Origin of the sequence: Chthonomonas calidirosea T49 (genome assembly GCF_000427095.1) — a bacterium.
Lineage (GTDB): Bacteria > Armatimonadota > Chthonomonadetes > Chthonomonadales > Chthonomonadaceae > Chthonomonas > Chthonomonas calidirosea.
The window spans coordinates 2,765,998-2,822,362 of sequence record NC_021487.1 but is presented as its reverse complement, the minus strand read 5'-3'; the positions used below and the strand labels follow the sequence as shown (position 1 = coordinate 2,822,362).

58 protein-coding genes and 1 pseudogene (2 of these 59 running past the window's edge) are annotated in these 56,365 nt (G+C 55.0%); 28 read left to right on the top strand and 31 right to left on the bottom strand.

Annotation, left to right across the window (positions count from 1 at the left end):
• On the bottom strand, nt 1-403 hold the 5' portion of the coding sequence (locus tag CCALI_RS11885) for a hypothetical protein (protein WP_016483727.1). It extends 140 nt beyond the left edge of the window; 403 of the gene's 543 nt are visible here — the first part of the coding sequence; the start codon lies at nt 401-403; the stop codon falls past the left edge of the window.
• Nucleotides 404-505: 102 nt separating this feature from the next.
• Between CCALI_RS11885 and CCALI_RS11880 the strand changes: the two genes are divergently transcribed.
• A complete protein-coding gene (locus CCALI_RS11880; RefSeq protein WP_016483726.1) occupies nt 506-1,483 on the top strand; it encodes a glycosyltransferase family 2 protein in 978 nt (325 codons plus the stop codon).
• A 64-nt stretch (nt 1,484-1,547) separates the two neighbouring features.
• Here CCALI_RS11880 and CCALI_RS11875 read toward each other — a convergent pair whose 3' ends face one another.
• The 4 genes from CCALI_RS11875 to CCALI_RS11860 all read right to left on the bottom strand — a co-directional run bounded on the left by CCALI_RS11875 (nt 1,548) and on the right by CCALI_RS11860 (nt 5,149).
• Entirely contained in the window at nt 1,548-1,874 is a 327-nt protein-coding gene (locus CCALI_RS11875) for a hypothetical protein (RefSeq protein ID WP_016483725.1), read from the bottom strand.
• A 3-nt stretch (nt 1,875-1,877) separates the two neighbouring features.
• The gene (locus tag CCALI_RS11870) at nt 1,878-2,702 is read right to left on the bottom strand and encodes a hypothetical protein (RefSeq protein WP_016483724.1); all 825 of its coding nucleotides are present in this window, start codon (nt 2,700-2,702) and stop codon (nt 1,878-1,880) included.
• A 221-nt stretch (nt 2,703-2,923) separates the two neighbouring features.
• Nucleotides 2,924-3,508 carry a hypothetical protein gene (locus CCALI_RS11865; RefSeq protein ID WP_016483722.1) on the bottom strand — a complete coding sequence of 195 codons (585 nt, stop codon included), beginning with the start codon at nt 3,506-3,508 and terminating at the stop codon, nt 2,924-2,926.
• A 12-nt stretch (nt 3,509-3,520) separates the two neighbouring features.
• A complete protein-coding gene (locus tag CCALI_RS11860) occupies nt 3,521-5,149 on the bottom strand; it encodes an SGNH/GDSL hydrolase family protein (protein ID WP_155850551.1) in 1,629 nt (542 codons plus the stop codon).
• A 369-nt stretch (nt 5,150-5,518) separates the two neighbouring features.
• Here CCALI_RS11860 and CCALI_RS11855 point away from each other — a divergent pair, with 369 nt between their 5' ends.
• A complete protein-coding gene (locus tag CCALI_RS11855) occupies nt 5,519-6,484 on the top strand; it encodes a hypothetical protein (RefSeq protein ID WP_044949203.1) in 966 nt (321 codons plus the stop codon).
• A 284-nt stretch (nt 6,485-6,768) separates the two neighbouring features.
• Here CCALI_RS11855 and CCALI_RS11850 read toward each other — a convergent pair whose 3' ends face one another.
• From CCALI_RS11850 to CCALI_RS11825, 7 genes are all read right to left on the bottom strand, one after another.
• A complete protein-coding gene (locus tag CCALI_RS11850) occupies nt 6,769-7,491 on the bottom strand; it encodes a type III-B CRISPR module-associated Cmr3 family protein (protein WP_044949202.1) in 723 nt (240 codons plus the stop codon).
• An 87-nt stretch (nt 7,492-7,578) separates the two neighbouring features.
• On the bottom strand, nt 7,579-8,292 hold the full coding sequence (gene cas10 / locus CCALI_RS11845; RefSeq protein WP_231730015.1) for a type III-B CRISPR-associated protein Cas10/Cmr2: 714 nt from the start codon (nt 8,290-8,292) through the stop codon (nt 7,579-7,581).
• A gap of 8 nt (nt 8,293-8,300) precedes the next feature.
• Complete coding sequence (locus tag CCALI_RS16775) at nt 8,301-8,423, bottom strand: hypothetical protein (RefSeq protein ID WP_269431614.1); 123 nt, start codon at nt 8,421-8,423, stop codon at nt 8,301-8,303.
• Between the two features lie 7 nt (nt 8,424-8,430).
• Nucleotides 8,431-9,273, bottom strand: a complete 843-nt coding sequence (locus tag CCALI_RS11840) for a type III-B CRISPR-associated protein Cas10/Cmr2 (RefSeq protein ID WP_016483719.1) — start codon at nt 9,271-9,273, stop codon at nt 8,431-8,433.
• A complete protein-coding gene (locus CCALI_RS11835) occupies nt 9,266-9,595 on the bottom strand; it encodes a hypothetical protein (protein ID WP_155850550.1) in 330 nt (109 codons plus the stop codon). Before CCALI_RS11835 ends, CCALI_RS11840 begins: the two co-directional genes overlap by 8 nt.
• A gap of 104 nt (nt 9,596-9,699) precedes the next feature.
• A complete protein-coding gene (locus CCALI_RS11830; protein WP_044949195.1) occupies nt 9,700-10,257 on the bottom strand; it encodes a hypothetical protein in 558 nt (185 codons plus the stop codon).
• Nucleotides 10,212-10,568 (bottom strand): RAMP superfamily CRISPR-associated protein, encoded by a 357-nt coding sequence (locus CCALI_RS11825; protein ID WP_044949193.1) that lies wholly within the window; start codon nt 10,566-10,568, stop codon nt 10,212-10,214. Before CCALI_RS11825 ends, CCALI_RS11830 begins: the two co-directional genes overlap by 46 nt.
• A gap of 461 nt (nt 10,569-11,029) precedes the next feature.
• Here CCALI_RS11825 and CCALI_RS11820 point away from each other — a divergent pair, with 461 nt between their 5' ends.
• On the top strand, nt 11,030-12,292 hold the full coding sequence (locus CCALI_RS11820; RefSeq protein ID WP_016483718.1) for an alginate export family protein: 1,263 nt from the start codon (nt 11,030-11,032) through the stop codon (nt 12,290-12,292).
• A 130-nt stretch (nt 12,293-12,422) separates the two neighbouring features.
• Here CCALI_RS11820 and CCALI_RS11815 read toward each other — a convergent pair whose 3' ends face one another.
• Complete coding sequence (locus CCALI_RS11815) at nt 12,423-12,653, bottom strand: hypothetical protein (protein ID WP_016483717.1); 231 nt, start codon at nt 12,651-12,653, stop codon at nt 12,423-12,425.
• 251 nt (nt 12,654-12,904) lie between these two features.
• On the opposite strand from CCALI_RS11815, the gene dnaN reads away from it, so the two are divergent.
• Nucleotides 12,905-14,086: a DNA polymerase III subunit beta gene (gene dnaN / locus CCALI_RS11810; RefSeq protein ID WP_016483716.1), complete on the top strand. Its 1,182-nt coding sequence runs from the start codon at nt 12,905-12,907 to the stop codon at nt 14,084-14,086.
• Nucleotides 14,087-14,188: 102 nt separating this feature from the next.
• On the opposite strand, the gene CCALI_RS11805 is transcribed toward dnaN, so the two are convergent.
• Nucleotides 14,189-14,932, bottom strand: coding sequence for a DUF1559 family PulG-like putative transporter (locus CCALI_RS11805; protein ID WP_016483715.1), 744 nt, complete (start codon nt 14,930-14,932; stop codon nt 14,189-14,191).
• A 541-nt stretch (nt 14,933-15,473) separates the two neighbouring features.
• Nucleotides 15,474-16,796 carry a glycosyl hydrolase family 28-related protein gene (locus CCALI_RS11800; protein ID WP_016483714.1) on the bottom strand — a complete coding sequence of 441 codons (1,323 nt, stop codon included), beginning with the start codon at nt 16,794-16,796 and terminating at the stop codon, nt 15,474-15,476.
• A 176-nt stretch (nt 16,797-16,972) separates the two neighbouring features.
• On the opposite strand from CCALI_RS11800, the gene CCALI_RS11795 reads away from it, so the two are divergent.
• Nucleotides 16,973-18,958, top strand: coding sequence for a glycoside hydrolase family 15 protein (locus CCALI_RS11795; protein WP_016483713.1), 1,986 nt, complete (start codon nt 16,973-16,975; stop codon nt 18,956-18,958).
• Between the two features lie 121 nt (nt 18,959-19,079).
• On the opposite strand, the gene CCALI_RS15415 is transcribed toward CCALI_RS11795, so the two are convergent.
• Both CCALI_RS15415 and hisC read right to left on the bottom strand, forming a co-directional pair.
• Nucleotides 19,080-19,874 carry a DUF429 domain-containing protein gene (locus CCALI_RS15415; RefSeq protein WP_016483712.1) on the bottom strand — a complete coding sequence of 265 codons (795 nt, stop codon included), beginning with the start codon at nt 19,872-19,874 and terminating at the stop codon, nt 19,080-19,082.
• A gap of 202 nt (nt 19,875-20,076) precedes the next feature.
• Nucleotides 20,077-21,207, bottom strand: coding sequence for a histidinol-phosphate transaminase (hisC, locus tag CCALI_RS11785; protein ID WP_016483711.1), 1,131 nt, complete (start codon nt 21,205-21,207; stop codon nt 20,077-20,079).
• Between the two features lie 225 nt (nt 21,208-21,432).
• Here hisC and CCALI_RS11780 point away from each other — a divergent pair, with 225 nt between their 5' ends.
• The 13 genes from CCALI_RS11780 to CCALI_RS11720 all read left to right on the top strand — a co-directional run bounded on the left by CCALI_RS11780 (nt 21,433) and on the right by CCALI_RS11720 (nt 33,621).
• Complete coding sequence (locus tag CCALI_RS11780; protein ID WP_016483710.1) at nt 21,433-21,711, top strand: YgiT-type zinc finger protein; 279 nt, start codon at nt 21,433-21,435, stop codon at nt 21,709-21,711.
• A gap of 238 nt (nt 21,712-21,949) precedes the next feature.
• On the top strand, nt 21,950-22,231 hold the full coding sequence (locus CCALI_RS11775) for a Trm112 family protein (RefSeq protein WP_016483709.1): 282 nt from the start codon (nt 21,950-21,952) through the stop codon (nt 22,229-22,231).
• Nucleotides 22,232-22,234: 3 nt separating this feature from the next.
• Nucleotides 22,235-22,687, top strand: a complete 453-nt coding sequence (gene aroQ / locus CCALI_RS11770) for a type II 3-dehydroquinate dehydratase (protein WP_016483708.1) — start codon at nt 22,235-22,237, stop codon at nt 22,685-22,687.
• A gap of 27 nt (nt 22,688-22,714) precedes the next feature.
• Nucleotides 22,715-23,746, top strand: coding sequence for a pepsin/retropepsin-like aspartic protease family protein (locus CCALI_RS11765; RefSeq protein WP_016483707.1), 1,032 nt, complete (start codon nt 22,715-22,717; stop codon nt 23,744-23,746).
• 194 nt (nt 23,747-23,940) lie between these two features.
• A complete protein-coding gene (locus CCALI_RS11760) occupies nt 23,941-24,894 on the top strand; it encodes a hypothetical protein (RefSeq protein ID WP_016483706.1) in 954 nt (317 codons plus the stop codon).
• Between the two features lie 114 nt (nt 24,895-25,008).
• A complete protein-coding gene (locus CCALI_RS11755; protein ID WP_016483705.1) occupies nt 25,009-25,221 on the top strand; it encodes a hypothetical protein in 213 nt (70 codons plus the stop codon).
• Nucleotides 25,214-27,028 (top strand): S8 family peptidase, encoded by a 1,815-nt coding sequence (locus CCALI_RS11750; RefSeq protein WP_016483704.1) that lies wholly within the window; start codon nt 25,214-25,216, stop codon nt 27,026-27,028. The genes CCALI_RS11755 and CCALI_RS11750 overlap by 8 nt, the downstream gene beginning before the upstream one ends.
• A 72-nt stretch (nt 27,029-27,100) precedes the next feature.
• Nucleotides 27,101-27,961: an Ig-like domain-containing protein gene (locus CCALI_RS11745; RefSeq protein WP_016483703.1), complete on the top strand. Its 861-nt coding sequence runs from the start codon at nt 27,101-27,103 to the stop codon at nt 27,959-27,961.
• 149 nt (nt 27,962-28,110) lie between these two features.
• Nucleotides 28,111-28,794 carry a type II secretion system protein gene (locus CCALI_RS15410; RefSeq protein ID WP_016483702.1) on the top strand — a complete coding sequence of 228 codons (684 nt, stop codon included), beginning with the start codon at nt 28,111-28,113 and terminating at the stop codon, nt 28,792-28,794.
• Nucleotides 28,795-29,006: 212 nt separating this feature from the next.
• Nucleotides 29,007-29,864: an aldo/keto reductase gene (locus CCALI_RS11735; protein ID WP_016483701.1), complete on the top strand. Its 858-nt coding sequence runs from the start codon at nt 29,007-29,009 to the stop codon at nt 29,862-29,864.
• A gap of 9 nt (nt 29,865-29,873) precedes the next feature.
• Nucleotides 29,874-30,341, top strand: a complete 468-nt coding sequence (locus tag CCALI_RS11730) for a thioredoxin family protein (protein WP_016483700.1) — start codon at nt 29,874-29,876, stop codon at nt 30,339-30,341.
• A 3-nt stretch (nt 30,342-30,344) separates the two neighbouring features.
• Nucleotides 30,345-32,543 carry a type I DNA topoisomerase gene (topA, locus tag CCALI_RS11725; protein ID WP_016483699.1) on the top strand — a complete coding sequence of 733 codons (2,199 nt, stop codon included), beginning with the start codon at nt 30,345-30,347 and terminating at the stop codon, nt 32,541-32,543.
• Between the two features lie 10 nt (nt 32,544-32,553).
• Entirely contained in the window at nt 32,554-33,621 is a 1,068-nt protein-coding gene (locus tag CCALI_RS11720) for a dipeptide epimerase (RefSeq protein WP_016483698.1), read from the top strand.
• Between the two features lie 27 nt (nt 33,622-33,648).
• Here the strand turns inward: CCALI_RS11720 and CCALI_RS11715 are convergent, their stop codons facing one another.
• Nucleotides 33,649-33,927 (bottom strand): helix-turn-helix domain-containing protein, encoded by a 279-nt coding sequence (locus CCALI_RS11715; protein ID WP_016483697.1) that lies wholly within the window; start codon nt 33,925-33,927, stop codon nt 33,649-33,651.
• 295 nt (nt 33,928-34,222) lie between these two features.
• Between CCALI_RS11715 and CCALI_RS11710 the strand changes: the two genes are divergently transcribed.
• The 3 genes from CCALI_RS11710 to CCALI_RS11700 all read left to right on the top strand — a co-directional run bounded on the left by CCALI_RS11710 (nt 34,223) and on the right by CCALI_RS11700 (nt 39,404).
• Nucleotides 34,223-34,951 carry a sigma factor-like helix-turn-helix DNA-binding protein gene (locus tag CCALI_RS11710; RefSeq protein ID WP_016483696.1) on the top strand — a complete coding sequence of 243 codons (729 nt, stop codon included), beginning with the start codon at nt 34,223-34,225 and terminating at the stop codon, nt 34,949-34,951.
• Between the two features lie 247 nt (nt 34,952-35,198).
• Nucleotides 35,199-35,885: a hypothetical protein gene (locus tag CCALI_RS11705; RefSeq protein WP_044949189.1), complete on the top strand. Its 687-nt coding sequence runs from the start codon at nt 35,199-35,201 to the stop codon at nt 35,883-35,885.
• 18 nt (nt 35,886-35,903) lie between these two features.
• Nucleotides 35,904-39,404: an ATP-dependent helicase gene (locus CCALI_RS11700; protein ID WP_016483694.1), complete on the top strand. Its 3,501-nt coding sequence runs from the start codon at nt 35,904-35,906 to the stop codon at nt 39,402-39,404.
• 77 nt (nt 39,405-39,481) lie between these two features.
• Here the strand turns inward: CCALI_RS11700 and CCALI_RS11695 are convergent, their stop codons facing one another.
• From CCALI_RS11695 to sigH, 3 genes are all read right to left on the bottom strand, one after another.
• A complete protein-coding gene (locus tag CCALI_RS11695; protein WP_016483693.1) occupies nt 39,482-39,679 on the bottom strand; it encodes a hypothetical protein in 198 nt (65 codons plus the stop codon).
• A gap of 11 nt (nt 39,680-39,690) precedes the next feature.
• Nucleotides 39,691-39,990, bottom strand: coding sequence for a hypothetical protein (locus CCALI_RS11690; RefSeq protein ID WP_016483692.1), 300 nt, complete (start codon nt 39,988-39,990; stop codon nt 39,691-39,693).
• 198 nt (nt 39,991-40,188) lie between these two features.
• Nucleotides 40,189-40,875, bottom strand: coding sequence for an RNA polymerase sporulation sigma factor SigH (gene sigH, locus CCALI_RS11685; protein WP_016483691.1), 687 nt, complete (start codon nt 40,873-40,875; stop codon nt 40,189-40,191).
• A gap of 340 nt (nt 40,876-41,215) precedes the next feature.
• On the opposite strand from sigH, the gene CCALI_RS11680 reads away from it, so the two are divergent.
• The 6 genes from CCALI_RS11680 to CCALI_RS11655 all read left to right on the top strand — a co-directional run bounded on the left by CCALI_RS11680 (nt 41,216) and on the right by CCALI_RS11655 (nt 45,357).
• Complete coding sequence (locus CCALI_RS11680) at nt 41,216-41,683, top strand: GNAT family N-acetyltransferase (protein ID WP_016483690.1); 468 nt, start codon at nt 41,216-41,218, stop codon at nt 41,681-41,683.
• Nucleotides 41,680-42,384: a type 1 glutamine amidotransferase gene (locus CCALI_RS11675; protein ID WP_016483689.1), complete on the top strand. Its 705-nt coding sequence runs from the start codon at nt 41,680-41,682 to the stop codon at nt 42,382-42,384. Before CCALI_RS11680 ends, CCALI_RS11675 begins: the two co-directional genes overlap by 4 nt.
• A 9-nt stretch (nt 42,385-42,393) precedes the next feature.
• Complete coding sequence (locus CCALI_RS11670; RefSeq protein WP_016483688.1) at nt 42,394-42,801, top strand: hypothetical protein; 408 nt, start codon at nt 42,394-42,396, stop codon at nt 42,799-42,801.
• 195 nt (nt 42,802-42,996) lie between these two features.
• Nucleotides 42,997-43,608: a 2,3-bisphosphoglycerate-dependent phosphoglycerate mutase gene (locus tag CCALI_RS11665; protein WP_016483687.1), complete on the top strand. Its 612-nt coding sequence runs from the start codon at nt 42,997-42,999 to the stop codon at nt 43,606-43,608.
• A gap of 24 nt (nt 43,609-43,632) precedes the next feature.
• Entirely contained in the window at nt 43,633-44,352 is a 720-nt protein-coding gene (locus tag CCALI_RS11660) for a hypothetical protein (protein ID WP_016483686.1), read from the top strand.
• Between the two features lie 9 nt (nt 44,353-44,361).
• Entirely contained in the window at nt 44,362-45,357 is a 996-nt protein-coding gene (locus CCALI_RS11655) for an L-threonylcarbamoyladenylate synthase (RefSeq protein WP_016483685.1), read from the top strand.
• 1,700 nt (nt 45,358-47,057) lie between these two features.
• Here the strand turns inward: CCALI_RS11655 and CCALI_RS15405 are convergent.
• From CCALI_RS15405 to CCALI_RS11600, 10 genes and pseudogenes are all read right to left on the bottom strand, one after another.
• A complete protein-coding gene (locus tag CCALI_RS15405; RefSeq protein WP_016483683.1) occupies nt 47,058-48,020 on the bottom strand; it encodes a formylglycine-generating enzyme family protein in 963 nt (320 codons plus the stop codon).
• Between the two features lie 20 nt (nt 48,021-48,040).
• On the bottom strand, nt 48,041-48,247 hold the full coding sequence (locus CCALI_RS11645) for a hypothetical protein (protein ID WP_016483682.1): 207 nt from the start codon (nt 48,245-48,247) through the stop codon (nt 48,041-48,043).
• Between the two features lie 437 nt (nt 48,248-48,684).
• On the bottom strand, nt 48,685-49,236 hold the full coding sequence (locus CCALI_RS11640) for a coiled-coil domain-containing protein (RefSeq protein ID WP_016483681.1): 552 nt from the start codon (nt 49,234-49,236) through the stop codon (nt 48,685-48,687).
• 11 nt (nt 49,237-49,247) lie between these two features.
• On the bottom strand, nt 49,248-49,901 hold the full coding sequence (locus CCALI_RS11635; RefSeq protein ID WP_016483680.1) for a hypothetical protein: 654 nt from the start codon (nt 49,899-49,901) through the stop codon (nt 49,248-49,250).
• A 302-nt stretch (nt 49,902-50,203) separates the two neighbouring features.
• Complete coding sequence (locus CCALI_RS11630; protein ID WP_044949185.1) at nt 50,204-50,716, bottom strand: RHS repeat domain-containing protein; 513 nt, start codon at nt 50,714-50,716, stop codon at nt 50,204-50,206.
• Between the two features lie 1,235 nt (nt 50,717-51,951).
• Nucleotides 51,952-52,521 carry an RNA polymerase sigma factor gene (locus CCALI_RS11620; protein WP_016483678.1) on the bottom strand — a complete coding sequence of 190 codons (570 nt, stop codon included), beginning with the start codon at nt 52,519-52,521 and terminating at the stop codon, nt 51,952-51,954.
• 462 nt (nt 52,522-52,983) lie between these two features.
• A complete protein-coding gene (locus CCALI_RS11610) occupies nt 52,984-53,394 on the bottom strand; it encodes a hypothetical protein (protein WP_484481994.1) in 411 nt (136 codons plus the stop codon).
• Nucleotides 53,375-53,614, bottom strand: a pseudogene (locus CCALI_RS16980) (RHS repeat domain-containing protein); the annotation flags it as partial. The gene CCALI_RS11610 and the pseudogene CCALI_RS16980, both read right to left, overlap by 20 nt.
• An 81-nt stretch (nt 53,615-53,695) precedes the next feature.
• Nucleotides 53,696-54,649, bottom strand: a complete 954-nt coding sequence (locus CCALI_RS11605) for a hypothetical protein (protein WP_156415935.1) — start codon at nt 54,647-54,649, stop codon at nt 53,696-53,698.
• Nucleotides 54,541-56,166 (bottom strand): glycosyl hydrolase, encoded by a 1,626-nt coding sequence (locus CCALI_RS11600; RefSeq protein WP_016483675.1) that lies wholly within the window; start codon nt 56,164-56,166, stop codon nt 54,541-54,543. Before CCALI_RS11600 ends, CCALI_RS11605 begins: the two co-directional genes overlap by 109 nt.
• A gap of 151 nt (nt 56,167-56,317) precedes the next feature.
• On the opposite strand from CCALI_RS11600, the gene CCALI_RS11595 reads away from it, so the two are divergent.
• A protein-coding gene (locus tag CCALI_RS11595) for a hypothetical protein (RefSeq protein ID WP_016483674.1) crosses the window boundary here: on the top strand, nt 56,318-56,365 show its beginning. Its footprint extends 390 nt past the window's final position; only the first 48 of its 438 coding nucleotides appear in the window; it begins with the start codon at nt 56,318-56,320; its stop codon lies beyond the right edge, outside the window.

Below are 56,365 nucleotides of genomic sequence, written 5' to 3'. Positions count from 1 at the left end.
ACCAGTAGCCGCTCTCCACGATATGGCTTGCCAGCACAAGACGCACATTGCTGCAAAGCTGGTCTCGCTGCGCTCGCGCCTCCAACTCGGTGGCGGCCTGCGCCACGATCACCAGAGGAACGACCAACTTCCGAAATTCCACTAACCCGCCCGCAAGAGCTGGCGCCTCTAAAGTGTCCTCATACTCCAATGCACGTAGACCCAAATAGATCGCCGGCCGATGCCCTCCTCCAGAGGGTTCGTAGCCGCCATCGTAGATATTTACCCAGCCCCCCTGTGCCGCTAAGCCGCGATCGGGACGCGTTACACCGCTCCAGCCCATGGAATAGACCGAACCACTGGCATAAGTGCGTGGATCCGCCTGAAGAATATCTAGCAGGTGTCCCTCTAATCTCCCAACCACTCTTTCGTTCCTTTCTCTGAAAACTCAGAACATTACCGATGTATTTACATAGCCTTTGAATGGTAAAATACTACTCTACTGCTATTAAAGTGAGTTGGAAATATGCTGGTGCAAGAGCAGCATGGCTTTATTAGCATCATCACACCCACATATAACCGCACAACGTATCTTCTCCAGGCGGTAGAAAGTGTTCTCTGCCAAACCTACCTGCACTTTGAGCTGATCATCTCTGACGACGCCAGCACAGAAGACGTCGAGGCCGCACTAAAACAGTTCCAAGACCCACGTATTCGCTACCGAAGAAATCCCCAATGCCTTGGTCAGTTCGCCAACACCATCGCCGGTCTGCAAGCAGCACGAGGAGAGTTTTTCAGCTTTCTCCACGATGACGACAGATGGGAACCTACCTTCCTAGAAAAGGTTGTTCCCCCTTTGCTATCCAATCCAAACATCACGGTGAGCTTCTCAGACCACTATGTCATGGACGAGATAGGACAGGTGGACTTGGAAACGACCCAACGCTTGTCTCGAGAGTATAAATGTGTGGGATTGGCCGAGGGTATCCATCAACCTTTCTACTCTCTTGTAGCCAACTTAAGCATTCCTGCAGTGATGGCGAGTGTCTTTCGAGGTTCCATTCTAGAAAACGAGGACATTCCACCGCAAATTGACTTGGCTCTTGACCGCTATCTCGCCTACCTAGCAAGTCGGAATGGCAAAGCGGCCTATTACACTCCAGAGCGTCTTACCTATTACCGTGTACATCTTATTAACTCTTGCACGGCTGCTAGTTCCAAATCTTTTGAAACAGCAAGAGAGCGGTATTTTAGCCATGTTTACTATTACGACTGCCTCCTTGCTGACCCCGCCTTTTCACCGTATGCAGCTCAGCTACGCCAGAGAAAGAGTGTTGCGCAACGTGTTTTCGCGAACTTCTCCTTCAAAAATGGGTTAGGCAAACAGGCGCGTTCCCTCTATCTTCAGTCGTTAAGAACCTATCCCAATTTCAAGAGCTTTGCTGGCCTGATGCTAACCATGCTGCCAGGAAGCCAAAGGCTATTGGTTGCCCATCGCAGATAACACCGTACCGCAGAGGCGGGCATGGTTCTACCTTTAACACACCTCCACAATCTCTCGCTTGAGGCTATTCCGAAAGCGCGATGCCAAGAAGGGTTACCACCACCGGCACACCGCCAACGTCCGATACGTCCACCCAACGTACAACGAGATGTAACCCTGTAGCCACATTGGTCACCTCATCGCCTACATGCACCTGCCCCCAAAGGCTTCCCGCCAACTTCACCTCATAAACGGCCTGTTGCGCCACCAGATCGCCCATTAGCATCTGAATGCGATTAGGTTCCGCACGCGCCCATAGGCCATTGCCAATAGCACTTCCGTTCACCGTGGTAGGGCTGCCTTGAAGCGTCAAGAGCTGAGCCACAAGCCGAGCTTCTACTGTCGCGTCCATAAACTACTCCGCATAATCGGCAGCGTAGTCTTCCGGAGGAGTGCCTACCTGCCACGCATCGGTTAAAAGCCGAATCACTCCACTTGCCAACGTCTCTAAGGCCCCCTGGCACTGCGCATTGCGTGTGGGACCGCTTACCACAAACGGTTTGTAAGAGGCGGCTGCACTTTGATACAATGCGTGGATAGGGCTGACGTGTCCCAGTGCTATCAGGGCTTCCTCAAGCCACTGTTGTTCAAGCGGCTTTAGCCCATTGCCCTGCGCATTGGCAAACTGGAAACCGTTTTGACCCAACTGCACACGGCCAATCTCCCCAATCGGCACGCTTTTAGCACGACTGGCTCTTAGCCTTAGAGCGGTTAATAGCCCCATAGCTCGGTCGAAACGAACCTGATCAAGGCCTATCAAACCGCCGTATCCGCCGGCCATCTGCAACGGCACGAACCGATCCACTAGGCTACGAACGGTGTACGTAACCTCCGCATCTAGATCGGCCTCCGGTAAACTGAGGACTGTTTCATTGAGCCTGCGACGGATCAGAGCGCCGACATCGGTATAGGTAGCAAAATGGCCTTCGCTGCGGTTCAGCACCTGCCCATCTCCTAGGTGTATTGTCCACGTCAGCCGGTACTCTCCTGGCAAGGGCGCAGCGACCTGTGTGGAGAAGATAAAACTCGTGCCGGCCCCTGTTGGCGTCCAGCTCACGCTCAAATCGTTTTGCAGGGTGCCGTCCGGACGCACAAGGCTTGCGCTAGCGCCGGCTACCATAGCCGCAACAGAGAAGGTTTCGCTGTGACTTATCGTTTGGGTATCGCCCACCAAAAGCACGCTACACCTCCAATCCTAAGCTCAAGACGTTCAGAGTCGCCTCTCTTCCAGCCGATGAAGTGCTTTTGTAGCTACCGTTGAGGAGATAGGGTACCGGCAGGTAGCCGCACAGATAGCACGAGAAATACATAGCTTTTGTCCTCTATTTAAGGGATTCTAGTTTCTGGTTTTTAGTACAAGTAAACGATCCAACATCATAGGCTCAACACGGCCGCAGGCCTCTACGGCGTCAATGTAATGCTGGTGCGGTTCCCGTTGGCATCTACGTTAGCCACAACTCGTGTTACCCCACCGTTGCCCGCTGCGGAGAACGTTATCGTCGCCGCTCCCCCGGTCGCCCCGCTCGCCGGCCCCAACAACACACTCGCCATCAACCTAAGCGCCTGCCGCAACGTCAGATTGCTCTCTAAACTCCCCGACGCATCCAAAGCGGCCGGCACATCTGTTCCCGAAATTATGCTGTGCTCTGCGGGCGTCAGCGTTACTCGCCCGCTCGCATCGGTTATATCAGCCAGCCGTTTGCTGTCCAGCTTCTGAACCTCGTAGGCTGCGACACCGGCCACACCGTCTACCGTTGCGTTCACTACCAACTGAACACTATCTCCTGCAGCATAGCCCAATGGTATCGTATAACTGCAGGCATAGACCCCCGTAGCCAGGTTTGTCACCAATACGGTGACCGTCGTATCCACTGCGCCGTTATGCACTATCTGCGCTGTCGGCAAGCTATCCGCGTTCACCGCCGCCCCCGTGCTGCTGTTCGTGGTTATGACTCGAATATAGGTGTCCCCAGGCTTGTAACTCATTCCTCCCCTCCTTTAATGCACTGGCCCGCCCTCAAGCGGACTCTTCCCAGGCCCCAAGAACGACTGGATAAACGCTTGTGCCCACATCTTCGCATAGCTCTGTATCCCAGCATCGTTTGGATGAAATTGGTCTTTCATCTCGTCAACATGCTGCGCAAAATAGCGGTAATCGTATAGAGCTCCTTGATACACCATTTTCGGGTTGCTTGCCACCACCGCCGCTATGGCTTTGGGATAGGCGCTCTCCAATAACGCATTGGCACTAGCATAGTTTGTGTTAAGAATGTACGGAGGACTATTGAGAATCACCTTAAACCCATTGGCCACAAGGCCGTTCACGATGGCTTGGAGGTTACTCTGATACGTCGCTTGGGGCATACCCCCATAAGCATCATTGGTGCCCAGCATAATGCTCACAACGCTTACCCCCGCGCCCTGAAAGGCCGCCAACGCGTTGTTAAAATAGTTATTGGAGTTTGTAGGCACCCAATCCGATGTCTTGGAGCCTGGAATCCCTTCGTTCACAAGGCTCACCTTATAGAAGTTCCCTACATACTGTACTATCTGGCACTCATAGTAGGGCGGGGCGTTTCCTAAACTATCTCCATACTGCGTGATACTATCTCCAATAAAGCCGATCACTAGGCTTCCTCCGTTCGTTGCCACCAGCACGGTGTTAGAGGAGACGTTATGGCCAGTGCTGTCGGTTACAACACACCTCACATAGTAGTGCCCACTTGTCGGAGGGTTCCAGGTTAAAGTCGCCGTCGTCTGCCCGCCTATTAACACGTTAGGGGTTACATTGGCCGCAGTGCTGTAGTACCAAGCATAGGTATAGGGACTTGTGCCGCCCATAGGCGCGCCTACCGCTGCCGTAATCGTAGTGGTGTTGGCTGCGGTAAGGGCGACAGCTCCACTTGTCAACACGTTGCCGGGGATGTAAAGTCCATTCCAAATCTTGGCCTCGGTCACATAGTTAATTGCAGAGTTTAAAAAGCTAGTAATGCCACAATAGCCAGCGTTTTGCAGGTTAGGGGCACTGTTCACTGTGGTAGCGGTGTAGATCGTTCCCGACGGTGCACCAAGCGTTCCAACAAACGAATAGGCGATCAGGGTGGTGGAACCTCCACTGGTATTGGCATAAAGCACTATCGTCGCCGTCTGCCCTACGGAAAGACTAAAAGCGGGCACAGCCACAAGGTTCATGAAGGTCCCGTTAATGACTTTCTGCACATAGAGAGTGCCCGAATCAACAAATGCGCAATAGTAATCTTTGGCATCCTGCAGCTTCACAACGGCGGCCACATCTCGGTTGGCCGAACTCGAGCAGACGAAGGTCACCGCACACTCTTCGGTCTGCATCTGTCCTCCGCTGCCCGCCCAGTAACAAGGGTTGCCCAACCCCCCTGCGCTTGCATTCAGTTGGCCCACGGTGGGGATGCTCCAGATATTGCCGGTTGTGTCAATCCACCCGTTCCCGATACCGGTGGTGCTATTGGCCCCGGAGCCTACGGTTGTAGGGCCACGGTTAAACGTATCGTCGAGGATAATCGTTTGGGCCCTGGCGCCGAGCGCCAAGAGAGTCATCATCATCCACAACCCTAGTGTGCGTTTTAGCGTTTTAATCAATGTCGTCTTCAAATTGCGACTAAGCCCCTACCTGTGGGTAGGGAGGAAAGCCGCATCCTCCTTTCTTGTGATGTCTTGTAATAGAAATGGGGTACGTATACGCAGACAGCGGCCGCCACTTTAGATAGCGATTTGTTATATCAACTATCAGTCAGATGCTTTAAGCTCCCAGAGAAGGGAATCTCAGTCCCACCACCGTATCTATTGTAGGAGTGCCCTTGTAAAATGATTTGTAGCTTCGCTCTCAATGATGTGCTAAAATTAGTCTTTAGAGTTGGTCAACGGAATGATAGATACAATTTCTTTGATCAAAATAGAAAGGTGCTCCCTCGAGTGTAGAGACATAACGAAGCCACGGCACTGCGAGAGGGGATGAACAAAATGCAACGACAATGGGAAGCGCTTCAGAGAGCACAACTGTTACCGTGTGCGCTGAAACGAACGATGGCTTTCTGCTTCAAGGGTGTCCGCATTCTGAACGCCCGGTTCTTGATAGCTCTTCTCGGACTTATAAACCCTCTTTTCGTCCTCGCACAGCCGCCCCTGCCCTCGCTCCGTTTGAGGCCTTCCGTTGTGCCCCCCGGCTCTTTTCTGGTCACACCGGTCGAGAGCACCCGTGAACTGGTGATCGAAGTCCGCACGAATCGTATGGTGGCTGCACGCTATCTACACCACTACAACCTGTCCTCTTTAGGAGAATTAGAGCTGGCGCTCGCTCAACTTCGATTCAAGCGCCTCTCCAGTGCCCACGTATTGCCCGTGTGGTACGTGCATCACGATGCACAAGGCCATGATATCGTGGGCTACCGCATGCGGCGCTTGCCCGCCGGTACCCCTGCTTTTGTAGACGCGAACGGCACCCCCGTGCTCATTGCCGTGTGCGGCAACCCCATTGGCAACATCCAACTGCCTCCTCCCAAAAGCGTGGTGCATAACCTCTTTAACGTAACAACCCCAAACCTCTCGGTGGCTATGGCGTCTAGCAGCCCATCCCCCTCCGCCGTCGCCCCTGCCGTACCGGAACAGATCAAAAGTGTGGAGGTCGCGCTCTCACCTTCCCTAGCTCCCCTTGTGCCACCTGGTCTGCCGGAAGCGCACGTAACGGGCGGCTTTCCCTATGGAGCTTTGGGGCTGCCGTTTCTCTTTCATGGCGGAGGGCACGGCAGTTCACCTCCCCTTCTTGGGGCTTTGCCGCCACAATTTTCTGCTTCTGGAGGTCAAACGCCCCATGGATTTGTACCAGAGGGCGGGCTGGGATCGCTCATCCTAGGTTTTTCGCTGCCCCTATCGCTCTTCACCTTACGAAAACGACGGCAACAGGTGGCTTTTGCGCAGCCATGCGGCTAACACGCCCTTCTTCTAGAGGAGAGGGCAACGGTTGTTGTGGGAAAGCGGTGCCGGTAATATACTAGGCCACCAAGGTATTAGGCGCTTTCAAAAGGATCACGGGCGTCAGGGCTGAGTTTTGATAAGCTCGTATAGCGGCTCCAGCAATTTAGATAAACGTTGAACCTCGTTTATGGCATCCACCGCCCAACGCGGACGGGCCCGCATACCGCAATGGGCGATATCATTGCGCAGCTGCCCAAGTTGTGACCAGGCCCTCTTAAACCTATCTATCTCCGCTTCGTCTAACCGTCTCGGCAGCTTTTCAGACGCATCTGCCGTGCATGCCGTAGCGCCTCTTTAATGGGGTTTGGGCACGTATCTGGCCACTTCTTAGGGGCCTCCCGAACAGCGGCCAGCCAACGTTCTCCGCCCAGCGTGTGAACGGTGCAGAGGTCTTCCTCCTCAGAAACCTCCGCGGCCACCAAGAAGGACCAGCTTTCGTACTTCTGGTCGCAGTTTTCGTCCTCCTTGCTTTTCTTTAACTGCTCATAAACCACCATTTCCGTGGAATAGCGCCTGCCCTCCTGCGCCGTATGGGTCCTCGGATCTATGGCCCCATGAAGGCTTGTGTCGCGGGGGAAGTCGCCGATCTCTTCAGGCAAGAAGCTCTCTTGCACATTGCCAGCAAGCCATTGAAACATATCTCTGGCCTTCCAGTAGGTATAGCCGGGCGCGGGCTTGCCGTCCTTGGTGACCTTAAGGGGCAAAAGCCCAGGGCGAAGGTTGCAGCCGCCCTTTTCCGGTTCAAAGGGGCGCAGAGTCATCAGCTCCTTTCCTTCCAGCACGACCGCATCCGCAGGGGCGGGAAAGCAGACCGTCTCGTTCTTTAGCAGCGGCCCGGCAACGCCGATGTCCCGCAGGATGGCCACCTCCGAGGGCTCCCAGGAGTATCCGCGTCGTTGCCCGATCAGCGGGCGTAGGAAGCCGGCAAGGGTGCCCGGCATGGGCATTGAGAGAGGTGGCATCCAGAGCGCCCTCATCGGTGCTAAACGGTCGGCCGTCACGTAGCAGTAGAGGCTCGATGGGCAGAATTTGAAAGGCTCACATCGGTTTTAACCTCTCGTTAGGAAATGGGCGATGGCCAAGCGATCGGCCTGGGTTTTTAACTGATCGACCGATTGAATGCTATCAATGACCTCTTCCATGATCGCTTTGGTGTTTTGGCCGGTCTCTTTCTTGCGTTCGAGGATGCGCAGGGCCTCCTTCTTCAGACGCTTTGGGAGCTCTCTCTTCTGACGCGGAGAGAAATTAGGATGCGATATCGCACCTTCCCACTGCCTGGCAAGATGCTGCAGCTCGTAAGGGAATCCACGCGCTATCCCGTGGCGCAGGGCCTTTTTGGAGTTTTGCCAGTCTTGCAGCAGGGTATCGCGCCATGGATCCTTCACCATAACGCTAGATCCGCTCCGCGGATGAACGGCAACGGCCAGGGCATTGCGAAGTTGCTTGGCCGCCCTTTCGGCACTGCGAGCGGCCTCCAGAGCGATGCTTGGCGGCTCCATCCGATGGCATATCGCGACGCCTATAGAAAGCGTGCCTGAATCATCCGGCAGCTGAAAACCTTGTAGGTGCTGACGAAAAGCTTTGTTCAGCGCATTTGCACATTCGATGACTGTCTCCAAGGGCAGAAGGGCGAGCACATCGTCTCCTCCAGCATAGATGCAGTAGTCGCTGTAGCCTTTAATGATCTCGCGCGCTTTTTGAGCAAACTTCGCGAGCGCTTTCGAAAAATTCCGATGGGCATCAGGAGCGACTAGAGTGTTCAGGATTCTACCTATGCGATCACCATCGTCTGCAACTCGTCTAGCAGCTTTTTGCGGAGGTTGTCCGCCTGCTTTCTTTCATCCTCTGTAAGCTTTCCTTCCTCCGCTAGCTCGTTCAGTCGGTTCTCAAACACTAGCTCGCTAAGCTCGTCTATTCTGTGCGTCTTGGCGAAAGCTTGGAGAGTGTAAACCAGCGCTAGGCCTAGCAGCATCTCTAACGCGCCGCTCCAGCGAGCGGAAGGCCATCTCCGAGGTGGAGGGGACATTCGATGCGTCGCTCTGAGGTCGGCTATGTTGATCTTGCTTTTGAAACGTGGCGACCATTTCGTGTTTCCTCCTTGTTGGGAAGCAGCTATCGAGGATATCAGGGTGCAACCCTATAGAGCGCTTCATCAACGAGATGGCATCAAGATATTCGCTCTCTTTGAGCTTTAAAGGCTTTTTGAGACTATCGTGATCCCGAATCACCGTGTCGCGCGAGGGATCGAAGGGGCTTTTAAACCGATCGGGATAGCTGAGCGGTTGTTTAAAATCACGCAGGGCTTTACGCCCGGCCAACAGACGCTCCAGATCTTTGCGTGCAGTGGTATAGGAGGCCTCGTCTTCCAGTGGCATCCAGGCGGCATAGAACTCCACAAAGTTTTTGATCTGGTTATTGCCAAGCTCCTTGCCCACGGCTTTCTCCGACAGCTTCTCCAGCACGGTCTGCCAACACTTCATCAGACTCTCCTTCAGGCACTTATGGCACTCCCGCGCCACCACTTTGGGGTCTTCGTTTTCGTGAAGGAGAACAAGAATTTTATTGGCCCCACCCTCCGCTGCATCGGATGGAAAGACGAGCTCGCCATAACGGCTCACATAGTTGGCCGCCTCACAGGCAAGGCGTTGTCGTAGGTTCGATCCGGCTTGAAGGTCGGCCGTTTTTCGCGCCGCCGCGATGAACTCCTGCACGGGCCCAATGGAGATAGTCAGCAGATTACGCATGAGGATCACCCCCCGATGTACCGAGTGAGTAGACCCAAGAGTCCTCGAAGACCTCCTTTGCTTCCTTTATCACCACACCATAGAGATCGATATTCTCTTCCTCCCCATGGGGATTTGCCGTACGCAACAAGGGCTCCGTCTCTGGGGTGGGCATCTGCAAGACAAACTCGTCAACCACCTCTTTATCAGATTGGCCTTGACGGATAACTTTATCTCTTGTTGCCTTTAGCTTCTTAGGCGGAGGTGCGGAAAGCCTTAGAACGCAGGGGCAGACTTTCTCCTCGGCCAGGGCAATAGGTTTGAGAACAATGGGCGAGGCCATGCGGCGGGAATCTTCAGGAAGGAGCTCACCAATAAAAAACGCTCGGTTAGCGCGGCGATACGTGGGGGTCTTTTGAAAAAGAATTGGAAGACCGAGAAAAGGTTTTACAAGAGACAGGGAGGCACCTTGCAAGGGTAAAGTCTCGGAAAGGCTAGTATAGTCTTTCCATAAACCCGACTTTTGAGGCCTATACTCCTCCCTTTTTCCCCTATATACCCTTTCCGAAACCTCTGCCAAAAGTCGGCCTGCTTTTCCCATACGTCCAATGCATCCCCTTGTGGCATCCCTATAACGCATTCAGCGCCATGAAGCACCGACATTCGAGGGGCAGAAGGCCGGCTGACAGAGCTTGGAACCAGGTCGTTCAGCCAACTCGATCGGCCTTCAGGCTGAGCCGGCATACACCACCTAGCCGCATCCTCAGTAACCTGTAACGCTCCGCAGCCGCGACGGGTGCGCGCCCCCACGCCTCCAAAGGCGATCCAGGCTTTGATAGTGCGCTCGGTGGCTTGCTGACGTACCGAGGGAAATTCGAGGGTGAGATCGAAGGCGATATCTTGATATCCCTCTTTCTGCTGATCTTTTGAGCTCCCTTGAAAAGGAAAAAGAAAATAGGCTAAAGGGCGATGGCCATCTTTAAGCTTAGAGTAGGGAATAGGCATACCCTCCTGAGTAACCTCCGCTTTAAGAGCGAGGGCACTGGGTCGGTTGGTGCTGCCCAAATCCCCTCTTCGGCTTCAAACAGCGCCTTGGGGCTATCGTATTGAGCTTCGTAGATCGCACGCCACCCAAAGCGCAGATGCCCTCGAATAGTGGCCGCGCGCACGGGGCAGTCCTTGTCCACTTCGCCGGCCTCGTAGCCGCCCCCAAACAGGGGGGTGATCAGTTTTAGCGAGAGAGCCAGCGACGCCCGATAAGGGATAGAAGGTCTTTGCGGCCATTGCGGCGGCTCCAAAGATTTCCTAGGGCGCATGGATGTGCATCTCCTTGCTTGCTGCCTTAAAGGCTTTTTCGTGCTGCCCACTAGTAAGGAAATACCGTCACGGCAGGCAAAACTGGAAAATGCGGCGTTGGACAAGACCAGAAACGGATGTAAAAGATATGAAATAAATAGATTCGCACTTGCTCGCCCGATTCTTTCTTCCGTTTTGAAAGCATGCCGATTCGTTGTCTACCGCTGAAGGCTGCAAAAGTCGAACCTTCTTTGCTTTCAACGCGCTTTCATGGCCGCCTTAACATTCCCTTAATAATTTGGATGCCAGAATAAAATGGCTCCTTCCCGCAGGGCGAAGTTTGACCTGCGATGGAAAGAGCGCAAAAGCTCCCCACTCTCCTTGCCTGCCTGTTCCTTTTCCAACCTCGTAGAGACCGCGGCATTAGGCTTCAGAAACGAGGGAGCGATGTTACCGATTTCTTTATTTTTTTAGGAGAGAGATGCATATCGCGAAACAGAAACCCCTTATAGGGGCCGGCCTGTTGTCGGCCCTTCTGGCAGCCGGGCAAATGGTGCCCGCCCAAACCTCCACCCCTTTTTCCTTTCAGCCCGAATGGCGGATTCGGCACGATGGCTCGCAAGCAAATGCCCCCTCGATTGGCAGCACTTCGGCGCCGCAAGAGTGGCTTAGCCGACTACGGTTAGGCTTTGCATGGCACGACAGCTCTGGTCTAAGCCTCTTTGTGCAACCGCAGCACCGGGAAAGCGAACAGCTGGTGGGCAGCCACTGGCGAGTTCAGAGTGTGGCGGAGCTGTATCAAGGGTACGTGGAAAAGCGCTATGGCCCCTGGAGCGTACGCGTAGGGCGCCAGATTCTGGCCTATGGTGTGCACCGCCTGCTGGACGACGATAACTGGAACAACATCTCACGCTCTTTTGATGCCATCCGACTACGCTACGAACGGCGTGGCGCCAGCACCGACCTGTTTGTGGGACGCGTTGGGGTGGCGGATGGCAAGCCGATTCGACCGGTGCTTACAGGCCTCTATTCCACTCTGACCTTGGGTCCACAAAACACCACCGACCTCTACCTGCTCTATGTACACGACCATGAGGCCGACAACAACTTTGGACTATGGACGGTGGGCACACGCCCGGTGGTGCATCTGCTCGGACGCATCGAGGCCTCGGTGGAAACGGCATTTCAGTTTGGCAGCAACGGCAGCAAGGCCGTAACCGCTTGGGCCTATGGGGCGACCTTAAACACTCGGTTTCCAGGCAAAGCCGGCCTACGGCTCCTTCTCGAACGCGATTTCGCCAGTGGCGGCAGCCCCACCGATCCCCACCACACCAACACGTTTGACCCGTTGTTTGGTTCAAGCCATGCCTTTTTCGGCTCACTGATCTACGCCAACTGGCGCAACGTGAGGCAGTGGCGAGTTATGCTGAGCGGAGCCCCCATACGTCGCTGGGAGCTTTCGGTAGACACGCACTTTTTGGCGCTGGCCGATGCACGTGACTACTGGTACGCCGGTGGGCCGGTGAAGGGAGTTAATGGGCTGCCTTTACGTAGCCCTAACGGGACAGCGGGGCGAGAGATCGGCACCGATGTAGACCTCATTGCGACCTACCACCTCTCCAGGACGCTAAGCCTCGAAATGGGCTATAGCCACTTCTTTCCAGGGCACTTCATACGTACGCTCGCTCCGACGCTGGCCCATGAGGTGAACTGGTTCTACCTTCAGCCCACTTGGCGGTTCTAAAAGGAAAACAGGGCGGCAAGAGGGCCTTCTGCCGCCCTGTATCTCCCGACTTCACCCCCAGGTGCGCGGCTCATAGGGGAAGATTTTCTGTGAAGTTCGGGTACAAGCAAAGACGCCCGTTTCCAGAGCCCTAGCGGTTTCTGGTGGCCTCACTTCCGGAGTTGAGGTCACGGGCGTCCTCTTGTAGCTGCCCGATGCGCCGGAAGCGCCGCAGATAGTGAACCACGCGGGCCCCTTCTGGCAACGCATCCGGCTCGCGAATCTCCAAAATGGCGCCGCTTTCGAGGTCTTCGTATACCCCAGGCTCAACCACTTCGCCCGAAACGAACTCTTCTTTGTTGGTGACAAGCAGGCTGGACATCCGTTTTATGTCTCCTTCCGTTCACGCGAGCATCTCGGTTGATGTTCGCAGGAGGCGCTCCAGTTGCAGAGAACGCTTCCCCTATATATTATTACCCGATTCGAGCCATAAAAGTAGCCAATTGGGCAAAAATTTGAAAAAATTTCTTTTTATAGCCAAATTAGGCAAAAATTAGCAAAATCCATGCGACACTTTTTCGTCCTCCCGCCCGTCCTTTTCTACGAAACCTCACAACGAGAAAGGGAAACCTCATGGTAACCACACCCATCGAAACCAACAGCAGCTTGAAGGCTATCTGCCCTCGTAAAGATCTTTTTTCCGCTGTGCAGGCCGTCGCACATGCGGTGAGCGGCCGCAGTCCCTTGCCCATCCTCAGCCACATCCTTATTCGTTCGGAGGAGGGCGGTCTGCGCCTTGTGGCCACAGACCTGGAGTTGGGCATCTCCTGCCGTGTCGCGGCCACCGTGCAAGAGCCTGGGGCGCTAACCGCACCGGCACGTACCTTGGCGGAGGTGCTTGGCAACCTGCCCGATAAGAGCGATGTGGCCCTCTCCGTCGATCGCAGCCACACCGTGCGCCTCCACTGCGAGCGATCCGACTACAAAATCCTCGGCCTTCCTGCCGAGGAGTATCCTCAGCTGCCGGAGGTGGCCGATGCCGTCTCCTTTACCGTGCCGCAAGCCGTTCTCAAAGAGATGATCCGAAAAACCATTTTCGCCGTCTCCTCCGATGAAGGACGCGCCATCCTTACCGGCATTCTTATGGTGGTTGAGGAGAACGCACTGCATCTAGTCTCCACCGACACCCATCGTCTTGCCCTCTGTACGGTGGCCCTCAACAACGTGCGCGGAACCCAGAACGCTGTGGTGCCCTCACGCACCATGAACGAGCTTCTGCGTCTTCTTACCGATAGTGAGGGTGACGTCAACGTTACCATCTCCTCCAACCAGGTCCGCTTCCTGCTGCCTGGAGAGGACGATGTGCAGATCGTCTCGCGCCTCATCGAGGGCCAGTTCCCGCCCTATCAGCGCGTCATTCCCACAGAGTACCGCCGCCGCCTCTCCATTCCAACTCAGCCCTTCCTTCAGGCGGTGAAACGCGCCTCCATCGTCGCGCGAGACAGCGCCAGCGCCCATCGCATCATTCTACGCACCGATGAGGACAAGCTTGTGCTGACCGCGGAAAACCAGATCGTCGGCAGCGCTTATGAGGAGCTCGAGGTGCTACGAGAGGGCGATGATGTGGAGGTGGCTTTCAATGCCCGCTACCTTCTCGATGTGCTCTCGGTGATTGAGGAGGAGGGCGTTACGCTCGACCTCACCGAGCCACTGAAGCCGGGGGTCATCCGCCCCATTGCACAGGTGGAAGAAGAAGAGAACAGCGGGTTTGATCTCGATTATCTCTGCGTGCTGATGCCGATGCAGATCGTCTAGGCGATCCCCTCGAGGGCCCTATTTGTAGACGTGAAGGACGGTCGTGCGCCTCTACCTTGCAAACGAGGTAGAGGCGCAGTGCTACCTACAGCCTATTCTGCATTAAAACGCCTGATGCTCACCGTAGAGCTCATGCCCTTCAAAAGGACGTATGGTGTCCTCGAAACGGTGCCACTTTGCATGGCCATCGGCATAGACAAAGTTACTTCCCCCGTTATGCCGATTGTAGGCAATAGCGATCGGATTGATCGGATCGTTAGGCCCATTGGGTGCAAGTATCTCACCTAACCAGGGATGGTAGTGAACGTCACAAAACGTGTCGCGCCGCTCACTAATATAGATGGAACGCGACGGGTCCGGCAGTTGCGCCAAGGTGGCACCGAAAAGATAGTAGGCGTTGAGCACGTAACTGGTGAGCGCCCCCGGCGGTGGTGCAGGCGGATCGGTGTTTTTACAGTTGCCATTGGCATCCAAAAGCGACTGCCCATGAGGATCCGGATCCGACGGACATATGTAGATGCCCACCTTGTTGGAATCGTGTCCGCTAACGTAGGGCAGAATCTTATCGAACGGTGAACCGTAGTCTATTGTCTCTAACTGCCCCTGACTGTCGTCCACAACCGGGTTGCTCGTAGTAGGATGCTCCTGTGGGAACTTCTCATCCCAATCCTGTAGATACATCGAGAGCGCCAACCCGATCTGCCTGCAGTTGGACAGACAGGCGATAGCGCGCGCCTTCTCTCTGGCCTGTGCGAAGACAGGGAAGAGAATGGCTGCAAGTATCGCGATTATCGCTATCACGACAAGTAACTCGATAAGCGTGAACGCTCGCGTGCGTTTGACCATAAAAAACTTACCTCCTCAAAAGATCGTTATCTCTTCACAGCTCTCCGAAGCACAAAAGAACTTCAGAGGAGCATCTATGCCAAAAGAGATGAAGAGATCGATCGAGGAGGCGGAGGCGATGGCGAATAGACGAAAGAGGGAGGCCACAAAGGCTGCACCCTAGAACTTAGATAGGTTCCCTCTATAGGGACCGATACCACAAAGCGTGTTGGGGGCAGGAGGGGAAGCTTCTGGTTAACTGAAAGCAGGAGGGCATGTTGTCTAGCCGACGACGCATGCAGACAAGGGCAGAAGGCGTATCCTTTTTGCGCTTTAGGGCAGCAACAGCAGCACATCTTTCCCTTAGCAAGCGCTGTTCGGCAGCAGGGCATATCGCAAGAGACGGTACGAGTGGGAGTACGACGCACAGAGCACTGCTCAAGGCGAAGGCCCCACACCTCGCTGACCAGGAAACAGAGGATAAGAAGTACGGCTGTCCCACGAAACACCGTTCTTGGCTCCCTCCTCCCATATACTACCGCAACAACCGTGCGATCTTTCGTCAGGTGGGCTGCTCGTTAAAGCCAAGCTGGGTTCGATTGCCCGCCCGATTATCCACAATAAGCCCACCGTTGGCCTGGTTGCCAATGAAGATAGCGGACTTCACCTGCTCCCCAATAATGGCGGCGGTTTTAGGCTGCATGAAGGTGCAGCCTTGCACGATCACTTTACCTGCATCGATCTGGAGAGCGGTAGAAGTCCAGTCCACAAAATGGCAGGCAGAGGCGGTGAACTGGGCGTTAGGGCCGCGCTGCCAGACGATTCGTTCAATGGGCCCCCAGAAAGCACAGTTACTTAGGCTCACTTTGGAGGAGACCTTCTCACCTATCTCCACGCACACGGCCGACGTGCTCGTCCAGCGCCCCACAAACTCGCCATTGTTGATGAGCAGGCCGTAGGGCTGAGCCTGTTCCACCAAAATATCGCGCTCGCAGGAGTCGGAACCTATGCCCAAAGAGTTGCCGTTGCAAGCGCCGGCCTTCGATTCGGAGAACTTGTAACCGACGCCATAACCAAAACAGAAGGTGTTTAATACATACTGCCAATCGGTACGTGCAAACTCGAAGGCGACGGCATTGGTGTTGACCCACTGACAGAAGGGGTCTTTGGGATCGAAGCTGACGCCGAAAGGCCAGAAGTGGCAGTTCTCCACGCGCCCAATGTCGTAGCAAGCATCCACATAGAGGCCACGCCAATGGGGATAGCCGTAGACGTTGCGCACGTAGTGCCGATGCGCTTCCTGAAGCCGAATGGCCTCGTAGGTGTTGAGGAAGCAGCAGTCCATAATGGCCACATCCTCCACACCCCCTTCGGCCAGCACAGTGGGCGGATAGGGAACGGGCGGCACATCGGTCTGCTTCCATTCGGGATAGGTGATGATAACGCCAGCAAGGGCTGCCATCTGGCCGGCGAGGCGAATGAACGGCGGATCGGTGGGCTTGCCGCGACCCGCATAGGCCAACAGAACGGTGCCGTAAAGTTGAGGATAGGGATCGTGACGTGCACAGGGCGCGGCGCGAAAAGTCCCTTGCAAGGTAACCCCTCCGGGGATGGAGAGATGACTATTAATGCGATACTGCCCTGCGGGCAAGCTCACGATGCCGCCGCCGACCTTGCCCGCGGCGTCGAGGGCTTTTTGTAGAGCGTCCGTATCGTCGTGATGGCCATCACCTCGTACCCCAAACTGCCGAGCGTCAAAATGAGCGCTATTGGCCGCCGATATCGCCGCCTCGCTGTGCGAAGTGGAACCGGCTAAAAAGCCGGCACCCGCAGCCAGCGCTGTGCTTTTTAGAAGCCGCCGCCGCACATCGTCATGCTTTTTCATAAGCCTTCCCTTAGAAAATCTCGCTTTGGGGAACACAACATAGGCGTTTTGCTGCGTTCTACCCGCTCTTCTACAGAATTCTACCCAACTCTAGGTGAAAATATGGAACATTCTTCTCAGAACACCGATAATTCCTCAGCAAAAAATAACAAGAAAAGCGCAATGGAGTGTAAATAATGCCACGCGACATACCGATCTGCAATGGAAATCTGCTGGTCGCCTTCGATGACCGCTATAACTTAAGGGAGCTTTTCTATCCTTATGTCGGGCAATACAACCACACCATGGGCTACCCTTGCCGATTCGGAGTGTGGTGCGACGGACAGATGTCGTGGGTATGCGATGACGGTTGGGAACGCCAGCTGCGTTACGAGGAAGACACTCTGGTTACCGAAGTGCACCTGCTCCATCAGGGCATGGGCTTGCGTCTGATCTGTCAAGATTGTGTGGACTGCAACGCCGACATCCTTCTGCGGCGGGTAGAGATTCATAATCTGTTAGGGGGCGAACGGGATGTGCGCCTATTTTGGCATCATGACCTTAATATCAGCGGCTCACGGGAGGGCGATACGGCCTACTACGACCCTATCCATCGTGCCATTTTGCACTACAAGGGCCGCCATTGGTTTCTGATCAGCGGAACCAACGGCAGAGACTGGGGGCTCTCAAGCTATGCGGTAGGCATTATCGGCCATCACAAGGCCCAGGGCACCTGGCGCGATGCCGAAGACGGCTCCCTTTCGCGCAACCCCATTGCGCAAGGCAGCGTGGATTCGGTGGGTCGCGTGATGGTGCGCGTGGCCGACAAGGCTGTGGTCTATAGCTGGATATGCGCCGGTCGCGACCTCGCCGAGGTAAGCCGTCTTGATCACGAAATTCGTGAGATAGGCCCTGAAACCATCTTGCAGCGCGTACGTACCTACTGGCACTTTTGGGTTACAAAGGGCGACACGCCTTTTGAGATGCCAGACGATATTTTGCGGTTCTACCACCGCTGCCTGCTGGTGCTTCGCACCCAGATAGACAACCGAGGGGCCATTATTGCAGCCAACGATTCGGATGTACTGCAATATAGCCGCGATTCCTACTCCTATATGTGGCCTAGAGATGGCGCCCTTGTAGCCTACGCCATGGACCTCGCCGGCTATCACGAGACCACGCGTCGCTTCTTTACCTTCTGCTCGCAGATTATAGACCCAAAAGGCTATTTTTGGCACAAATACAACCCAGACGGCAGCGTCGGCTCCTCCTGGCACCCGTGGGCTGACCGCACTGGACACCTGCAACTGCCCATTCAAGAGGATGAGACGGCTCTGGTACTGTTTGCCTTGGGCGAGCATTTCGACCGACTGTGCGATGTGGACTACCTGCGCACGGTATATCGTGACATGATTCAACCGGCAGCTGACTTCCTAGCGGCCTTTCGCGATCCGCATACCGGCCTGCCCGACATGTGTTGGGACTTGTGGGAAGAGAGGCGTGGCATCCACACCTTTACGGTCGCCTCGGTTTGGGCCGGGCTTTTAGCGGCTTCCCGATTTGCAGGCATCTTTGGCGACAAGGAGCGCGCACGACGATATCGGCGCGTTGCCGAGGAGATTCATGAGGCTGCACTTCGCTATCTTTACTGTGCAAGCCAGAACCGCTTTCTGCGAACCATACGTGTGGAGGAAGGCCAGATCGTTCCCGACCTCACAATGGACGCCAGCCTCGCTGGCCTGTTTCTCTTTCGGTTCTTAGCACCCGACGATCCTCGACTTATCTCTACTATGGAGCAGCTGGAGGCGAAACTTCAGGTTCGCACGGAAGTGGGCGGCATCGCGCGCTACGAAGGCGACTACTACTATCGTTGCTCCGACGATATAGCCAGCGTCCCCGGCAACCCCTGGTTCTTGTGCACTTTGTGGCTCGCCCAGTGGCGCATAGTGCGCGCCCAAAGCCTCGGCGAGCTGCAAGAGGCCGAATCGCTTTTGCGATGGTGCATCCGTCATGCGTTGCCCTCGGGCATTATGGCGGAACAGATCCATCCCTTCACCGGCGCTCCGTTATCCGTCTCGCCGCTCACCTGGTCACACGCCACCTTCATCTCCACCGTTTGCCAGTTACGCGACAAGTACCGACAGCTTTTGCATCAGGAGGATCGAATCGGCGTTGCAGCTTAGCGCTTCGCAAAGCGAATATCTTCACCACATCAGAGCAACGTTTGTGTCTCAAGGAAAGGGAAACGAGACAAGTGAGGGAAGCTTGCCCTGCAAGCTTCCCTAAAAAATCGGCCGTTCGACTCTACGCCTGGGCTGCCCCTTTTCGAAGACAGATCGCCAGCTCAGGCGTTACCGGAGTAAGAATGTAGCCATGCCGACTATCGCCTACCACGCAACAATGCTCGCCCTCGCCGTAATGCCAGTAGGTGGCCACCACGTAGGCGCACAAAAGGGCGTCGAGCCGATCCTCGTAACGTTTTAGCTCGCGCCCGTACCTCTTCGGTACCTCCGAAAGCCAGGACGGTGGCAAAAGAGAGGGCCGCGCTGTTTCTAACGATTCCAGCAGAGTCGCATAGCGCGCATACTCCGCCAAACGGCTTTGCAGTGAGCGCCCCGATTTAGCTTTATACTTCAAGGAGCGTTTGAGATGAAAGAGGGCGCACTGCGCGCTACGCGGAAACACCTCTAAACAACGTCGAACCGTGGGCTCAAGCGGTGGGAACCGATACTCGGGCGTCGTCCCGAGCGTCGTGCGCAGCAGGTGCAGAAGCCCCTCACCCCGCAAACGCCCTCCACAGATGCGCTGATTGACCGGAAGAGGACCGGCCTCGTAACGACCGAAACAGCGTCGTAGTTGGGTTTCGCAAGGGCGCTCTCCGTGGATATTGGGGACGATAAGAGGAGCATCAACCCCAATAAGCAGGCCAGCCCCTTTATCAATAGAACCCACGAAGCGCACGATCTCCTCATTTGAACCCAGAGCGTCGTGCCATTCTAGCGTTTGCAGCGTTTCATAGGAGGCATCGCGAGGTTCTAACACAACCACAGCGCTCGTGTTGCGATCTCCCCATGCAAGGTCAATCCCTACAAATCGCATGGTAGCTCACAAAAAAAGCCCGATGCCTTTCGGCATCGGGAAAGAAAGGAGGTCGCAACCCGCAGAACTTCTGCAGGGATCGCGATCGAACTGCTCGTACCTTATTATACTCCATGTTCATGACAAAAAGTTCCCAACTTTGATCTTTTTTGCAAAGCTAGCCACCAATCGCTTGTTCATGCCAGCTATATCTCAATGTGTACTATTTTATTTCCGCCAGGGCTTCGGGTAGAGCCTCCAAAAACCGGGCGTTTTGTGCGGGCGTCCCAATGGAGACGCGCAGATGGGTTTGACTCTTGAAGTCAGGGCTGAAGCGAACGATGACCCCTCGCCGTAGCAGAGCATCGGCCACCGCCCGCCCATCGCGCCCAACCTGCACAAAGATGAAGTTGCCGTAGGTAGGAGTATAGTCAAGCCCGAGATGCTCAAAAGCAGCGTAGAGCGTTCGTTTCCCCTCCTCGTTTACAGCCACCGTCTGAGCCACGAAGGCTTCATCCTCTAAAGCAGCTGCTGCTGCCGTCTGCGCCAGCAGGTTCACGTTAAAAGGCTCCCGCGTGCGCTCAAGCCAGCCGGCGATCTCTGGGCGCATGATCCCATAACCGATGCGCAGCCCCGCCAAACCGTAGGCCTTGCTGAAAGTGCGCAACAACACCACATTCCGCTCGTTACGCACGAAATCGAGACACTCCGGATACTCTGGCAAGCCGGTGGCATACTCATAGTAGGCCTCATCTAGCACCAAGATAGCCTGCTCGGGCAGACGGTCCAACAGCGCCTCAATCCCAGATCGGCTCAAGATAGTTCCCGTGGGGTTGTTTGGATTGGCGATAAATACCAAGCGGGTACGTGAAGTTACAGCCCTCAGCAACGCTTCGAGGTCGTACCCCCAATCGGGTGTCAAAGGCACTTTATGACAGAGCGCCTTGTTGAGCACAGCGGCCGCCTCGTAACGCACGAAAGAGGGATCGGCCTGGATCACCTCATCACCAGGCTCTAAAAAGGTGACCCCTAAAAGATGGATGATGTCGTCGGAGCCGTTGCCAAAAACGAGCGATTCGGGAGCTATGTCCAGTTTTTTGGCAAGAGCTAGACGCAGGGTACGGGAAGAGATATCGGGGTAGAGGTGCAGCTTTGGCGCCATCTGGGCGATGGCCTCGAGAGCTTTGGGCGAAGGCCCTAAGGGGTTTTCGTTGCTGGCAAGCTTAACCACCTCTTGGATGCCGAGCTCTCTCTGAACCTCCTCGATGGGCTTCCCAGGTACATAAGGCACGAGGTGAGCAATATTTTCAGCTACTCTCAGTGGGTGTGCTATAGCAGAACGTGGTTCGGACACAGTAGGCTTCCTCGAAATGTTGACTAATCTGAGAAATTATACCTCCTCCTCTAAACACCACCCTCCTGCTACAGCATGATGAGAAAATCAAAGAGAACCTAAGATCCTCATAGAATATCTACCGGTTTTTGCCCATAGAGATCGCTTTCTCGCAAAACTGCGCGTGCTTCGGGGCGTATTTTTGATGGATAATATGAGAAAGGGAACGAAACAGGATTTATCGCGATGTTGTTGTCAGAGATCAAAACGGTTTGGGCACCATGCCCTTTTTGCGGTGGTGAGTGCAGACCACAAGAGGTTACCTTGCCACTATGCCGAGAGAGAAACACCTACGTTATCGTGCAAGAGATACCGGCAGAGGTGTGCCAAGAGTGTGGTGAGATTCTATTTTCGGTATCAACGGCAGCAGCCCTTCTAGGGCTGCTGAACGGCAAGCACCTACCGATCGCTACAAACCACGTGCCTGTCTACCGCTTCGGTAACGACTCGACCTCCTCAGAATAGGAGACATGGGCAACTGCAAAGCGGCATTCGTACGAATGCCGCTTTTCGGTTTGAAGGCTTCCCGACAGCGCGAGCTCATCTTAGCGAAAGCTAGCCTCTCCCTTAACAGATTCTCTCCTAAGAGCATGCGGTGCAAACAGCTTGCGAACCCAACCTCACCGTGCCCCTTTACGAGAAAATAGGGTAATGTAGAGAATAAGTAACTTTGTGTGTACGTCGGTTGTCAGAAGGAGTAGAGATGGAAAGCGAATCGGAAGAGACCGCGAAGAACGAGCCTACGTCAGCCTTGGAACCGCAACCTCTGGAGCCGTGGTTCCTCAAGCTCTTGGCCTGCCCAGCCTGTCCGCAACGCTGGCCGCTGCAGCTTGACGAGTCGAAAACGGCACTTCACTGTTGGTGCGGCAGCTATGCCTACCCCATAAGCCCAGAGGGCATTCCCGTACTGCTCGTCGAAGAGGCCATTCTCTTGGACGAGCAGGCCGATCCGGCCACTGTCGCCCCTCCGCAAGAAGGAGATTAACCGATGCCATCGCTACGGGTTTTGGTGCTACAAGGACCTAATCTTAACCTCATCGGCTCCCGTGAGCCGGACTTCTATGGGCGTGAGACGTTCGATGAGATCAACCGAAAGATAAAAGCGAAGGCTCAGGAGCTTGGCGTCGAGGTGAAAATCCTTCAATCGAACCACGAGGGTGACTTAGTAGACGCCATTCAGGAGGCCCGAGAGACGGCGGACGGCATTATCATTAATGCGGGCGCGCTAACCCATTACAGCTACGCTGTACGCGATGCCCTTACGGCTGTGCGTTTGCCCACGGTGGAGGTGCACCTTTCCAACATTCACGCTCGCGAGGAGTTTCGGCATCGCTCGGTCATTGCGCCCGTGGTTATGGGACAGATTGTAGGGCTGGGCTCTCTTGGCTACCTGCTGGCGTTAGAGGCCATCTGTCAGCTCATCGAGCAAAGCCATCGCTAAGTGGCGCTCTTGGTAGATCGTTGGCATATGCGTTGGCAAAAACTCTTTGGGTTCTGTCTGCTGACATTGGGAATGCTGCTCTTCTGCGGCGGATGGGCGCCGGAGAGAGAAGCCTCATCGGCAAAGCAGGTAGAAAAAGCGGGCGCTGTTTGGGCTACAAAGCCGATAACGCTTCCTTCTAAGGGGCACCTGCCACTGCAGTTGCCCTGCCATAAGTGGTACGGCCTCCTTGTTGTACAGGCAGAATTTCCGGGGCACCAGTTGCTTAACTGCGGCCTAGATACGGCGATGAACGCTTGTGCCGTTCCCCCCCTCACCGTGTTGCGGCTAAAGCTGCCCAACCCCTCCGGCGATGTTCATGTGCAAAGGCTCTGGCAGGAGCTGCACGCTCCGACCACAGAGATTCCCTCGGTGAGCTTTGGCACCTTACAGATAGCTCCGCTGCAGGTCGTGCAGCTCGACGTGCTGCAGATGCTATCGCCGGAAATCGCCCTTAGCTCCGCCGATGCGCCAGTCTGCTGGCTTGGTGGGCCCTTTCTTTCCGCTTTTCAGGTGACCATCAACGCAGAACAGGAGTTCCTGAAGTTGGAACTGCCGAACGCTCCCTTGCCTAAGGGGCGTGGCGCGGTGGTCGTGCCAATGAAGCTGCGCAATGGCTGTCCCGAAGTGATGGTAAGTCTGCCAAAATCCCCCCCTTTTCCCGCCCTTGTAGACCTCACGGCTCCTATCTCCATCATCCCCACCAAAGTGGCTGAAACACTAAAACTCCAACCGCTAGAAAGCCTTCTGTGCGTAGGGACCGACGGTAAACCCTATCGGCTTACCCGCGCCATAGCCCCGCGCCTTTCCGTAGGCAAGGCCGGAGTGGATAAGCTCGATGTCTCCTTTCTCCAACCGCCCCTGGCCCTGCCCGGTCAAACCAAACCAGAGACAGCGTCTTCTCCTTTGGAATCGGAGGCCGTCTTAGGGAGAAACTTCTTAGATCGCTATCAGTTGACTCTTAACTATGCCCGTGGACAGATAGAGCTGATCCCCCTCCCGCATGAGCAGGCAAAGTAACCAGCAAAATCGCTTTTTCTTTTTGTAGAGGGCAAGGTCGCGGCCAGAATAACCAGGTAACTATAGAACAAAAAATACGTAATAGCAAAATAGGAGTCCTAGCTTGCAAAAAGAGTGCGAGCGGGCTCTCTCCGCGTTATCCGTTCTTATTGCGCATCATGATAGCCATGGTGCGGGAAGATAGGAGAAGAGCTATGTCTGGCCTTACGCAGAAAACCCTTCAAATTTTTTGGCTGGCCGTTGTCTTCTTCGCGCTACTGCTTGTCAGTCGGCCGGCCTCAGCGCAACGTCGTTCGCGAGCACCGGCATATAGCGCTCCGATAACAGTGCAAGCACATCCCCCTGTTTTCAATATGCCGTCTCGGTCAGCCCCGACCCCAGCAAGAGGACAAGACGTCGCCATAACCACCGCATACGACCGCTTCCTTCACACCACAGCGGGTTACCTCTATCGAACCGATCAGCAGCGCAGCATCATCGTTTACATCTACACACTTCCCTTGGATTGCGACGAGTTTGCTTGCTACGCTCTCTACTCCTGCAGGTCTCCCGTACCGCACCGTTGCTGCCCGCCGGTTTTCTTACCACCTATCTACGAACCGACGAACAACGGCCCTGTTCCGAGCATACACGGTAGTGGAGCCTGGTATCCGCCCTATGGAGTCTATGTGCCCAATCACCCGCAACGTGGGACCTCCGATAGCGATTCTTTTCCCACCGATGCCGTAGGCGCTTACTACTTGGGAAGCGACAGCCCTATTGCCAAAATAGACGTATCTAAACTCGATCCGGCGCTGCGCGCGACCATCGCCGATATTACACAAGCCTTTCAGCACAACGAGTTCGATGCGCTGGCAAGACATCTTCCCACGAAGGGAGTTATAGCTGTCTACTTGCGAGGACAGTATAGCTATGCACTTCCTCCCGATCAGTTTCTTCAGAGAACGCGACAAGGGCTCACCGCCTCACTAGCGCTGAGCTTTGGGCTGCACGGCATACGACAGATAGACCCAAATACCTATCAGGTTACTGGCATTCACGTGTTTAAAGACTCTCAAGGCAATGAACGCATGGGGTCCGTGGGCTATATCCTGCAGAAACAAGGGGCGACCTACGTTCTGCTTCCAGTGGAGGTGAACTCGCCGTAGAGTTGCATTGGCCTTAATTTGGGTAAACTACCATAGGTTGAACAGCATTTTTAGGAAACGCTTTTAAATTCCTTCCGTATTCCTAAAAAATGGTGCGGAAAGGAGATAAGGGGTATGCCGCTAACGGAGAAGCAGAAAAAGCTGATAGACGAGCGCATTCGGCGTGAAGGTCTGAATGAGTTTGGAGATCCTAAGGGTACCGTGTATGCCGGGGGCACACCGCTGTTCGATATGCGGACCGGCCGTATGCTCGATCGGTACGAATATATTCTCAGTCGCCATCGCGACTGGCTGCCTCAGCTAGAGAAAGAGGAACAAGATGAATGAGCGTAAGACCCCATGGCCATGGCTTGCTTTTCTCCTCTTAGCGCTGTCTGCTTGGCCGATGCTACGCGACTGGCAGAGAGAGGCGCGCTCCACTCAAGCCCCTCCCAAACCATCTATAGCAAACTCCAGCGCTTTCATCTCGCCGAACCAGATAGAGGTGCAACTGCGCCCTGGCGCCGACGATTCGACGCTGGAGGCGCTAAGCCGAGAAATAGGGGCGCCTTTACAGTGGGATAGCCCGTTGCATGCGGAAACAGAGATCGCTGTGGCCACTCTGCCCTCCGGCGTTTCGGTAGCCCAAGCGCTGGACAAACTACGTTCGGACGGCCGCGTGGAAACAGCTGATGTAGTGCACTACTATACAGAGCCCACAAGCGCCGTTTTGCCGCAGGAACTGGTAGCTGAAGAGCCTTCCGACTCGAATTCCACCTTGAAGAAGGACGCTTCGGGTTGGCGCCCGAACGACCCTCGTTACGATGAACAGTGGAATTTCCGCCTTATTCACGCGGAGGAAGCCTGGGCGCTTTCGCGCGGCAAAGGCATTAAGGTCGCTGTGATAGATACGGGAGTGGCCTACACCAACTGCGATAAAGGCCCCATCGCCCGCGACTTTAAGCAGACCCGTTTTGTGCCAGGCTACGATTTTACCAGTCGCTCGGCCATTGCCTACGACGACAACGGGCACGGGACTCATGTGGCCGGCACCATCGCCGAAAGCACCAACAATAACGAGGGGGTGGCAGGGCTCGCCTTCGATGCTACCATCATGCCGGTGAAGGTGCTTACCGGCTCCGGTATGGGCTCCTCCGCTTGGATCGCAGAGGGTATCCGCTATGCCGCCGACCATGGGGCGAACGTCATTAACATGAGTTTAGGTGGCCCCTTCCCCGACAAATTGATGGCCGAAGCATGCGATTACGCTCATAAGAAAGGGGTCGTTATTGTCTGTGCCGCAGGGAATACAGGCACGGAGGGAGTGGGCTACCCAGCCGCTTTCAAGCCGTGCATTGCCGTTTCTGCCGTTGGGCCGAAGGGCAACCTTGCATTCTACTCCTCCTATGGCCCCCAGATCGCGCTCGCAGCTCCAGGCGGCGATTCGAGAGTAGGTGGGCAGGCTGGAACCATTCTGCAAAACACCATCCTACGCGATGCCTCCGGCAACCCTGTGGATGACTACTACGGTTTTCAGGGTACCTCTATGGCATCGCCTCATGTTGCTGCCGTGGCCGCGCTCATTGAGGCCGTGGGCATTCGTAACCCCGACGACGTGAAGTGCATTCTACAAAAATCGGCCCAGCCGAAAGAGCCAACCAAGAAATACGGTGCCGGAATCCTCGATGCCGGTCGCGCCGTTAAGCTTGCCGTCAATACTTACGAGGACGGTGTTGCGCGATTTTGGTTTGTAGTGGCGCTGTTCGGCCTTGGAGGGCTGGTCATGTGGTTCAACCGTAAAACGGGCGGACCGAGACACTATCCTTTCTGGCCTATCGCCGCCTTTGCCTTTGGCCTGCTTGCTCCCGATTGGCTTAGCAGTACATTCGGGCTTGGTTCCCATTGGAACCTGCTCACCCATAGCGTGCTTATCCCCGCCGCCCTCTTGGTGCTTGGCGCCGATGGCCCTAAAGAACGAAGGTTCCTGGGCTACATGGCGCTCGGTTTCACCCTGCACCTCGGCTGGGAGTTTCTGCGTGACACCATCCCGGTTGGCCTAGACTATGGGCGCTTGGCCCTACTACCCTGGTGCGCCTCTAATGTGCTGATCGGGTTTGGTCTGCTCATCTCCGGCTTGGCTGCCAAGCAGGAGTAGCCAAACTCGGAAAGCCGTAACAGACTGCAGAGGCTTAAGAGAGAAATAAGATATTAAAGGAGAGTTCGTTTTATGCGCCGTGTGGGTTTTGTAGTAACTCTGCTGGCGTTAGTGGGTCTTTGGGGCTGCGGCGGAGGACATGGCAGCGTGGGCAACTCCTTGTCTCTTGCCATCATTCCCTCGAACACCACCGTAGCTCCCGGAGGCATACGTGGGTTTCAATATGTTTTGTCCGGTTCAGGAACGGCACAAACTGGCGTGGTTTGGAGCGTGAAAGAGGCTGGCGGTGGCACCATTGACAATACAGGGCTTTATACAGCCCCCACAACACCGGGGACCTATCACGTCGTGGTAACCAGTGTGGCTAACCCATCTGTTTCTGCTACGGCCACCGTTACCGTTGGGGGCAGCGGCCCCCTGCTGACCGTTACACAGCGCCAAGTGGTAGTGGCACCGGGCAACACCGTGTCGCTTGCCTCCGATGTCACGGTGAGCAACGCCTCTAACCCAACGTTGCTCTGGAACGTAACCGCTCCGAACCTAGGTACCGTAGACGCCAACGGCAACTATACCGCTCCTTCAACCCCCGGCGATTACTACGTAACCGTTTCGTTGCAATCCGATCCTTCCCAAACCGACTACATTCTTGTGGAGGTGGTGGGAGTAACTCTCAGTATCTCCCCAACGTCCGTTACCATGAAAGTAAACCAAACCTATGGGTTTGGGTATAACATTCAGGTGATCGGTTCGACGAACAATAAGGTCACCTGGTCGGTTACCGATCAGAACGGCAACCCAGTGAGTGGCGACGGCACGATCGATCAAAACGGCAACTACACGGCTCCCAGCACGCCAGGCACCTACTATGTGACGGTCTCCAGCCAAGTGCGCCCCGACATCAAGGCAACGGCCAAAGTCACGGTGACTACGTAAGTCAGAGCGTCGTTTAAAACAACGACGCGTTGATATATCTACAGCCTGCCAGGAAGCTCCCCTAAGCGGTTATACCGGCTTGGCGGAGCTAGTTGAAACGGTAAAAAGGGGTTAAAACGATGTCCGCTATCCCCCCTAGGCGGACCTTCATGGCTCGCCGCTTTCAGGGCGGCTTTACCTTGGTAGAGCTGCTCGTGGTTATCGCGATCATCTCGGTCTTGGCCGGGTTGTTGTTGCCCGTGCTGCTTCGGGCCAAAAGTCAAGCCCTCTCCGTGGCCTGTCTCTCCAATCTGCACCAGGCCGGGATGGCCTTCTCGATCTATGCGGAGGACTACGATGGCCTCTACCCTTACGCTGTAGACCCCGCCGATCGCTACACCCCGCAAATATGGGCAGCCTACCCGGCCTGGCAAAGCCAAATTCCCTTTATGCCCTGGCTTCATGAGGTGCTCCTGCCCTATGTGAAGTCCCGTGAAATCTTTCATTGCCCCTCGGATAGTGGCATGGATATTGAGGATTTCACCGGATTCGTTCTCAATGGCCGCCCCACAATGTTCGGGAAGTTCGGCACCAGCTATCTCTACCGAACTGAGATAGCCTTTCGCCATGCCGGCGACGCCACTTTCCAAAATCCTGCCGAGCTCAACGTCTACATGGACGGTTCAGGGCTATGGCATGGCAGCGGTCCATCAGACCTTTCTATCGGCGCGGGTCACTTCTTCGAGGGCAATTCGGAGCTATTTCAACGCCGCTTCAACACCCTCTTAGGCGACTATCACGTGAAGTCGCTCACCTTCAGCCAGGTTTGGAAGTTATGGCACCTGCCTCTATAGGGTTTTGCGATGGCCGTCCCTATTTTTCACTCTCTATCAAGAGCAGAGGCAATTGGTAAAGAGAAAATCGGTGCCACTTCCCACCCTACCTTCGTTATGCGCCCGAAATAAGAAGAAGTCGCTTTCTACCTCGTTGACGAAACTTTTGGAACGCGTATCAAGCAATTGAAGGTATTATGGTAAGGCGAGAATTTGATAAAAGGAGCCTACACATGGAAAGAAGAACGCTGGGGCGCACAGGCCAAACGCTCTCCATTATAGGGCTAGGAGGGGTTGCTCTGTTAGGACTGGAGCAACCAGAGGTCAACGCGTTGGTGGCCGAGGCGGTGGATCGGGGCGTAAACTATTTTGATGTAGCGCCGAGCTATGGGGCCGATCAAGAGGCTGAAAAGAAGCTGGGCCCTGCGCTTCGCCCCTATCGTCAACGGGTGTTTCTGGCCTGCAAAACCGCGCGACGCGACCGTGATGGGGCCGAAGAGGAGCTTCGCCGTTCCCTAAGCCACCTCCAAACCGACTACTTTGATCTCTACCAACTTCACGCGATCACGACTCTGGAGGAGGTGGAAGCATGCTTTGGGCCCAATGGAGCTATGGAGGCTATTGTGGCGGCGCAGCGAGCCGGGCTGATACGTTATATAGGCTTTAGCGCCCACTCCGTGGAGGCCGCCTTGTTGGCCATGGATCGTTTTGATTTCGATTCGGCACTTTTTCCCGTCAATTTCGTAACTTACCTACAGGGGCACTTCGGACCTCAGATCATCGCCCGAGCTGAAGAAAAAGGGGTAGGCCGATTGGCGTTAAAGGCCATGGCACGTACGCATTGGGCAGAGGGAGCACCGCGTCCCTATCCTCACTGTTGGTACGAGCCGATCTCCGATCCCGAACTGGCCGAGCTGGCCTTCCGTTTTACCCTATCTCAGCCGGTAACGGCCGCTGTGGCGCCTGGAGACCCACGCCTTTTCCGTATGGGGGTTACCTTTGCCGAGCGTTTCCGTCCACTAACTTCGGAAGAGCACCGACGGCTTGAAGAGGAGGCCAAGAGCTTACAGCCCATTTTCCGGGCTGCCTAGGAGTCGCGCATGCGAAATCGTCATCTCTTTTGGATAACGCTTTTTCTCGTTGGGGTGCTTGGCTATATGCACGGGGAGCATATTGGAGGCGATGTGCACTGGCGCAGCAACCTCGCCGCCGCCCAAAAAGAAGCGGTCGGAAGCGGCCGCTACCTGCTTCTGGATTTCTCCGCACCCGACTGCGGGTGGTGTGCAAAAATGGATGCCGACACCTTTTCCGACCCCAACGTGGTACGCCTTTCCCAGCATTTCGTGTGCGTTCGCGTGGATAGCGAGGAAAACCAAGCGCTTATCGCCCGTTACCGCGTGATGGCCTATCCTACGCTGATTGTAGCCGACGCCGCCGGACACCCGCTCTACCGACTAGAAGGTTATGTGCCTCCCGAAAAACTGGCGCCTTTGCTGAAAGCCTTGGCGCCCCACAGTGATCGTCATCTTCTTGAAAATATTCCTTTTCTGTCAAAACCGTCGAAGTAGTCTATGGCAAAACCGCTCATTATTGTGGAATCGCCCGCGAAAACCAAAACCCTGAAGAACTTTCTTGGTGATAGATATCAGATCGAAGCCAGTATGGGCCACGTTCGCGACCTGCCGCGCTCGCGCTTGGGAGTGAACATAGCACAGGATTTTGCGCCGGAATATCGCCCCATTGCCGAGCGCAAGCAGGTGCTGAAACACCTGCAAGAGGCAGCGAAGAAAGCCGATACCGTCTATCTCGCCTCCGATCCGGATAGAGAGGGCGAGGCCATCGCTTGGCACCTTGCTGAGACTCTGAAACTTAAGAATCCTCGCCGCATTCAGTTTAACGAGATCACCCAGCAGGCGGTGCAACAGGCACTGCAAAACCCGCGCGACATCAACATGGACCTTGTGAACGCGCAGCAAGCACGCCGCATTCTCGATAGACTGATCGGCTACAAGCTCTCGCCTCTTCTTTCCAAGAAAATTCAGAGCGGGCTATCCGCCGGGCGCGTGCAATCGGTGGCCTTACGGCTTATCTGCGAACGGGAACGCGAGATACAGGCCTTTGTGCCTGAAGAGTACTGGTCACTTACCGCTATTCTCACTCCGGAACCTCCCGAGGTGCCCTTTTTGTTCGCTGCCCAACTCCACAGCCGTGGGGGCGAGCGCGTAGAGCTGAAGACAGAGGCGGACGTTAACGCCGTTCTGGCTGAGATCGAAGGCGCACGCTACCGGGTAGTGGAGCTAAAAAAGCGCGATGTCCGCCGCAACCCACCACCGCCCTTCATCACCAGCACACTACAGCAAGAGGCCGCTCGTAAACTCTACTTCTCCAACCGCCAGACCATGGCGGTGGCACAGGAGCTCTACGAGGGCGTAGAGTTGGGGCCGGAGGGCAGTGTAGGTCTCATTACCTACATGCGTACCGATTCGGTGCGCGTGGCGCAGGAGGCTCAAGAGGAGGCACGGCGCTTCATCTTGGAGCGATACGGCGAGGCCTACGTACCGCCAGCACCCCGCCAGTACAAAACCCGCCGTGAGGCCCAAGATGCACACGAGGCCATCCGCCCTACCCGTGTAGACCGCCTGCCGGAGCAGGTGGCGCCCTACCTTACCGAAGACCAACTTAAACTCTATCGCCTTATTTGGCAACGGTTTGTGGCCAGCCAAATGAGCCCCGCTCAAATTGAGGTAACCACCGCCGACATTGCAGCTCAGGTGGAGGGCGCCGAAAAACCACCCTACATCTTCCGCGCAACCGGCAGCGTGATGAAGTTCGACGGTTTCACGCGCGTCTATACCGAGGGGAAGGACACAGAGGAGAAGAGCGATGAAGAGCGCCCGCCTTTACCTCCCTTGCACGAGCAACAACCGCTGGCTTTGGAAAGGCTGGAGCCTCGCCAACACTTCACCGAGCCTCCACCGCGCTATAATGAGGCCACCATTGTAAAAGCGCTGGAGGAAAAAGGTATTGGACGCCCATCCACCTATGCGACCATCATCTCGGTGCTGCGCGATAGAAACTATGTGGAGCTGGTAAACCGAAGCTTTGTGCCCACCGAGCTCGGCTTCTTGGTAAATGACCAGCTCGTTAAGCATTTCCCTGACATCGTGGATGTAGGTTTCACCGCAGAAATGGAGACCCATCTCGATGAGATCGAGGAGGGCAAGACGGATTGGGTCGCTCTATTAAGAGAGTTCTACGGGCCTTTTGAACAGTCGGTCGCTCAGGCGCTTGAAAAGATGGAGAGCCACAAACCTCCACCGGTCGAGACCGAGTATCGCTGCCCGAAGACAGGGAATGTGATGCTGCTCCGGCAGAGCCGCTACGGTGTTTTCTTGGGCTGTAGCGCCTACCCCAAGTGCAAGAAGATACTTAAGTTGAACGAGAAAGGCGAGCCGGTGGAAGGGCCGGAGTTCACCTGCGGACTGGAAGAAACAAAGCCTGCTGGCGCTGCCGTGGGCGATCCAAGCACCCTTCCTAACGCCACGGAGCTGCGCTGCCCTGATGGACGCGAGGCCGTGATGGTGCGTCGTCAAGGGCCTTTTGGTCCCTTCCTCGGATGCAGCGCCTATCCTAAATGTCGCACGGTGTTGAAGTTAGGGGAAGATGGGCTGCCGCTCCCCTGCCAAGAGTTTAAGTGCACCTACTCGGAAAAGGGAGCGCGAAAAGCCCGTACCACCCCAAAATCCCGTACCACAAAAAAGAAAGGATAAGCTGCACCCCATGCCTCGCATTCGCGCGATAGAAGCGCAACCGTTTGAGACCCCGTTGCACGGCGTTTTTGTAACCTCCAGAGGCTCTAGCGACAAGGCACGTGGTGTGGCCGTTTTGCTGCAGCTCGATGACGGTCGCACGGTACGTGGCGAGTCGGTGCCGGCTAGCTATGTGACCGGTGAAACGCGCGAAACGGTGCTGGAAACGGTTCAGCAGGTTGGCCCTACCCTTATCGGTATGGACGTAAGCGATTATGCAGGGCCCATCGCGCATATCGAGCGCTTGGCACCTCATCAGCCAAGCGCTCGGTGCGGTATGGAGATGGCGATCTTTCTCGCCTGGAGCCTCGTGCACGGCATGAGCTTGAGGCGTTTGTGGGGTGGTGCTAGCTCGCAGTGCGAAACGGACATTACCATTCCTCTCGTTCCCGAAGCGGGCGCCTTGGCAGCTCAGGCCTGGCAACGCGGCATCCGCTTTCTCAAGGTTAAGGTGGGGCAGAGCGATCAGGAGGGCGACCTTCAACGTGTGCGCGAGGTGCACAGAGCGGCTCCGGAGGCTCTGCTGCGCCTTGATGCCAATCAGGGCTTTTTGCCGGATGAGGCGCTGCGATTTGTGGACACGCTGCTGAATGAGTCCATTCCCATTCAACTGTTGGAACAGCCGGTGGCGAAAGAGGATATTGCCGGCCTATGCTATGTTGCGCAGCGGTGCCCTGTGCCAGTATTTGCCGATGAGAGCTGCCGAACCCGACAGGAGGGGCTGCGTTTAGCGGACACTCCCGTTCACGGTTTTAACCTCAAGATCAACAAGTGCGGCATTCAAGGCACTTTAGACCTCATAGCCATTGGGCGTGCAGCAGGCAAGCGCCTAATGCTCGGCTGCATGTTGGAGACCAGTCACAGCATCGCCGTTTCAGCGGCCATTGCCTGTGGCACCGGCGCCTTCGAGTTCCTCGACCTCGATGGTCACCTTCTACTGAAAGAGCCCCAAAAAAGCGCCGCCTTCTATGCCGAAGGCGGCAAAATACAGCTCATGGATAACGGCGCTACACCGCTTTTTGAGGGAGAACGTAGATAAAAGAGCAAGCCATCTCCTTACAAATTCTTACGGCTCCTCAAGACCGACACCGGAGTCTCCTACCTCTGAAGCGCTAAGAAGACCCAGTCTCCGAGCCAACTGCAAGGCCTGGAGGCGGTTTTTTACATGAAGTTTGTGATAGATATTGTCTAAATGAAAATCCACCGTACGCTTGCTTACGAAAAGCATCTCGGCAACACGCTTACTTGGATGGCCCTCTCCAATGAGGCTGAGTATCTCCTTCTCGCGTCGAGTTAGCCGTATCCTCTTTGGGATTTCAGCCTGGTATTGTTGTGATGATGACATTGGTTTCCTCATGGTTGCGTCGTGTTGTCTGTATGTGCATGCTTGTACACAGCAGGAATGCCTCGACCCTAGTGGGTTTACTAGCTCGTCTTCTTTATTCCATATATTTTCATTTTTTTGAGATACAAACCGCCCCTTAGCCCCGTTCCCTTTCGTTCCTCTTCCCCCAAATTGGCCACATATGGGTAAACGGGAGCTTTTTGCGAAATAGAGCAGGAGTTTCTCTCTATTTGGGTAACCTAATGTTGATCAGCTGTGTCATTCGTAAGCCTATTTTCTAGGAAAGGGAAAATCCGTGGGCGACAATGAAGAGTTGGTTGAACTACCGCTCCGTAAAAAGTATGAGCGCAACAGCCAAATAGATGAGCAAGTTACGGATCTGCTTCGGGAGTCCCTCTCTTACGTAGAGCGATTCGCTCGAATACCTTATGGACAACCCGGCTATATCTACACGGAAGCTCTTGTTGAACTTTTTTTCCGCCGGCGAGATGAGACACAACCAGAAGAGGCGAAAAGGCTTCTAGCAGTGATCCTAAAGCGAGTCAAAGTTCGGGCCTATCGGCTGTGTAAAAAGGCAGCCGTCCCCGATTGCGAGGAGTGTAGCAACGAGATCGTCTCTGAAGTGGGCATGCAGCTCGCTCAGGGCAACTTGGATAGCCACTATTTCTGGTGTTGCAACTTTATTGCGGCTTTAAAACGAACTTTTTCTAAATATCTCCAGCGACTAAAGCGCCAGCAAGGAAACGTCATATCGTTAGAAGTCGCCGCTTATGAGGATGCCGCAGCGCCCATTGAGACAACGGCGGACTGCGAAGCCGACATCATCACCCAAGCTTTAAACAGACTAAGTGTGGAGAAGTTATTTCAGGCGCTTACACCAAAACAGACCCGTATCGTGAAGCTCTTAAGGGATGGCTACAGCCAAGCCGAGATAGCCAATGAACTTAACTGTACTGATAGAACGGTGAGAAACATGATCCAGCGGATTAAACAGGTGATGATCGACCATGAGATAGCGCCTTAGAGGCAGGGAGCACGTAACTTGACAGGTGAGCGGAAAGCGGTGAGCTATTTCGTTACGGGAAAATATTTCCGCTTTAGACGCCTAGAAAACCATTTACCTTTGTGGAAGCCGCTGAGCAAGGGCTTCCTTACAAAATCGAAAGAACAGATCATAAAGTTGTCGCAGAAAGGGTTCTAGAATGTCAGAAGCAGACAAGACAGATGCTCGGAAGCGGAGCAAGCGGCCGGTCTCATCTTCTGTGAGGCCGATGCCCTCTCCCCCAGAGCAGGAGATAGAGCTTCTTTACCTGCGCTGGCACGCAGAGATAGAATCGGGCCAAACCAGAACGTTAGAGGAGTGGCTGCGCGAGACCCCTGAATACCTGCATGAGGAGCTTTGGAACCTGATCGAGATCGAGAGCCTCTCTCATGCAGCAGAACAAGAGGAGATAGCGATTCCGCCGGAACTAGAGGCCCGCTTCGAACAGCACATTCAAGAGACGATCGAGCGCTATTTCCCGACCAGGGAGAGAGCGGACGCATCCCCGCAGCACATCCAACAACCCTCTGAGATCTCCGATACAGCCCTCCAAGAACAGCCGCTTACGCTAACCCGCTTGCAGAAGCTTCTGAAAACAAAGCGAAGCCTTCACCAATGGGCACAGACACTGCACATGCCAGTTCCTTTCTTTAATCGGCTGCTGCGTGCCCACCTGCACCCCGACTCCGTTCCGGAGTTCGTCTACCAGAAACTGGCTGAAGCAGCAGAGCTTTCCATCGAGCAGGTACGCGTTGCGTTTGCACAGAGTCGGCCTTTCCTCTCTCCGAATGCGGCCTTTCGTGCGGAAGCGGCTCCGCAACTTCCCGATCAGCAAGATTTTTGGGAAGCTCTCTTCTCAGAATCGACTCTGAGCGAAGAGGATCGGAAGTTCTGGGAAGCGATGCGGCCTAGGTGAGTGCTCGGAGAGGAAACGATGCCGGATTGGACCGACTTAAAACGCCGCGCCGACGAGAGGCATGAGCGCCTGCGCAAGCTTATGCCTCCTGATACACCTGTGCTTGCGCCCGCCGAAGCGGTGCTAAAGGCCCTTTGCGAGGAAACGGGATTTCAGGAGCATCCGCTGGCCCCCACGGACTCTCTGTTAGCAGGCGCCCTGGCCGTTTTAGAGAGAGATTTCAACGTGATCTACTATGCGAGCGGGCCGGGCATCTCGCCGGAACGCCAGCGCTTTTCCAGAGCCCACGAGTTCGCCCATTTGGAAATCCATCCCGACCTTTCCACCGACTCCTTTGCAGAGGAGGGAGATCAACTCCTTCTATTTCAGTTGCCTTGCGACGGGGCCTCGGAGGTGCAGACTCTGCAGAGCTATAGCCCTCGCATGCGCCAGGAACTTGAAGCAAACCTTTACGCAGCCGAGCTGCTTCTGCCGGCTCCGCGGCTTCGCCAGGCGTTCCTGCAGGAGAACTGGGATTTCCAACGAATCTGCGCGGAAACCGGCCTTTCTGAGGAGTGCGTTGGGGCTCAACTCGCCAGTGCACTCTTGCTGCCTCCCCTACCTGCCCCCAAACCTCCCGTCTCCCCGTCTCCACCCCAAGATGAAAGCCAGTATCGCGCTGCCGTCTCCACCGAAAAAAGGCTTTTAGTGGAGGCCGGCCCTGGAATGGGGAAAACCCGTACGCTGATTGCCCGCCTAGCCTATCTGCTGCAAAATAAAACACCCACGGAAAAGATCTTAGCGCTTACCTTCTCCAACCGAGCTGCCGAAGAGATGCGCTCGCGACTGCGAGAGGCGGTAGGCCCTGTGGCCGACAGGGTCTGGATTGGTACTTTCCATGCTTTCGGCTACGAACTGATCTGCCTAGAGGCCAACCTTTTAGGGCTGCCGCCCGTTCCGAAACTTCTTGAACCCCTTGAGGCAGCACTGCTGTTGTACAACGAGCTAGATACCTTTGATCTTCAAGAGCTGCTCGATTTGGCACAACCCGACCTGGTGCTGCCAGACATCGTTACCTGCATTGCCCGTGCAAAAGATGAGCTTTGCGGGCCGCAGTGCTATCGGGAGCTTGCCGAAAAGGAGCTTGTGAACGCTCTAAACCCAACTGAGCAGAAACGGGCACGGGTAGCTCTAGTTGTTGCTGAAATCTACCGTCGTTATCAAGAGCTTTTGCAGGAGAAGGGGGCACTTGACTTTGGCGATCTGCTTATGCGCCCCGTAGAACTTCTGAGAAAGAGCCAATCGGCTCGCAACCGCTGGCAGGCAAAGTACCAACATATTCTGGTGGACGAGTGCCAGGATATGAACCGCGCAGCGGTGTCCTTGTTACGATGGCTCAGTGAAAGGTGCGAGAGCCTCTGGCTTGTAGGAGACACCCGACAGGCCATCTACAGCTTTCGCGGCTCCGCCGCTATCAATCTCCAGCAACTTGAACAGCTCTTTCCCGGCTTAGAGCGTGTAGCTCTTCAATACAACTACCGCTCGCATCCACGCATCCTAACCCTGTTAAAACAGCTAGCCGATCATTCGTCAAATGCGCAGACATCGTCGGAGGCAGAGCGTCCTCCTGAGTGGCAGGCCGTGCGACAAGGCCATTCGGAGGCGGCCGTGGTCTACGGGCGTCCCCAAACAGAAGAGGAAGAGACGGCTTGGATCGCCCAGACAGCCCGACTCCTTCAGAAGCGCGGCGTTCCTTTTGAAGAGCAAGCCGTGCTGTGCCGTAAGAACCAGCAGGCGGCCGCCATCGCACACGCCCTGTTAAAACGCGGTGTGCCCGTGCAGTTGGTCGCCGACCCGCTTTCACAGCCTGCCGTGCGCCGTCTTATGGCTCTGCTAGCGCTTAGCAGCGGTGGCAGCGGCCTAGCTCTCCTCTCCCTAGGAACTTTGCCGGACTATGCGGTTCCCGAAGCCGATATTACGAAGCTGCTAAAAGCAGCGAACGCTCACAACGCCTCCTTTCCCGGGGCGCTTGCGTTGGCGCAACAGCTGCCTAACCTAAGCGAGCAGGGAAGAAACGGCCTTCAACGACTTCAGGACGACCTCATCGCATGTGCGCAGGGGGGTGCCGATATTTGGCGCTTTTGCGTCCGATATCTCTTTCAACGCAGCCGATGGATAAGAGAGCTGTTGCAATCCCAAACCGATTTGGAAGCGCTACTGCAGCGTTCCGCGATCTACCAGTTTTTGCAGATGACCCTAGGCTGGCCAGGGAGAACAGAGCAAGAGGTATCCCAATTTGTAACTTACGCGCGTCTGCTGATTCGCACCGGCACCAACCGCCGTCTGCGCCTTCCCCCTGAACTTTGTCATACGAACGCCCTGCAGGTAATGACCGTTCATCAGGCCAAAGGACTTGAGTTCACAGCGGTCTACGTGCCGGGCATCGTCAAAGGCAACTATCCGGCGAGGGGACGTGCTGCGTTGGTGTCTCCTCCTCGTGCCCTTCTCCAGGCCGACCATGCGGCTAACGAAGATGATCTGGCAGAGGAGCGCCGACTTTTCTTCGTGGCTCTCTCGCGGGCAAAAGACTATCTCTTTCTCTCAGCCCCGTACTATCGTGGGAGGCGTGAGTTACAAGAGAGCCCATTTCTTCACGAGATCCCGGAGCTAACACCCTTGCGTCGTGCGCCGGAAGCATGGCCAGGGGTCTTCTCATCTCTGTCAGCCAGCAACGAGACAGCTGTTCCCGCCCCGCGATCGAAGGAGTATCGGCTAGTGGGTCGTCCACTCTCTGAAGAGGCCTTTACAGCCTCTGCTTTAGAGTGCTATTTCAGATACTGTCCGAAGCAATACTACTATCGCTATGTCCTAGGTGTGGAGGAGCCGCAACGCGCGCCCTACCTCTGTTTTCGCGAGGCGCTTGACGCCACATTCCGCTGGTTTCTGCAATCACAACGTGCCGGGCAACCGCCCACCTGCGATCACATGAAGAGTCACTTCCTGGAGCAGTATCGCAACCATAGGCTCTCCACGGACAACGTGCACGGGCGGTTGCTGCAAAACTGTGCCCTTCAAGTCCTGTTGCCGAACGCCCATACCCTGCTGTCCGCTCGGCCTCAACTTCAACCAGGCTGGTCACTCTCTGTAGCATTAGGGGGTGGCAGCGTTCGTACCGCTTTTCCGCTGGTGGAGGTTGCAGACTCCCAAGTAACGATTCTCTGTTGGCAACCACGCCCCCTAAAGGACAAAGAGAAGAATAGGCCGCTCTATTCGCTGTTGTACGAGGGTGCCACACAGACTTGGCCAGAACATTCAATCGTTGTCGAGCTCGTCTCGCTTTATGATGGCAACTCACAAGAAGTACGAGGGCAAACTAAGCATGCCAGAGCGCGGATCGAAAAGTTCACAGAGGCACTTCAAGGCATTCGACAAGGGGATTTTCCGGCAAAAGGAAACGCTTGGGAATGCTGCCGCTGCCCCTATCTTTGGGCTTGTGACCGCCATTTCGATTTAGGCGAGGAAGACTCGGAGGAGGAGTGAGCGGCTTGCCCAAAGAAGACCGATCTCTCAGAGGCACGACGCGCGAGACCTTATCCATCAAAGGGTGGCGGAGAGAGTCAGTGTTTTGCGGCCTCGTAGAAGGCGATGATGCCCCCGATGAAGCAGACGATGAGGAAGAAAAGATAGGCGCGAATGGCCGGCCATTTACGAGCGAGGTCGCCGCCGCGGGGAACAAGACATCGAGGGCAGCGTTCGCACTCGCTGGAGTAGCGATACCCACAGGCTTTGCAGGTATGTAGGGGCGGTGTTTGCATGGAAAGAACTCCTACAGCATCTCTTCAAGCGAGGCGCGTCGAGCCGAGACGCGCACCGAGCGTTCCACAAAATCGGAAATGGCCTCTTCCTGTCTCAAGACCCTAATTTGGCGCTTCAGCTCGTTCACCTGAGCCTGCAGCGCCCGCCGCTGTTCGGGCTCATCGGCGGCCATAAGGTCAGCTTGTAACGCCTTCAATCGCTCTTCGAGCACATGGCGTAGCTCTTGTAACTCCACGGCGCGCGGGTTATCACCAAGCGCCTGCTCCACGGCCTGCTCTTCTTCCTCTTCTGGAAGTAATCGGTCGTTCATGGGTGTGTTCTCCAAAAGCGTCCTTTTAATTTAAAATACGGAGCGCTGGCAGCTCTTTGCGCCGAACCAGGCACGACAAACAATATCAGACCTGAGAGGTTCTCAGGTCTGTAGAGAACGGCAAAGCCGGATAGCTATCGAAAACGCAAAATAAGACACGAGCGATCTACTACTTTTCGCTCCCGTCCTAGCAGGTGATTAGCGCGAGGACGAGTTTGCGAAAAGCTGGCTCAAGTTCGCCACGCCCAAAGGCAGCGTCGCGACCTTTCGCTTAATGCGAGCGAGGGCGTTATCCACCGACTTGGTTTTACAACGCAGCTCCTCGGCGATCTCGCGGTAGGACTTACCGAGCTGGTAGCCGGCAAGCACATGCCATTCGAAGTCCGAGAGCAGCTGCCGCAGCATCTCCTGAAGGGCGCGTGTGTCCTCGCCCTGGATCACCAGCTCTTCGGGGTCGGGGGCGTTGGCGCTGGGGATCATATCGCAGAGGCACCAGTCGGAAGAGGCGTCTTCAGGAGGGCCCTCGAGAGGAACGGAGGTATTGAGAGGCATCTGCTTTTGGCGCGTGGCGGTTTTAATGGCGGTAATGATATGGCGTTGAATACAGACTTTTGCGAAGGCTGGGAAAGCGATGGCACGGTCTACCCGAAAGTCCACAATCGCTTGCCACAGTCCTATCATGCCTACTTGTAGAAGATCCTCGCGCTCGGCCCCCACGAGGAAGTAGGACTTTACCTTGGTGCGTACCAGGTTACGGTACTTATACAGAAGGTATTCCGAGGCAGCACGGTCACCCTTTTGCGCTTGCGCGACGATTTCAGCGTCTTGCATATCCGCAAAACGATGGTGACTGGCGGGGAGATGGCGCTGCTGTTCGCTTATCACGCTTGTCCCTCTATCCATTTAGTGTGGAATGAACCTGCCTTAACAGGTTTAGGAAGCGTGGTCTGCAGATATTTCAGCTTTCTAAAAGGATAGACCTTTCGACGAAAGCGAAAGCAATCCGGCAACCAAACCGGTCTGCAGACGTGGCGCTTACAACTTACATTATACAAGAGAATGGAACATAAAACAAGGGGTATGGCAGAATCCATAAAAAATTTTCTTACATTTGCAGTGGGGAACGGCAGAGAGAAGGTTTTTTGCGGGATGGAAACCCTATTTTGTTTGTTTCCACACGCAGAAGCAGACCTCTTCGCGCGTAAAAGAGAGGGGAGGAGATGAGATGGACTACGAGGTGATATGTGTCGAGACAAGCGATCTGCTGCGGGAGGCCTTCGCCGTGCGACTGGAGGTTTTTGTGAAAGAGCAAGGGGTACCCGAAGAGGAAGAACTAGACGTTTATGACGCAGAGGCCGTTCATTTTATAGCAAAGGAAAGGGGAAGCAACAAAGTTATTGGAACCGCGCGCTTGATTCAAAAATCGCCAGAAATTGGAAAAATCGGTCGTGTCGCCGTTCTGCCCGACCATCGCGGAAGAGGCGTCGGCACCCAAATTATGCAAGTAATCGAAAGTTTTGCACATGAAAGAAACTTACGTTACCTTGAGCTTGATGCGCAACTCCAGGCTATTCCTTTCTACGAGCGTTTAGGCTATACTGCTAGTGGTGATATTTTTCTGGATGCAGGCATCCAACACAGAAAAATGACAAAAACGCTCCATAGAGCAGAAAAGGAGACCTCCACAACGTGACCGACGTCCTCGTGCTGCAACATATTGAAATTGAGACCATCGGCACCATCGCACAGGCTTTGCAGGTTGCCGGCCTCTCTCCACATGTCGTCCACGCCTACGCAGGAGAACCCGTTCCCCGTGACCTCCGTGCTTCTGCGGGCCTCATCGTTATGGGCGGACCTATGGGCGTCTACGATAGCCAACGCTATCCCTTCTTAGACGCCGAAAAACGCCTAATCGCCAACGCCATCGAAGCTCATAAACCCATTTTGGGCATCTGCCTTGGCAGTCAGTTGCTTGCCGCCACGCTCGGAGCCAAAGTGTACAAAGGCGCTCAGAAAGAGATCGGCTGGCATCGGCTCACGCTTACCCAAGCAGCTGCGGCCGACCCGCTGTTGCAGGCCACCCCAACCTCTTTTATGGCCTTCCACTGGCACGGCGATGTTTTCGAATGTCCCCAAGGGGCCACGCCGCTAGCCTCCTCCGCGCTCACGCCCTATCAGGCCTTTCGTTATGGCGACAGCGCCTATGGCTTTCTGTTCCATATGGAGGTCACGGAGACGATGATCCAGAACATGGTGCGAACCTTTGCAGAGGAGATTCGAGAGGCCGGGGAAGACGAAACCCAGATACTGACAGAGACGACACAGCATCTACCCCCCTTACAACAGATAGGCCATCAGGTCTTCTCGCGTTGGGTAGCGCTCTTAAAACCGTGAGGTAAACCGATGAAACCGATAGACCTTCCCCGTCAACATCCCCTTCCAATGCGCCACCAGATCAGGAAAGCGCTTGGTTTCCCTCAAGGAAATCTGCTCTTGCTTCTTCTGCACGGCCCCGCGTGTGCGTATTGCCAAACCATAGAGGCACAGCTACAGGAACGCCGCGCTATATGGGAAGCTTGGGGAACGCAGTTGGCTGTTCTGTACGAGGAAACAGCAGGGATCGCGTTGCCGAAAGCAGAGGAGGAGATCGCCCTTCTCTGCCTCGACTTCCGGGGCTGTTTTATGGATGGATGGACGCTCGTGCATCCCGATGAAGTGGACTGGCAGGAGATAGAAGAGACGGTGCGCTGGGTTGCTATTCAGGAGCCAGAGTGCGGCACGTGCTACATCGAGCCAGCTTGGCAGGAGTAGTCTCTTCACACGACCAGCCGCCATCGCGCCCTCCTCGCCTTTTATCCTTCTGTAAGGCCGCCCCCATAGACAAACATGCGCGACATGCCTCTTCAACAGGGAAAGACCTTGTGCTTTTATCAGCTTGCATTCTGTCCTCTGTTGGGGTAGAGTCTCTTCAGCAGAAAAACGTTTGCAAGTAAGAAAGGCTATTTTATGGCGAAGTTGATCCTTTTGCGACATGGACAATCTCTTTGGAATCTGGAGAACCGCTTTACCGGCTGGGTGGATGTTCCCCTAACCCCGCAAGGAGAACAAGAGGCCATCGAGGCTGGAGAGAAGATCAAGGCGGCGGGCATTCATATTGATAAAGCCTTCACGTCAGTGCTGGATCGCGCCAAACAGACCCTACGCCTCTGCCTTCATGCGGCCGGACAAACGAGCGTGCCCACAGAGGAGAGTGAAGCGCTCAACGAGCGTCACTACGGCGATCTGCAGGGGCTGAACAAGGCAGAAACGGCCGCCAAATTTGGCGAGGAACAGGTCAAACTTTGGCGCCGCAGCTACTCGGTTCGTCCGCCAGGCGGAGAAAGCTTGGCGGATACGGCCGCACGCGCTCTGCCCTATTTCTACGACAAAATTCTACCTGAAGTGAAAGCGGGCAAAAATGTGCTGGTTTCGGCACATGGAAACAGCTTGCGTGCCATTGTGATGAAACTTGATAACCTGAGTGAAGAACAGGTTATTGACCTCAACATCCCTAACGGCGTGCCCATCGTTTACGAGATCGACTCGGAGGGTCGCCCCATCAGCAAAACGGAGCTCTAACCGTCTTCCAAGGGAGGTGGCGCCATGCCCCAACAGCCGAATCCGTCCACCGCAACGTTAAAAAGACCGTCAGGGCGCGAGGCCGCATCGGCCTCGTCCCCGCACGATCCGCCGTTTGAGGTGTTGCTTCCTCTTTTCCTACTGCTTGTGCTGCTCTTGTGGCTATGGCGGCGTTGGAGCGTAGGGGCAGCTTGGCGCCGTTACGCCAAAAACCTCCAGGGGGAGATTCGCATGCGCAACCGGTTCTCTCCCGCCTGCATCGCGGCGACCTTTCGCGACCGCCCCTTCCTCTTGGAGACGGCCACCAGCCACGAAGATGAAACGCCTTACTACCACACGCGCGGCGCTCTGCCCATTGGCAACCCCGCCAGCTTCATTTTAGGCGTGCGTCGTAAAAGCCTTTTGGAGGAGATGCAGACGCGCAAAGAGCTCTCGTCCTTCGATCTGAACGATCCGGATTTCGAACGTCGCTTCTTCGTGGTGTGCAACCAGCCTGACGTCCTGCCGCTGGTGTTGACGAAGGAGGCGCGCCGCGAGCTAAGCCGATATCACGATGTTGAGATCTACGTCCGCTTACAGGAGATCGAGTGGCGCCGCGCCGGCGAGGTGTCCGATCTCAAGGCCATGGAGCGACTGAACCACCTTATTGCCGATATGGCGGAAGCCATTGACGCGCTGCCGCCTTCCGACGCTCCCCTCTCGCTGCGCCTCGCCGACGAACAGATGATCGCCAAAGGCATTTGAACCTTTATCATGATAGAGACCAAGTGTGTTCCTGCCACGCCGGAGGCGATTGCGGAGGCAGCTGCACGCATTCGCTCCGGCGAACTGGTGGCTTTTCCCACGGAAACGGTTTACGGTCTGGGGGCTCACGCGCTGAATCCGCAGGCCGTGGCCGCCATTTTTACCGCGAAAGGCCGCCCCGCCACCAACCCCCTGATCGTACACGTGCTCGACATCGAGGCGGCGCGCTCGTTGGTCACCACTTGGCCTGCACACGCCCAACGGCTCGCCGAACGCTTTTGGCCTGGGCCGCTCACGCTGGTTCTCCCGAAAAACGCGTCCGTTCCCGACGAGGTAACCGGCGGTGGTCCCACGGTGGGGCTGCGCGCCCCGTCGCATCCGGTGGCGAGGGCGTTGCTGGAGGCCGCCCGAGTTCCCATCGCCGCCCCCAGCGCCAACCGCTCCAACCATGTCTCCCCCACAACCGCTCAACACGTGTGGGACGACCTTAAGGGACGGATCGCCCTTATCCTCGATGGCGGGCCTACGCAAGGAGGCCTCGAATCTACGGTGCTGAGTTTGGCGGAAGACCCACCTCGCATTCTGCGCTTGGGGCTGATACCTCCGGCAGCTATTGAGGCGGTCGTTGGTCCCATTCGGCTACCTCCTCTAAGTTCCGCCCAGGCAGAGCAAGAGGGCACCCCGTTGCCATCTCCCGGCATGTTGCGCCGACACTATGCGCCCAAAGTCCCTCTCGAAATCGCCGAGAACGCCGCCGCGCGGGTGCAGGAGTTGTTGGCACAAGGGGAGCGCGTTGGGTGGCTTGCGTTGCAGGTGCCGGGGCGGTGGGGTGAGAACGCTGTGGTTATAGAGATGCCGACGTCGGCAGAGGCCTACGCCCAGAGGCTCTATGCCGCCCTACGCGAGCTGGAAGCGGAAGCGGTGACCCGGATCGTGGTGGACGCCCCTCCTCAAACACAAGAATGGCTCGCCATCTGGGATCGGCTTCGTCGTGCCGCCGCCTAGAGACCTCCAAAATTCGGCTTACCAGCTCTCTCGCGCGAAGGCCTGCCATGCTTTCGAGGCAAGTACCTCGGGGATTCCTTTGCTAAATTCGGGTCGCTTGCGTATCATTTCCAAGAACCTCTAGGGCCCGTGATGCCTGGTCCATTGTCCATGCCATGGAGCTGCCGATCACCCCGTCCTCTGCCACAGCCTCCGAGCCCCCACAAAGCCTATCGTCTCACAACGTCCTCTAACGCAACCCCATGCGGATCTCTTGGTTTGCCGTCTACATTGCGCCCGAGCGACGAACCGCACACTCTTACCGCGCTGCTGTTACTTCGAGGGGCGATCTTGTCACCACTTTAACATCATTGCTGTAAGCCCAAATGAAACCAGCATATCCGTGAGCAGTGAGAATGCGTGATCCATTGCGTATCCCCGTCCGACAAGCCCCTCTTTCAACGTCCTGTGAGCTTTTTCAAAGCCTACCGTGAACAAGGTGCCGATACCCCAAAGTACGAGTTGCCCATGGCATTCAAGGCATCGCTCTGCGTCTCTCCATCCCCATAGTTCACGCTGATCAAACGGTTTAGGCTGTCGTAACCATACTGCTCCGTGCAAACGTTCCCGCTGCTGTCGGTGATCTGGTTGGTCAGTCGCTGCCCATCGTTGTCGTAACCGTACGCGCTCTGAGTACAAAACCTTCAAATCCTCTTTGGCCTAAAGTCTCCTCATCCTCGCGTTCACCCACCACAGGAGCATCAGCTGCCCGTACCAACGTGTCCGCAACATCAGTAGCCCGAACTAAGGTATCTAAAACATCAGCAGCCCGCACTAAGTGCTCACCACGCTCCTGAGCTGCTTTTCTCGAATACGCCTAAACACCCCGTATCCGCTCCTTTAAGACTTTGGTTCTATTACGCTCCTATAAAAACCTCAAGTAGGGACGCGCCTCCAAATGACACACGCGCTCCCTGACCCTGACAATCGCCAAACAGAGCTCTAAAAAGTTGCCCTATCTCGCCTTCTAAAATGGCGCCTATCACTTACCAAAATCCCGCATAAAGCCCCCATGTCTTCAGGGCTCAAAGGGGGTGAACCGTTCCATGGAACTAACAGCGTCTTTAACTCCTGTATCGCCCTTTCCCTAGTTCCATCGCCTGCTCCAACCTCCAGGAGACCCAGGCGGCTCCATATCGCGATATCAACAGCTTCCAATCTGAATAAGCACCGAGAATACCAAAAATAGATGAGCTTTAAGAAACAAAGATCAAACGGACACACACAGAGCAAACTTCGATTGAGGAATTGAGCCCAGGCTCTTATCTTCTCCACGAGAGAGGAGGCTTCTGTGATCTTTCGGATATACTTTTTCCTGAAGGTGTACCTCGATCTTATACCATTAATCAGGGCAATCAGAGCGAAGCAAATCAGGCTCATTGTTATAATAGGCAACTGATACTATCTTTTGGGCAACAGGATGGCAAACACTATCCACCCAGCAATTACTGCGACATCCACTAGCGAGTAAAGACCGGGCACATAAATATAGAGTTCCTCGTCATCTCGATCTGTTTTCATTGATAGCATTCCAAACAGAGAGTTAAGTATCTATTCCTGTTGAGCAAAGTGTACCACCAATCATCATACCCTCTGCCACTAAACATACCAGCTCACACGCTGGTGCACCACATCCCGGCGATACGCCAAACCACGATGACCTATGACGTTGATGAACTAACACGCTTCCAATGTCTTTTAGGTTCATCCTCTCGTATGCGGCTCGGATACCAGACACAGCGAAAACCTACATAGGGACTAATCAACCACGGTTCTGCCTCCTCACGAGCTGCGCATACATGAACCGGTGGCTCACTAAGACGATCTCCCCCACGCATCGCACGATCAGCACTTCGCATGATAACCCCCTTACTCCACCGAAAACGCACCAAATACCGCTCCGAAACCAGTTCGCCATATCGGTTTGCTTTAACATCAGGTATCCACAACGAGTTCCAACACCACTCATATGCATTCCCCACCATGTCCAAACAACCATAAGGGCTTTTCCCTAACTCCCCCGCATACACCGAACGCAACGGAGGGATGTTCGCATCCTCATAACGCAACTCCAAATCCTCGGTGAAGTTGCAGTTGCAATGCGCCTCCGTCGGCTCCGCATTCCCCCAAGGATACCGGAAACCAGCCGAACCACGTGCCGCCTTCTCCCACTCTATCTCGGTAGGAAGCGTCTTCCCTGACCATTCGCAATAGGCTAATGCATCGTACCAACTTACAAACACCGCAGGCTTGTCTTCCAAACCCGCTGCATAGCTCCCATCCGCATGCCAGAGATAGATCGCCTCCGCCCTATCCCGATAGTCGCTTCGCTCGGGGTGGTTGGGCATCACGCTCAGACAACTCGGCAGATAGCCTGTTGCTTGTATGAACTGGTGATACTGTTGGTAAGTCACCGGGGTTCGGTCTATCCAAAACTCCTCGACATAGACCCTGCGCAACGAGAGAGCATGCTCAAGGTCAAGTTCTATCTCCTCGATAGTATCTTGGTCTTTCCCCTCACACAAAGCTAGGAAGTCAGCATCAGAAACCCCAAAGGAGAACTCCCCTGCAGGGACATGTACCATTGTGGAAAAGTCTATTTCGTCCGGACAGAACGGTGTCATAATGAATCCTCTCTTTCTGTTCAGATAGACTGGTTGATGTGGTCAATTTCAGCAGCGGTTTCATCATCACCTGCTATATCGAACATAATGGCGATAAAATCAAGGGGATTTTGGTGGAAGTAGGCATCAACACTGCACAAGCCTAGGGCTGCTTTACCTACAGTCTCAGCCCAGGGCCCAAATTTTTCTTTTCCTTTTCGCTCAGCTAGCTGTTCCAACGCCTTCACGAGTTTCCTAGCCTCTTTTTCTCTGTATCTCCAAAAGGATCTTCACTGATGAACCGGCCTAACACCGGATCCATGTATCGTGCCCGCACTCCCTAACCCATCGCAAACACACCAACTTACACGCTGGTACACCACATCTCTCCGTCTTATGATCATTCCCACAATGAAGCATGCCTCTCCTTATCCTTTAATTAGAACCTCTCATTTAGATACTATCCCAAAAGCCTCTCTCAGGCGAGACCCTCTATGAGAAGATCGACGTGTCCTGCTCTGCAAAAATGCTCTGGTTCCTTTAGAGCCATAAGAGACGATTTTAGTTGGAAACCCTCTGCCTTCCAAGAAAATAAGTGGCAAGCAACATCCCCACGTTCCTATTAATGGCTAGAGCGATCCATTTAAGTACATATGTGGGCTATCAATGTATGGTATATCCGGTATTATAGAACACCTTTCATAACCAATCGTCCTTCCTTTAACAGGGCTACTTCAATGGATCCACCTACACTGCACACCTGCACTCCAGTGCCGCGCTCACCGTCCATCACCATGAATTCCCCGCCATCTTCTCGGCTCCTTAACCTTACTCCTAGACCTCCTTGAGGCATCCGACACTCTATAAGCCCGCCCTCTTCATCCACCTCAATCCGTAGCACCTCATGACATCGTGTATCGTATATCCGCATTCTTCCACCCACAAGCGTTGCGTCCACTACCACAGCTACCCTTCCGCATGCATCGAGCACCTGAATTGCACCTCCCTCCTCACTACCCACCAGACATACACCAGCCTGACCTTCTGGTTTCAACACCCGAAACTCCGTTCGCTGCGAGTCGTACACTACCTGTAGCCTAGGGCTTAAAGGCAGGGTTTCCGTAGCCCTTTCCTGTGAGCTGTCTCCTGCCTCTCTGTTCAGCTCTCTATCCACTTGCCCTTCCAACTCAGCAAGCCGTCGTTCCAAGGCTGCCAGTCGCTCGCGAGTATTGTCCATCTTTACCTCCTTCACCACCGCAGTTTGAGTTCATGTTCTAGAACGCCATACATGAAGTACACTTCCATTCCGTTTTGGGTGTTGTAGAGGTCTATCCCTTTGAACCTTCCCCGTGCTACAGCCTTGAAGATTGAAAAACCCCCTCCGATAGCCGTGCTGTTCATCCCAAAACCAAACCTCCCCGCTAGCAGCGGCTCGAACTCTACACCCCCGCCATCGGAGCCGAACACTCCGCTACCGAACTCGACTTCTGTCTGAGCAAACAGGCGGATTGTAGATTTAGATTGCGGTCCGTTATGGCTAAAAAATTCTACAAATCCCCCCTCATCGCAGCTATGCACATGGACCCCTAAACCTTTCTTTGAATTGAAAACGCTCACCCCTCCCCCTATCCCCCAGAGTGTTTCCAACCACCCAGCCACCAAACAAACACAGGTACTTCCTTCAGGGCTTAATACCCGCAGCTCTGTTCGCCGTTCTCCTGAAATCAAGGCGAGGCGTGGTGCGATGTAGGTTATAGGTGGCCCAGGATCTCGTGCCTTTTGCGCATTGATTGCTTCATTTCGTCTGCTCTCAAGCTTGGAGAGAGATAGCTCTAAACGCGCAACACGCTGCTCCAAGGCTAGAAGCTTTTTCAATAGCCCTTCTTCCTCATCTTGGATCACGTTTAAGGTTTCTCCTTGATGTAATGGATTCTATAACAATGCGTTAAGTATCTCATTAAGTTTTTCGACCTGACTAGCAAGGAAATAATGAGAACCAAAATAGTATGTAAGAGTTGGGTCGCTAGTAAGTTTTACAAGCCATGTCCCATCGTTTTGCAGTACAAAACGGAACAATGTACGTCCACCTCGGTTGTTTCTAAAAACTATACCTGCATTTTGCCCTCGATCAAAACCATATTCAATAGCCTCACTGAGGCATTCATATTCTTCCTGTAGAATCGTGACAATTTCTTGGGCACAGCCTAGTACAGCGCGCGCAATGGGAGCACCCGTGAATCTAACATAGCCTCCTCAGCTGTAGCGTAGGCGATATCTAATGCCGTACCCGCAAGCCCACTGGGGTCGGTGAAGTTGATGGGGTTCTCGATGCAATAGAGAAACCAATTGCTGCTATGCTTGGCTGGGTCTTCACTGATGAACCGGCCTAACACCGGATCCATGTATCGTGCCTGCATGTAGATGAGCCCCGTACTCCCATCGCTCTCATGGCCTAAACGCCCCACATACTTCTCAGAACTGCTCCCTGCCTGACCGCTCCGCACCAAACCGTATACATCGTACTTCCTGCTCGCCGTCACATTTCCACTCGGATCTACCTCCTCCACCACACTCCCTAATCCATCGTAAACATACCAGTTCACACGCTGGTGCACCACATCCCGACGATACTCCGGACCACGAGCCCCCAACAGATACACCGCCGAAAGGTAGGGCGCGTTCGTCCCTTGCGCATAACCCAACTCCTCTACCGGCATGCTCCCATCCTAAACCGTATCCGTTTTACTCCCTAAGCTTCCCCTTATTGCTCCTTCCCTGAGACACCCCTGCTGCCCACTGGCCCTACCCAACTAGCTAGATGCCTCCTTAACCAACCATAGAGACCGGCTACGAGACCTTTTAGCTGCTCGTGAGGTAGATCGAAGAGATCACCTAAGAGAGCAACTATGCACCACGACGACACAGACACCGGAAGAGTACCAACTATCGCTCCATAAAATACAATGCCAGCCAGAACACCGCGCAGAAAATTGCTTACATATAATGTAGCTTTAAAAAACATTCTGAAAGCAATCAAAACAATGTCTCGGCCCTCTTTTCTCTCTTCCTCGTTCAAATAGCGGATAACGCCCATCGGAACGTCAGTAAGATAACACAAAGCAATAGCGGTTGCAATAGCTACCACGACCCACTCCAACACCGACCAGTGTGGCAGCGTAAGGTGCACTCTTATAGTCGACAAAGACAAGAGCGTCACGCTTAAACTGAACAAGCAGGTACTGTGCGGACTACATTCGGACGATGGGGTCTTCGTCCCTCTTTCTACACCCCGTGATAATCCTTGCATGTTTTGAGCCTCGTTTTGTCCCCTATCATATAATTTTGTATATTACCAGATATCGCTATCAAGCTAGTTGTCTTTTGTAGGTCCTCCTGCTCGTTTCCTCCCTAAGAATGATGGCTAGTCCCCAGGAATCGTATAATCTATCTGATCAGAGGGAACAGGACCTTCTATCAACATCACCTCCTGCTCTAAAGTTTCCTGCCCAAAGCTCAGCAAGGCGTCTTGCACAAGAGCATTGCCGGCCTCGACAGCTCCTGCACCGCTCACCGCGCGTGCCCGCTGCTTCTAACCACGCTCCTAAAAGCATGCAGCAGAGCGCCAGATAAAAACCTCCTGCTCTCCTTGCATTCCTAAGCATCTCGCCACTCCTTTCTTTATGGGAAAAAAGACCGACACGCTCGCAGCTTCATTTAGGGAGATCACTACAAAGGAGATGAAGGGGATGAAGTCCCTAAAATTGCACCTTTGTAATAATAAGGCAGGAGGGAGTGCCCTTTATGACGGGTAATTTTTGGGAAATTAGAAGTTCCTTAGATGACGCGGTCGAAGCATTAGAGAGCCTATCTTTTTGCCATGCTCTGCTATGCCGATGAGCGCGCGAAGACAGAGGGCTGCGCAGAAAGATGTCAAAGAGCTTTTCAAACAAGACTAAGGGATCTCCCCATCCCAACCATGTCGTTCAAGCCATGCTCTCACACGAAGGCGCGCTCTCTGCAACCGATGGCACAACGCGTCCGGAGTGGTCCCCGCCAACGCTGCAAGCTCTTTTAGCGGGACGTGTTCCACAAAATGCGCGAGAAAGATCGCTTGCAAAGAATCGTCTAAGTTCTCCTCGATGGCTTTATAAAGCAAACTCTCCGTGCACTTGCGCTCTAGGGCGGCTTCTGGGGTTGGAGCCGTATCGGGCAGCTGCAAAAGCTCTTCTTTGCCTTCGTCTAGCAAGACTTCATGTTTCGTTCTTGACTGATAGCGTCGTTGAAAGTTACGCACCACTTTCACCACAAATTTTATCCAGTTCTGTGGCTGGAGGCAGGGAGTCTCCCCCTCCCGCAGTTGCTCCAATACCAAAAGGACCGCTTCAGAGCCGCAGTCATAAACCTCCTGCGGTGGTAGCTTTCTGCGTCGCGCGAGGCACTCGGCTATGCGACGGATCAGAAGAAGGAATTTTTCCTCATCATAACCGGTCTCTTGACAGGAAAGGAAAAATGAGGACCCCATGGAATTCCTCCTCAGAGGTATCGAATGAAAGTATTTTAACATGAACACTCGTAAAAAGGAGCACTTTTTTGAGCACAAAATGGAGACAATCTTCTTAAAATATCGCTACTACCAAATTCGTTTTCAAAGGGTCACTCATTCGGAGCAAATGTACAATGAGAAACGCTTTCATATCACTCGACACTCAGGGAATCTCCCCAAGGGTGAGATGATCCAATCGCTTAGCGTAGGTTCGAACGCATGACGGGGCAACAGTAGAATCGGGTATCCAAGCGAACGGACGGCGTGTTTCATTAGATGATGTTTACTACCCAGGCTATCTCACCAAGGGCATTTCCCATATCCTTACGGATAAGGCTATGAACACTCGACGTGTAGACCCCGCCGGTGAAAAGGCCGCCATCATGCGGTCGCTGCGTACTATCTTTCTTCTAACAGTTTCAGTCCTGTTCTCCATCAGGTTTAGGTTGCAACGGCACCTGCCGCGTCGTACACAAAGGTGGTGGTGAACCCGTTGACGGTCCCGCTCAGTCGGTTGCCCTCTCCATCGAGGGTGTAGGAGATGCTGTAGCTATTGCTGCCGGTGCGGCTCTCCGCCACCAAACGCCCTGCGCCGTCGTAACTATAGCTTACCAAAGAACCGTCGGCCTCCGCCACGCTGGTGCGCCGTCCATCCACGTCGTACACATAGCTGAAAGAGGCTAGGGTGGTGTTGGCGGAGGTTTTGCTTACCACACTCAGCAGATGGTTATCGGCATCGTAGGTGCGGCTTATGCTTACCCCGTTGGGACGAGTCTCCATAACGAGGTTGCCATCGGCATCGTAAGCTGTAGCTAGTGGTGCCCGCTGCTTCGGAGATGCTAGCCACCTCATCACGAGCGGTGTAGGTATAGGTGATGGTGCGCCCACTCGCATTGGTTACTGACGTAAGCAGTCCCTTCTCGCCTGTGCCATCGTAGGTATACGTCACCACCACGCTGCCGTTATGGCTCTCTTGGGCAAGGCGGTCGTCGGCATCGTAGGTGCGCGTTAAGTAAAAAATTTTTTTGATTTTTACCCATCGAACTCTCTGACCTATTAGGAAAAAGCTTATGGTGAAGTGTAAGAGCGGCGTGGTACTGGCTTAAGCCGGTAAGATGCCGGCGCTCCCAGGTTCTGAACAAGGTTTCTCAGGCTAATTGGCTAGAGAGCCTGTTAGTGCCTCGAGCACGCTCTCGGCTGGACAGGCGACGGAGAGTAGGCAGCGCGAACCAAAAGCGGCCTTCCCACTACGCCACTCCCACGGCGCGCCGCTGGACAGCTCTTTTTCCAGCGAATCGGTGTACTGTTGTAAGATCTGTATCGCAGCCGGTCGGTCGGTTTGGGCAATGGCAACGGCTAACCATCCGACCGGAAATCCCCAGTATCCACCGTTTTCCCCCTCATCCGGCGCATCGGTCGTTGCCTCCCAATAGCCCCCGTAACTGCCAGATGGCGGCAAAGCCCGCACATAGCCCTGTAAAGTGAGGCCGCCCGCCTTATAGAGCTGATCTAGATGCCGCGCAACCGCGTTGCCGATGTCACTGGGAAGCGCCTGCAACACCAACGCGTAAGCGGAGGCCCAAACATCCTCCTTTCGCCCCCGCCGAGTGGCCGATAGCAAGAGACCGGTATCTTGGCCGTTTACCTGCCCCAACGGAACGTAGAAGGTGGACACAAGCGAGGCCCGAATGCGCTCGGCAATGCTTTGGTAGTCTCGTGCGCGCACCGCATCGTCTATCGCGCTGAAAAGGTTCGCCAGAATCTGCGCCGCTTGCAGCCGCAAAAGCGAGGGCATAAGGCAAAAACCGGCCTTCTGCACGTGGTCGGCGAAGACCCAGTCCACGCGAGCGTCCTCTGGAGTGCCGCCCACGGCCACCAAGCCGGTGGTCTTGTCGGCCTCAATGGAGTTGAAGGCGTTTTCGGCTATCTGCCATAAGGGCAGGGAGCCTTGTGACGTGGCAAAACGCGCCCGCAAAAGGTTCGGCTCGCCACGCTGGGTTATCGCCGCCTGCACCAACAAAAGAAACCAGTAGGCGCCATCCGCCGGTGGGAGATGCCCAAAAGCCCCTGTGCCCTGCTCACCACCCCTTTGGCATCGGGGAACCAACAGGCCGTTCCATCGGGGGCCACCCAGTCCGGCATGCTGTAGGCGGGCACGCTAAGGCCGCCAGCGAAGCGAAGCGGGCTGCCACCGTTTTGTAGCCTCGCGAGCAGACGAATCCATCCCTCTATCTCTTTTGAGGAGAGAAGGCCGGTTTGCGCCAGCAGAGCGAGGTCGGCCACGCGAAAACGAGGGCTTTGATCGTAGGGCAGAAGCAGATCGGTGCCGGTACGATTGAGCAGTGTGCCTCGTTTCCCGTTCGGAGGTAGGCGCATCGCTTGTAGCAACGGCAGAGCAAGCGTTTGTAGCTGAGTGGCAAGCGTGTGCAGACGGTCGTTCGCCACCGCGATCTCGGTGGCGAAAAGCTCTGGTGGCAAAGCGACCAATACATGACGTGCTACCGTGTCGGCGATAAAGGCGTTGGCGGTCTTCATCGCTACAGCAAGCTTGGGTGTGGTTTGCCATGAAAGCGTAAAGTTCGTGGGCGGGTCCGACTCCCAATCTTGCACGGCGGCCAGCGGCGCATCCGTAATCTGTAACCTCTGCATGAGGTTGAGCATCCAAGGGGCGCTCTGCTCTACCCCCTTGCTCTGAACCGCTTGGCCAAAAGCGCCCACAAACAGCGGCCGATGAAGATCTAAAGCGACGCGTTGCACCCATGGCAGAGTCAGCGCTTGGGTGTCGTCGCGGGTTAACCAGAGCGGTGTGGCCTCGCCAGGTGGCGCCAGATGCACGCTGAGGATATCAATGCCGTTGGGGTTCCGCAGCGCCACCATTTCCTGAAACTGCGGCAATGTATCCAACGGCTGAGGAGGGCCTGCCGGCTGAGTTAAGCCTCGTCGGCGCGCCTCATAAAGGTTCCAGGCATCCGGACGCGGCATGCCGTTGCCGGAACAGACTAGGTGATTCTTATCTAACCCATGGATCTGCTGCGCGATCTGCGCTAAAAAGGCGCTCAGCTGGTCGGAACTGTACGCCGCAGGGTCGTTCGGAGAAAGCAGATCGGCCTCTCTATCGAGGTCGCTGCCGATCTCCCAAAAAAGAATGAAAGGGTCGTTGTAGTAGCGCGACACCATCGCCGCAATGTAGGCCTTGGCGAGCTGATAGGCCGGCGTGCCAGCAGTTAAGAGCGCGTGTAGGCCTTCAGCTGGCTGCTGAGCCACCTGCACCAGGGTCTGCCCATCCCACAGCAACGAGGGCACGAGGAGCAGATGGTGTTTTTGCAGGGCCGCCTGCATCGCGTCGAATTTGGCAAAATAGCCTTTGGGGTCGGAACGAAATTGGGAAAACAGGGTCGCGTTTAACGGAACGGCAGCACAACGCACAAAGCGCGCCCCCACCGTTTCCGCATCGGCTAACGCCGTTTCCGCCGAGCTCTCATGGCCGCTTAGGAAGCGATCGAAAAGATCGGGGATGGTAACGCCGATGTTGCGAAAGGGAAGGTCTCCGAGATAGAGCGCGTTGTTCTCGATGTGGAGAAAAGGTGGCGGGGCTGCCGCCGTGCTCGCCCCCAGCAGAGCCATCCAGAGACATCCTAGAACGAACCAAGCGCTAGAAAAGCTAAAATTACGTTTCATTCAGTTGCTTGCGAAACCGATACCGTGTAGAATATCTAAAGGGAGGGAAGAGAAGCGAGCCGAGAGATCGCTCCCTTCTCTCTCAAGGTAGGTAGTTATGCAGCCTCTGGAAAGCGAAAGACCTGCTACCGTACAGAACAGCCGA

Bases quoted from the DNA above. Each gene is read 5' to 3' on its own strand.
- CCALI_RS11880 (WP_016483726.1), top strand. From the start codon at position 506: ATGCTGGTGCAAGAGCAGCATGGCTTTATTAGCATCATCACACCCACA.
- CCALI_RS11875 (WP_016483725.1), bottom strand. From the start codon at position 1,874: ATGGACGCGACAGTAGAAGCTCGGCTTGTGGCTCAGCTCTTGACGCTT.
- CCALI_RS11865 (WP_016483722.1), bottom strand. From the start codon at position 3,508: ATGAGTTACAAGCCTGGGGACACCTATATTCGAGTCATAACCACGAAC.
- CCALI_RS11855 (WP_044949203.1), top strand. From the start codon at position 5,519: ATGCAACGACAATGGGAAGCGCTTCAGAGAGCACAACTGTTACCGTGT.
- CCALI_RS11850 (WP_044949202.1), bottom strand. From the start codon at position 7,491: ATGCCACCTCTCTCAATGCCCATGCCGGGCACCCTTGCCGGCTTCCTA.
- CCALI_RS11840 (WP_016483719.1), bottom strand. From the start codon at position 9,273: ATGCGTAATCTGCTGACTATCTCCATTGGGCCCGTGCAGGAGTTCATC.
- CCALI_RS11835 (WP_155850550.1), bottom strand. From the start codon at position 9,595: ATGGCCTCGCCCATTGTTCTCAAACCTATTGCCCTGGCCGAGGAGAAA.
- CCALI_RS11830 (WP_044949195.1), bottom strand. From the start codon at position 10,257: ATGCCTATTCCCTACTCTAAGCTTAAAGATGGCCATCGCCCTTTAGCC.
- CCALI_RS11825 (WP_044949193.1), bottom strand. From the start codon at position 10,568: ATGCGCCCTAGGAAATCTTTGGAGCCGCCGCAATGGCCGCAAAGACCT.
- CCALI_RS11820 (WP_016483718.1), top strand. From the start codon at position 11,030: ATGCATATCGCGAAACAGAAACCCCTTATAGGGGCCGGCCTGTTGTCG.
- CCALI_RS11815 (WP_016483717.1), bottom strand. From the start codon at position 12,653: ATGTCCAGCCTGCTTGTCACCAACAAAGAAGAGTTCGTTTCGGGCGAA.
- dnaN (WP_016483716.1), top strand. From the start codon at position 12,905: ATGGTAACCACACCCATCGAAACCAACAGCAGCTTGAAGGCTATCTGC.
- CCALI_RS11805 (WP_016483715.1), bottom strand. From the start codon at position 14,932: ATGGTCAAACGCACGCGAGCGTTCACGCTTATCGAGTTACTTGTCGTG.
- CCALI_RS11800 (WP_016483714.1), bottom strand. From the start codon at position 16,796: ATGAAAAAGCATGACGATGTGCGGCGGCGGCTTCTAAAAAGCACAGCG.
- CCALI_RS11795 (WP_016483713.1), top strand. From the start codon at position 16,973: ATGCCACGCGACATACCGATCTGCAATGGAAATCTGCTGGTCGCCTTC.
- CCALI_RS15415 (WP_016483712.1), bottom strand. From the start codon at position 19,874: ATGCGATTTGTAGGGATTGACCTTGCATGGGGAGATCGCAACACGAGC.
- CCALI_RS11780 (WP_016483710.1), top strand. From the start codon at position 21,433: ATGTTGTTGTCAGAGATCAAAACGGTTTGGGCACCATGCCCTTTTTGC.
- CCALI_RS11775 (WP_016483709.1), top strand. From the start codon at position 21,950: ATGGAAAGCGAATCGGAAGAGACCGCGAAGAACGAGCCTACGTCAGCC.
- aroQ (WP_016483708.1), top strand. From the start codon at position 22,235: ATGCCATCGCTACGGGTTTTGGTGCTACAAGGACCTAATCTTAACCTC.
- CCALI_RS11765 (WP_016483707.1), top strand. From the start codon at position 22,715: ATGCGTTGGCAAAAACTCTTTGGGTTCTGTCTGCTGACATTGGGAATG.
- CCALI_RS11760 (WP_016483706.1), top strand. From the start codon at position 23,941: ATGTCTGGCCTTACGCAGAAAACCCTTCAAATTTTTTGGCTGGCCGTT.
- CCALI_RS11755 (WP_016483705.1), top strand. From the start codon at position 25,009: ATGCCGCTAACGGAGAAGCAGAAAAAGCTGATAGACGAGCGCATTCGG.
- CCALI_RS11750 (WP_016483704.1), top strand. From the start codon at position 25,214: ATGAATGAGCGTAAGACCCCATGGCCATGGCTTGCTTTTCTCCTCTTA.
- CCALI_RS11745 (WP_016483703.1), top strand. From the start codon at position 27,101: ATGCGCCGTGTGGGTTTTGTAGTAACTCTGCTGGCGTTAGTGGGTCTT.
- CCALI_RS15410 (WP_016483702.1), top strand. From the start codon at position 28,111: ATGGCTCGCCGCTTTCAGGGCGGCTTTACCTTGGTAGAGCTGCTCGTG.
- CCALI_RS11735 (WP_016483701.1), top strand. From the start codon at position 29,007: ATGGAAAGAAGAACGCTGGGGCGCACAGGCCAAACGCTCTCCATTATA.
- CCALI_RS11730 (WP_016483700.1), top strand. From the start codon at position 29,874: ATGCGAAATCGTCATCTCTTTTGGATAACGCTTTTTCTCGTTGGGGTG.
- topA (WP_016483699.1), top strand. From the start codon at position 30,345: ATGGCAAAACCGCTCATTATTGTGGAATCGCCCGCGAAAACCAAAACC.
- CCALI_RS11720 (WP_016483698.1), top strand. From the start codon at position 32,554: ATGCCTCGCATTCGCGCGATAGAAGCGCAACCGTTTGAGACCCCGTTG.
- CCALI_RS11715 (WP_016483697.1), bottom strand. From the start codon at position 33,927: ATGTCATCATCACAACAATACCAGGCTGAAATCCCAAAGAGGATACGG.
- CCALI_RS11705 (WP_044949189.1), top strand. From the start codon at position 35,199: ATGCCCTCTCCCCCAGAGCAGGAGATAGAGCTTCTTTACCTGCGCTGG.
- CCALI_RS11700 (WP_016483694.1), top strand. From the start codon at position 35,904: ATGCCGGATTGGACCGACTTAAAACGCCGCGCCGACGAGAGGCATGAG.
- CCALI_RS11695 (WP_016483693.1), bottom strand. From the start codon at position 39,679: ATGCAAACACCGCCCCTACATACCTGCAAAGCCTGTGGGTATCGCTAC.
- CCALI_RS11690 (WP_016483692.1), bottom strand. From the start codon at position 39,990: ATGAACGACCGATTACTTCCAGAAGAGGAAGAAGAGCAGGCCGTGGAG.
- CCALI_RS11680 (WP_016483690.1), top strand. From the start codon at position 41,216: ATGGACTACGAGGTGATATGTGTCGAGACAAGCGATCTGCTGCGGGAG.
- CCALI_RS11670 (WP_016483688.1), top strand. From the start codon at position 42,394: ATGAAACCGATAGACCTTCCCCGTCAACATCCCCTTCCAATGCGCCAC.
- CCALI_RS11665 (WP_016483687.1), top strand. From the start codon at position 42,997: ATGGCGAAGTTGATCCTTTTGCGACATGGACAATCTCTTTGGAATCTG.
- CCALI_RS11660 (WP_016483686.1), top strand. From the start codon at position 43,633: ATGCCCCAACAGCCGAATCCGTCCACCGCAACGTTAAAAAGACCGTCA.
- CCALI_RS11655 (WP_016483685.1), top strand. From the start codon at position 44,362: ATGATAGAGACCAAGTGTGTTCCTGCCACGCCGGAGGCGATTGCGGAG.
- CCALI_RS15405 (WP_016483683.1), bottom strand. From the start codon at position 48,020: ATGACACCGTTCTGTCCGGACGAAATAGACTTTTCCACAATGGTACAT.
- CCALI_RS11640 (WP_016483681.1), bottom strand. From the start codon at position 49,236: ATGGACAATACTCGCGAGCGACTGGCAGCCTTGGAACGACGGCTTGCT.
- CCALI_RS11630 (WP_044949185.1), bottom strand. From the start codon at position 50,716: ATGCCGGTAGAGGAGTTGGGTTATGCGCAAGGGACGAACGCGCCCTAC.
- CCALI_RS11620 (WP_016483678.1), bottom strand. From the start codon at position 52,521: ATGGGGTCCTCATTTTTCCTTTCCTGTCAAGAGACCGGTTATGATGAG.
- CCALI_RS11610 (WP_484481994.1), bottom strand. From the start codon at position 53,394: ATGAGGTGGCTAGCATCTCCGAAGCAGCGGGCACCACTAGCTACAGCT.
- CCALI_RS11600 (WP_016483675.1), bottom strand. From the start codon at position 56,166: ATGGCTCTGCTGGGGGCGAGCACGGCGGCAGCCCCGCCACCTTTTCTC.